Annotated in this window: 43 protein-coding genes, 3 tRNA genes and 3 rRNA genes; 15 read left to right on the plus strand and 34 right to left on the minus strand. The window is 68.2% G+C overall.

Annotated features, from left to right (window positions below; all coding sequences use genetic code 11):
* The 8 genes from VE326_00640 to VE326_00675 all read left to right on the plus strand — a co-directional run.
* A partial coding sequence (locus VE326_00640) for a hypothetical protein (GenBank protein HYJ31707.1) occupies window positions 1-1,455 on the plus strand: 1,455 nt, incomplete at its 5' end.
* Window positions 1,434-2,216, plus strand: coding sequence for a hypothetical protein (locus VE326_00645; protein ID HYJ31708.1), 783 nt, complete (start codon window positions 1,434-1,436; stop codon window positions 2,214-2,216). The genes VE326_00640 and VE326_00645, both read left to right, overlap by 22 nt.
* Window positions 2,217-2,238: 22 nt before the next feature.
* Window positions 2,239-2,928 carry a CDP-alcohol phosphatidyltransferase family protein gene (locus VE326_00650; GenBank protein HYJ31709.1) on the plus strand — a complete coding sequence of 230 codons (690 nt, stop codon included), beginning with the start codon at window positions 2,239-2,241 and terminating at the stop codon, window positions 2,926-2,928.
* A 160-nt stretch (window positions 2,929-3,088) separates the two neighbouring features.
* Window positions 3,089-4,681 (plus strand): trehalose-6-phosphate synthase, encoded by a 1,593-nt coding sequence (locus VE326_00655; protein HYJ31710.1) that lies wholly within the window; start codon window positions 3,089-3,091, stop codon window positions 4,679-4,681.
* Complete coding sequence (otsB, locus tag VE326_00660; GenBank protein ID HYJ31711.1) at window positions 4,678-5,481, plus strand: trehalose-phosphatase; 804 nt, start codon at window positions 4,678-4,680, stop codon at window positions 5,479-5,481. Before VE326_00655 ends, otsB begins: the two co-directional genes overlap by 4 nt.
* A 4-nt stretch (window positions 5,482-5,485) precedes the next feature.
* Window positions 5,486-6,181 (plus strand): hypothetical protein, encoded by a 696-nt coding sequence (locus tag VE326_00665; GenBank protein HYJ31712.1) that lies wholly within the window; start codon window positions 5,486-5,488, stop codon window positions 6,179-6,181.
* 46 nt (window positions 6,182-6,227) lie between these two features.
* Window positions 6,228-7,007 (plus strand): DUF5752 family protein, encoded by a 780-nt coding sequence (locus VE326_00670; protein HYJ31713.1) that lies wholly within the window; start codon window positions 6,228-6,230, stop codon window positions 7,005-7,007.
* On the plus strand, window positions 7,004-8,278 hold the full coding sequence (locus VE326_00675; GenBank protein HYJ31714.1) for a glycosyltransferase: 1,275 nt from the start codon (window positions 7,004-7,006) through the stop codon (window positions 8,276-8,278). Before VE326_00670 ends, VE326_00675 begins: the two co-directional genes overlap by 4 nt.
* 34 nt (window positions 8,279-8,312) lie before the next feature.
* On the opposite strand, the gene VE326_00680 is transcribed toward VE326_00675, so the two are convergent.
* The 11 genes from VE326_00680 to tyrS form a co-directional block, all read right to left on the minus strand.
* Window positions 8,313-8,999 (minus strand): hypothetical protein, encoded by a 687-nt coding sequence (locus VE326_00680; protein ID HYJ31715.1) that lies wholly within the window; start codon window positions 8,997-8,999, stop codon window positions 8,313-8,315.
* A 60-nt stretch (window positions 9,000-9,059) separates the two neighbouring features.
* Window positions 9,060-10,079, minus strand: a complete 1,020-nt coding sequence (locus VE326_00685; GenBank protein HYJ31716.1) for a radical SAM protein — start codon at window positions 10,077-10,079, stop codon at window positions 9,060-9,062.
* Window positions 10,055-10,483 carry a hypothetical protein gene (locus VE326_00690; GenBank protein ID HYJ31717.1) on the minus strand — a complete coding sequence of 143 codons (429 nt, stop codon included), beginning with the start codon at window positions 10,481-10,483 and terminating at the stop codon, window positions 10,055-10,057. Before VE326_00690 ends, VE326_00685 begins: the two co-directional genes overlap by 25 nt.
* Window positions 10,484-10,489: 6 nt before the next feature.
* Entirely contained in the window at window positions 10,490-13,378 is a 2,889-nt protein-coding gene (locus tag VE326_00695) for a CHAT domain-containing tetratricopeptide repeat protein (GenBank protein ID HYJ31718.1), read from the minus strand.
* Window positions 13,379-14,241: 863 nt separating this feature from the next.
* Window positions 14,242-14,673: a DUF1810 domain-containing protein gene (locus tag VE326_00700; GenBank protein ID HYJ31719.1), complete on the minus strand. Its 432-nt coding sequence runs from the start codon at window positions 14,671-14,673 to the stop codon at window positions 14,242-14,244.
* A 54-nt stretch (window positions 14,674-14,727) separates the two neighbouring features.
* Window positions 14,728-14,844: ribosomal RNA gene (gene rrf / locus VE326_00705) — 5S ribosomal RNA — on the minus strand.
* Between the two features lie 93 nt (window positions 14,845-14,937).
* Window positions 14,938-17,969: ribosomal RNA gene (locus VE326_00710) — 23S ribosomal RNA — on the minus strand.
* Window positions 17,970-18,136: 167 nt separating this feature from the next.
* Window positions 18,137-18,212: transfer RNA gene (locus VE326_00715), tRNA-Ala, on the minus strand.
* 25 nt (window positions 18,213-18,237) lie between these two features.
* Window positions 18,238-18,314 (minus strand) — tRNA-Ile (locus VE326_00720).
* 155 nt (window positions 18,315-18,469) lie between these two features.
* Window positions 18,470-20,027, minus strand: a 16S ribosomal RNA gene (locus tag VE326_00725).
* Together the 16S, 23S and 5S rRNA genes with 2 tRNA genes alongside form the textbook arrangement of a ribosomal RNA operon.
* A 492-nt stretch (window positions 20,028-20,519) precedes the next feature.
* Window positions 20,520-21,764, minus strand: coding sequence for a tyrosine--tRNA ligase (tyrS, locus tag VE326_00730; protein ID HYJ31720.1), 1,245 nt, complete (start codon window positions 21,762-21,764; stop codon window positions 20,520-20,522).
* A gap of 116 nt (window positions 21,765-21,880) precedes the next feature.
* Here tyrS and VE326_00735 point away from each other — a divergent pair, with 116 nt between their 5' ends.
* Window positions 21,881-23,998, plus strand: coding sequence for a PBP1A family penicillin-binding protein (locus tag VE326_00735; GenBank protein HYJ31721.1), 2,118 nt, complete (start codon window positions 21,881-21,883; stop codon window positions 23,996-23,998).
* 8 nt (window positions 23,999-24,006) lie between these two features.
* On the opposite strand, the gene VE326_00740 is transcribed toward VE326_00735, so the two are convergent.
* Genes VE326_00740 through alr form a run of 4 tightly spaced genes read right to left on the minus strand, consistent with a single transcriptional unit; the run spans window position 24,007 to window position 27,530 of the window.
* Window positions 24,007-24,570, minus strand: coding sequence for a GNAT family N-acetyltransferase (locus tag VE326_00740; GenBank protein HYJ31722.1), 564 nt, complete (start codon window positions 24,568-24,570; stop codon window positions 24,007-24,009).
* Entirely contained in the window at window positions 24,567-25,862 is a 1,296-nt protein-coding gene (locus tag VE326_00745; GenBank protein ID HYJ31723.1) for a thymidine phosphorylase, read from the minus strand. The genes VE326_00740 and VE326_00745 overlap by 4 nt, the downstream gene beginning before the upstream one ends.
* The gene (cdd, locus tag VE326_00750) at window positions 25,862-26,248 is read right to left on the minus strand and encodes a cytidine deaminase (GenBank protein HYJ31724.1); all 387 of its coding nucleotides are present in this window, start codon (window positions 26,246-26,248) and stop codon (window positions 25,862-25,864) included. Before cdd ends, VE326_00745 begins: the two co-directional genes overlap by 1 nt.
* Window positions 26,249-26,282: 34 nt before the next feature.
* On the minus strand, window positions 26,283-27,530 hold the full coding sequence (gene alr, locus VE326_00755) for an alanine racemase (GenBank protein HYJ31725.1): 1,248 nt from the start codon (window positions 27,528-27,530) through the stop codon (window positions 26,283-26,285).
* Window positions 27,531-27,636: 106 nt separating this feature from the next.
* Here alr and mazG point away from each other — a divergent pair, with 106 nt between their 5' ends.
* Complete coding sequence (mazG, locus tag VE326_00760) at window positions 27,637-28,503, plus strand: nucleoside triphosphate pyrophosphohydrolase (GenBank protein ID HYJ31726.1); 867 nt, start codon at window positions 27,637-27,639, stop codon at window positions 28,501-28,503.
* Between the two features lie 35 nt (window positions 28,504-28,538).
* On the opposite strand, the gene VE326_00765 is transcribed toward mazG, so the two are convergent.
* The 6 genes from VE326_00765 to VE326_00790 all read right to left on the minus strand — a co-directional run bounded on the left by VE326_00765 (window position 28,539) and on the right by VE326_00790 (window position 33,609).
* Window positions 28,539-28,889 (minus strand): DUF1844 domain-containing protein, encoded by a 351-nt coding sequence (locus VE326_00765; GenBank protein ID HYJ31727.1) that lies wholly within the window; start codon window positions 28,887-28,889, stop codon window positions 28,539-28,541.
* Window positions 28,890-28,896: 7 nt separating this feature from the next.
* On the minus strand, window positions 28,897-30,078 hold the full coding sequence (locus tag VE326_00770; protein ID HYJ31728.1) for a class I SAM-dependent rRNA methyltransferase: 1,182 nt from the start codon (window positions 30,076-30,078) through the stop codon (window positions 28,897-28,899).
* A gap of 5 nt (window positions 30,079-30,083) precedes the next feature.
* Entirely contained in the window at window positions 30,084-31,028 is a 945-nt protein-coding gene (speB, locus tag VE326_00775; GenBank protein HYJ31729.1) for an agmatinase, read from the minus strand.
* Window positions 31,029-31,108: 80 nt separating this feature from the next.
* Window positions 31,109-31,339, minus strand: coding sequence for a hypothetical protein (locus VE326_00780; protein ID HYJ31730.1), 231 nt, complete (start codon window positions 31,337-31,339; stop codon window positions 31,109-31,111).
* Between the two features lie 171 nt (window positions 31,340-31,510).
* The gene (locus VE326_00785) at window positions 31,511-32,515 is read right to left on the minus strand and encodes a GNAT family N-acetyltransferase (GenBank protein HYJ31731.1); all 1,005 of its coding nucleotides are present in this window, start codon (window positions 32,513-32,515) and stop codon (window positions 31,511-31,513) included.
* Window positions 32,512-33,609 (minus strand): putative sulfate exporter family transporter, encoded by a 1,098-nt coding sequence (locus VE326_00790; GenBank protein HYJ31732.1) that lies wholly within the window; start codon window positions 33,607-33,609, stop codon window positions 32,512-32,514. The genes VE326_00785 and VE326_00790 overlap by 4 nt, the downstream gene beginning before the upstream one ends.
* Before the next feature lie 90 nt (window positions 33,610-33,699).
* On the opposite strand from VE326_00790, the gene VE326_00795 reads away from it, so the two are divergent.
* On the plus strand, window positions 33,700-34,839 hold the full coding sequence (locus VE326_00795; GenBank protein HYJ31733.1) for an MBL fold metallo-hydrolase: 1,140 nt from the start codon (window positions 33,700-33,702) through the stop codon (window positions 34,837-34,839).
* A gap of 335 nt (window positions 34,840-35,174) precedes the next feature.
* Window positions 35,175-36,296: a ribosome small subunit-dependent GTPase A gene (gene rsgA / locus VE326_00800; protein HYJ31734.1), complete on the plus strand. Its 1,122-nt coding sequence runs from the start codon at window positions 35,175-35,177 to the stop codon at window positions 36,294-36,296.
* Here the strand turns inward: rsgA and VE326_00805 are convergent.
* The 4 genes from VE326_00805 to VE326_00820 form a co-directional block, all read right to left on the minus strand.
* Window positions 36,291-36,869: a GNAT family N-acetyltransferase gene (locus tag VE326_00805; GenBank protein ID HYJ31735.1), complete on the minus strand. Its 579-nt coding sequence runs from the start codon at window positions 36,867-36,869 to the stop codon at window positions 36,291-36,293. The genes rsgA and VE326_00805 overlap by 6 nt on opposite strands.
* Before the next feature lie 60 nt (window positions 36,870-36,929).
* Window positions 36,930-37,151 carry a hypothetical protein gene (locus VE326_00810; GenBank protein HYJ31736.1) on the minus strand — a complete coding sequence of 74 codons (222 nt, stop codon included), beginning with the start codon at window positions 37,149-37,151 and terminating at the stop codon, window positions 36,930-36,932.
* A 27-nt stretch (window positions 37,152-37,178) separates the two neighbouring features.
* Entirely contained in the window at window positions 37,179-37,391 is a 213-nt protein-coding gene (locus VE326_00815; GenBank protein ID HYJ31737.1) for a hypothetical protein, read from the minus strand.
* A 54-nt stretch (window positions 37,392-37,445) separates the two neighbouring features.
* Window positions 37,446-37,522: transfer RNA gene (locus VE326_00820), tRNA-Asp, on the minus strand.
* Window positions 37,523-37,614: 92 nt separating this feature from the next.
* Between VE326_00820 and VE326_00825 the strand changes: the two genes are divergently transcribed.
* A complete protein-coding gene (locus VE326_00825) occupies window positions 37,615-38,097 on the plus strand; it encodes a hypothetical protein (protein ID HYJ31738.1) in 483 nt (160 codons plus the stop codon).
* Window positions 38,098-38,225: 128 nt separating this feature from the next.
* Here VE326_00825 and VE326_00830 read toward each other — a convergent pair whose 3' ends face one another.
* The 9 genes from VE326_00830 to VE326_00870 are packed head-to-tail and all read right to left on the minus strand — an operon-like array spanning window position 38,226 to window position 47,603.
* Window positions 38,226-39,068: a thiamine pyrophosphate-dependent enzyme gene (locus VE326_00830; protein HYJ31739.1), complete on the minus strand. Its 843-nt coding sequence runs from the start codon at window positions 39,066-39,068 to the stop codon at window positions 38,226-38,228.
* Window positions 39,065-40,849: a 2-oxoacid:acceptor oxidoreductase family protein gene (locus VE326_00835; GenBank protein HYJ31740.1), complete on the minus strand. Its 1,785-nt coding sequence runs from the start codon at window positions 40,847-40,849 to the stop codon at window positions 39,065-39,067. The genes VE326_00830 and VE326_00835 overlap by 4 nt, the downstream gene beginning before the upstream one ends.
* On the minus strand, window positions 40,846-41,712 hold the full coding sequence (locus tag VE326_00840) for a Fe-S cluster domain-containing protein (GenBank protein ID HYJ31741.1): 867 nt from the start codon (window positions 41,710-41,712) through the stop codon (window positions 40,846-40,848). The genes VE326_00835 and VE326_00840 overlap by 4 nt, the downstream gene beginning before the upstream one ends.
* A 2-nt stretch (window positions 41,713-41,714) precedes the next feature.
* Window positions 41,715-42,674: an Rnf-Nqr domain containing protein gene (locus VE326_00845; protein HYJ31742.1), complete on the minus strand. Its 960-nt coding sequence runs from the start codon at window positions 42,672-42,674 to the stop codon at window positions 41,715-41,717.
* Complete coding sequence (rsxE, locus tag VE326_00850; GenBank protein ID HYJ31743.1) at window positions 42,658-43,332, minus strand: electron transport complex subunit RsxE; 675 nt, start codon at window positions 43,330-43,332, stop codon at window positions 42,658-42,660. Before rsxE ends, VE326_00845 begins: the two co-directional genes overlap by 17 nt.
* Window positions 43,329-44,219, minus strand: a complete 891-nt coding sequence (locus tag VE326_00855; GenBank protein HYJ31744.1) for an FMN-binding protein — start codon at window positions 44,217-44,219, stop codon at window positions 43,329-43,331. Before VE326_00855 ends, rsxE begins: the two co-directional genes overlap by 4 nt.
* Window positions 44,216-45,211, minus strand: coding sequence for an RnfABCDGE type electron transport complex subunit D (locus VE326_00860; protein HYJ31745.1), 996 nt, complete (start codon window positions 45,209-45,211; stop codon window positions 44,216-44,218). The genes VE326_00855 and VE326_00860 overlap by 4 nt, the downstream gene beginning before the upstream one ends.
* Window positions 45,208-46,551 carry an electron transport complex subunit RsxC gene (gene rsxC, locus VE326_00865; protein ID HYJ31746.1) on the minus strand — a complete coding sequence of 448 codons (1,344 nt, stop codon included), beginning with the start codon at window positions 46,549-46,551 and terminating at the stop codon, window positions 45,208-45,210. The genes VE326_00860 and rsxC overlap by 4 nt, the downstream gene beginning before the upstream one ends.
* A 5-nt stretch (window positions 46,552-46,556) precedes the next feature.
* Complete coding sequence (locus VE326_00870) at window positions 46,557-47,603, minus strand: FAD:protein FMN transferase (GenBank protein HYJ31747.1); 1,047 nt, start codon at window positions 47,601-47,603, stop codon at window positions 46,557-46,559.
* A 216-nt stretch (window positions 47,604-47,819) separates the two neighbouring features.
* Between VE326_00870 and VE326_00875 the strand changes: the two genes are divergently transcribed.
* Together VE326_00875 and VE326_00880 are read left to right on the plus strand one after the other, a co-directional pair.
* Window positions 47,820-48,029, plus strand: coding sequence for a ferredoxin (locus tag VE326_00875; protein HYJ31748.1), 210 nt, complete (start codon window positions 47,820-47,822; stop codon window positions 48,027-48,029).
* Between the two features lie 8 nt (window positions 48,030-48,037).
* Window positions 48,038-48,615: 2-oxoacid:acceptor oxidoreductase family protein (locus VE326_00880; protein ID HYJ31749.1), on the plus strand; the 578-nt coding region annotated here is incomplete at its 3' end.

Genomic DNA, 48,615 nt, shown 5'->3' on the forward strand with positions numbered 1-48,615 from the left:
GAGGTCGACGCGCGGCGTGCTTATGCGGGGGCGGGATATCCCTCCCTCTTTGCCTACTGTGTGGAGGAGCTGCGCTTTTCCGAAGATGCCTCCTACAAGCGGATCCAGGCAGCTCGCGCGGCGCGCCTGTTTCCGGTCCTGTTCGAGGCTGTCGCCGACGGCCGGCTTCATCTGACGGCCGTCTGCATGCTCGCGCCTCACCTGAATCCGCAGAACTTGGATGAGCTCATCCGGGCCGCCACGCACCGGAAGAAGATCGACCTCGAAGCTTGGCTTACGGTGCGTTTCCCTGAGTTCAGTTCGGCAAAAGGCTCGGCATTGGTTTCATCGATCACTCCGGTAGCCGCTCGGTCAAGCGTCGCTGACGGAGGTCTCGAACTTGCGCTGGAGCAAGTTGCTTCACACCCTCGGGAGGGGCTCGATTCGCCGCGGGAAGAGGATGCCCCCGAGCAAGTCCGAGTCAGCTCGAAAAAGCTGCCGGTTGGGGATTGCGAACTTGCGCTGGAGCAAGTTGCAGACGTTCGAATCAGGCCAGAGTATTACCTTGTCCGGGTCACGATCGGACGGGCAACCCATGACAAGCTGCGCTATGCCCAGGCTTTGCTCAGCCATGCTGTTCCCTCCGGAGACGTGGCCCAGGTCCTCGACCGCGCCCTGGATGTTCTCATTGCGCGCCTGGAGAGGAAGAAGCTCGGCGCCGCTCGCCTGCCCAAGAGCTCCATTCAGGACACGGAGGTCCCCACCGATCCCGTCCGAGCCGGCACCGATACCCGCTACATCCCGACTCAGGTCCGGCGAGCTGCGTGGGAGCGCGACGCGGGGCGGTGCTCGTTCGTGGGCCTCGGAGGGCATCGCTGCGAGAGCCGTCGTTTTCTCGAGTTCGACCACGCGGAGCCGTTCGCGCGAGGCGGTGCGGCCACGGTGGAGGGCTTGCGGCTTCGTTGCCGCGCGCACAATCAATTCGCGGCCGAGCGGGACTTCGGTGCGGAGTTCATGCGCATAAAGCGAAATGAGGCTCGGGCCTCGCGCCGAAACGCCCCGGCCCAGCGCTTCGCAGCGGCTGAGAGAGAAGCGGATCAGCGGGAGGCGGCGCACAGAGAACAGGCAAAGGATCTTATGGCCGGACTGCGCGGGTTGGGGTGCCGGGCTGACGAGGCGCGCCGCGCGACGGAGTATGCCATGACGATCGAGGGAGCCACCTTCGAGGATCGTCTTCGTGCCGCACTGTCTTTTCGATCCCATCGGACTGCAACTCGATCGAAGTTCACAGAGGCCTGCCAGGTCCGCGAGCGTCGCGCGCGCTACGGCCCGCTCGCATGGGAGCGGCGAGGCTCCGATACACGCCCGTTCGAGCGGCCCGGCAGGCGGGGGTCATCGAACGTAACAGGATGGGCCTTGTGCCGCGAGCGTGCGCTCCGGTCTACAATGCCCGCATGCGAGCCACGAGCATCCTGAGCGCCATGCTTGGTGCCCTTCTCGCGGTCCAGGCGTACGCCATGCCCGAGCGGGCGGACCCAGCGGGGGTGTCGAAGCCCAAAGTGACGGTTCACCGTGGCGTCACCTGGTTCTATGGGCATCGATTCGAGGCGCCATTTACTCTCGAATATGTCGACGACGGTCTGGCGATCAACGGGTACTACCTCCCCCGGAAGGTCCGCCCACTCCCGCAACATCGGCCGACGCACGGCGACACGCTCCGGTCGCGGTTGCGCGCACGAACCCTCGAGATCCTGCGTGACGCCAAGAGGAACCACGTGTCTCCCGATCAGGCGTTCGCCCAAGTCGAGCAGGCGTATCGGTCCAGTCCACTCGTAAGGAGCGTCGAGCTTCGGGGGCACTCTTTGTTGCTCACGTACCAAGACACGCCGGGGCCCTATGAAGTCCTATTGGTCGACCCTGAGAAGATCGCTCTTCGCGACATGACTCCGGAAGAGCTGGCCGAAGGGCAGCGCGAATTCCAGTCCAAGACGTTGCATCGGCTCATGGATCACCTCGAATCGGGCTGCCTCATCGTATGGGCCGAGTTTCCGGCAAGCACTTGGCTTCCAAACGATCCTTCGCCCCGCGTCGACCTTCTGCTTCGACGCCTGCAGCACACGGACAAGCTCACCAAGGAAGAGAAGGGCTTCCTTCAGTCGTGGATCGCCGTGAAATTCGAAGATCTGAACCGCATGGTGAAACGGCCCCTGCGACTCATGGCCGTCTCCCTCCCATGACCGCCCCGCACCCGGAGGACTGATGGCCGACGCTCCCGGCGCTCCCAAGGATCCCGAACGTCGAGCCACGTTCATCCTGGCTCGCGGCGAGAAGTGGCTTCTGCCGCGTCTGGCCGCTTCGCTGCCGCGCTGGATGGTGCCCGACCATCTCACCGCGATCGGCATCTTCGGCTCCTCGCTGATCGCGCTGGGCTACATCCTCTCCACGCGGGACCGGCACTGGCTCTGGCTCTCCAACGCGGGGCTGATCGTGAACTGGTTCGGCGACAGCCTCGACGGGACGCTGGCTCGCGTTCGGAAGCACGAGCGCCCGCGGTACGGCTTCTACCTGGACCACCTCACCGACGCCTATTCCACGACGGCCGTCGGCTTGGGCCTCGGCTTTTCTCCCTACATGCTCCTCTCCGTCGGGCTCGCCATCGTGATCGCGTACCTCATCCTCTCGATCAACGTCTACCTGGAGACGCACGTCTTCGGCGTGTTCCGCTACGGCTATGGGGTCCTGGGACCCACGGAGGCTCGCGGGGTGCTGTTCCTGCTCAACGTGGTGGCCCTGGTCACGGGGCCGATCCCCTTCACCATCCATGGCATCCGGTTCACCGCCTTCGACGTGGCCGGAGCCGCCGCAGCGCTTTCGATGGGCGGTCTTCTGCTCCGCCGGGTCGTCCGGAACCTCGGTGAGCTCTCCCGTATGGAGCCGCCGCGGTCGTAGCTGCCCGCACGCCCCATGGCGCCACGGGTTCGCAGCCACCCGACGCAAGGGACCCTTGCGATCGTAAGCCACCTGTTTCTAGAGCCTTCCCGGGCTGGGGCATTTACCGCTCCGCCCGAATCCGGTTCCTGAATCCGGCGCCCTGCCATAGACTTATCGGATGGCCAAAACGGGTGAACCGACCGGTACGCGGGTCCTGCGAGCCCTTCAGAGGGCGGCCACGCGGCAGACGGTGCGGCGCGAGTTCGAGCGCCAGACCGGCCCCGCCGACCTGGAGCGGAGCGTCCGCGAGTACTGCGGCGACACGCGCATCGTCATCGCCTCGAACCGGGAGCCCTACCAGCACGTCCACGGGGCGAACGGGATCGAGGTGATCCGGAGCCCGGGCGGGCTGGCCTCGGCGCTCGATTCGGTGGCCCGGGCCACGAACGCGACCTGGGTGGCGCAGGCCACCGGCGATGCCGACCGGGAGACGGCCGACGACCAGGGCCGCGTGGCGATGCCCCCCGGCTCGAACCGCTACACGCTGCAGCGCGTCTGGATCGAGCCCGAGGCGCACGCCGACGGGTACAACCGCTTCGCGAACGGCTGCCTCTGGCCCCTCTGCCATGTCGTCTACGTGCGCCCGCATTTTCTATGGGACGAGTGGCGCGACTACCGCGAGGTGAACGAGCAGTTCGCCGACGCGATCGCGGCCAGCCTGGGGCCCGAGCCGGCGCTCGTGCTGTTGCAGGACTATCACCTGGCGCTCTGCGCCTCGCGGCTGCGCCAGAAGCGGCCCGACCTCTCGATCGTCCTCTTCTGGCACATCCCCTGGCCCAATCCCGAGGTGTTCCGCATCCTTCCCTGGAAGCTCGAGGTCCTGGAGGGGCTGCTCGCCTGCGACCTCCTCGGGTTCCACATTCCGCATCACGCGATGAACTTCGTGGACACCGTCGCCACCGAGATGGAGGCCCACATCGACCGGGAGCGCTCGGCGGTGCGGCGGCGCGGCCACCGCACGTTCGTGCGGTCGTACGCGATCGGTCCCGACGTGGCGGAGATCTCGATGGCGGCCGCCGACACGAACACCCGGCGCGAGGCCGAGCGGATCCGCGAGACCCTGGGGCTGGGCCGCGCCCGGGTGATCCTGGGCGTGGACCGGCTGGACTACACGAAAGGCGTCCCGGAGCGGCTGGACGCCTTCGGCCGCTTCCTCGAGCTCTATCCCGACCGGCGCGAGGACGTCGTCATGGTCCAGATCGGCGTGCCGACGCGCGTCAATCTGCCGGAGTACCAGGCGCTGATGGCGGACGTGGAGCAGCGCGTGGAGCGGCTCAACGCCACCTACGGGAGGGACGGACGAAACGTGGTGCACCTGATCACCCGGAACCTCGACTTCCGGGAGCTGATTCCCTATTACGTCCTGGCCGACGTGATGGCCGTGACCTCGCTGCACGACGGGATGAACCTGGTGGCGAAGGAATACGTCGCGGCCCGCCCCGGCGGCGACGGCGTGCTCATCCTGAGCCCCTTCACCGGCGCCTCGCGCGAGTTGGAGCACGCGATCCAGGTATCGCCCTATGACCGCGAGGGGCTGGCCATGGCCTTCCACCGCGCGCTCACGCTGAGTCCCACCGAGCGCGCCGACCGCATGCGCTCGCTGCGCGAGGTCGTGGCCGCGCAGAACGTCTACGACTGGGCGCGCAAGCTGATTCGCGACGTCCGCCGGCTCCATCTGCTCCCCGGGATGCGGCCGGCGGGGAGGCGATGACGACGACGCGGCGCCGCGCGGCGCGGCGCCTCCTGGCGGACGGAGCGTGGGAGGATGTGGAAGGTTCCTTCGCGCGCGCGGCGCGCGCCGGACGCCCGGTGCTCGTCGCGCTCGATTTCGACGGCACGCTCGCGCCCATCGTGAGCCGTCCCGATCGGGTGCGGGTGCCCGCAGCGACGCTGCGATCGCTCCGCAGCGCCTCGAAGCTCAAGTGGCTTCGGGTCGCGGCGCTCAGCGCGCGCCCCATGCGCGATCTGGCCCGCTACTTGCCGGTAACCGGAATTCTGCGCGTCGCGCAGTATGGCCTGGAAGGCGGTGACGCGCCGGATCCGAAGCGGCTCCGCGCGATCCGCGCCGGGGTCGATGCGCTGCGCGGGTGGATCGAGCCGTTCGCGGAGGCCGCGCCCGGAGTGTGGATCGAGGACAAGCGGCTGACGATCGCGGTCCACTATCGCGATGTCGCTCCCCGCCGCCGCGGCGCTCTGGTGCGCGCGCTTCGGGGCCTGGCCGCGCGAGCGCAACGGCTCGGGTTCCACGTGGAGCGCGGTCGGCGCGTGCTGGATTTCGTGCCGGCAGGGTACGATAAGGGACGGGCGCTCCGCATGCTGCGCCGCCGGGTGCGCCCGGCGGTCACGTTCTACTTCGGCGACACGGCCGGCGACGAGCCGGCGTTCGCCGCGCTCGGCCGGCGCGACTTTCCCGTTCGCGTCGGCACGGGGCCCACCGCGGCTCCGTATCGCGTTCGCGGACCCGAGGAGGTCGCGCGCTTCCTGCGCGCGCTCGTCTCGAAACGGAGGTGACACGATGAGCTGGGATTCGGTCATACCCCCCGATCTCGCCCTGCAGCTCCACGACACCGTCGTGTCGGTCGTCGGCGGCATCATCCTCGTGCTCGTCGCGGGCGCGATCGCGTTCCTCGGCTGGCTCGTCGCCACGCTCGTCGGCCGTGCGGCGCAGTGGATCCTCTCCCACACCGGGGTGGACGCCTCGACGCAGAGGCTCGCGCCCGGCGAGGGGCGGCGCGTCGAGCTCTACCCCAGCCGGCTCGTGGGGTACGCCCTCTTCTGGACCATCTTCCTGAGCGCTTGCATCGTCGCCCTTCGTGTCGTCGGGCTGGATCTCGCCCCGTCGATCGCGGCGCGGCTCCAGGACGTCGTGCCGCGCGTGCTGACGTCGGCCGTCGTGCTGATCCTGGGCATTCCGCTCGCGCTGGCGGGAAGCCGCATCCTGAACGCGCTGCTCGCGCCCTCCGGGTTGAAGCCGAACCGGATCCGCTCCCAGGCGGTGTCCGCGCTCCTCATCGGATTCGTGGTGCTCGTCGCGCTGGAGCAGCTGGGGCTGGCGGCTCAACTCGTGATCGCCATCGGGATCACCGTCGTCGCGGCCGCGGGACTAGCGCTCGCGCTGGCGTTCGGCCTCGGATGCCGCGACCTCGCGCGCGATCTCATCATCGAGTACCTGCGCGCCTCCGAGGAAGGACCGCACCCGGGCCGGCCATGACGCGGGAGGGGCAAGGACAGAGGACGGCCGCAACCGGAGGCCGCCCATGAGCGAGGACCGCTTCAGCTTCTGCTCGGTCGCCCATCTCGAGGCTCCCTCGGGCATCGTCGCGCTCAGCATGGAGGCGCTTCGAACCGGCATCGAGAGAGCGCCCGACGATTCCCTCTTTCAGCACGTCACCTGCGTCGCGATGCGCTATCCCCACGCGCGCGATCTGCCGAGCAACGACTTCGCGCGCTGGGTGGGCACGTCGCTGCAGGCCCCCGACGTCGCCGAGCGCCTGGCCTTCGCCGGGGCGGCCACGGCGCAGCCGATCGCGGAGCTTCGGGCCGCGCTCCTGTCGGTGCTCGACTCCGTGCCGCAGCCGGAGCGGCGCCGCGAGGCTCCTCCGGAGGCGGCCTTCCACTTCGTCGGCGTGCGATCGGTTCCCGTCCCGCTCGGCATCGAGGCCGCCGATCCGGTGCAGGCGATCGACCTCTGGCACCGCCTCGATTCGGCCGCGATCTTCTTCCACGTGATCGAAGCGACGGTGTTCGGCGACACGGCGAACTCCTTTCCCCACTGGCTGCGCCTGCACGACGCCGACGGGCTCGCCCTCCAGACCGAGCAGGCGGTCGCCGCGGGCCGGCCGATCGCCCGGCTCCGGAAGGACATGGGCGCGCGCTGGCGGCGGTCCCAGATCGGCCGCCGTCTCGCCGAGCGCGCGGGGGCGCCGGAGGAGGAGCGCCTGCGCGAGGCGCGCGCCGCCATGGCGCGGCTCGCCGGCCGTCTCCGTGGAAACGCCGGCAAGCGCCGGAACGAGCGCGGTCCCGAGGAGCGGCCATGAGCGCCATCCGCGATACCACCCACGACACCGCCCGCGATACCGCCCGGGTCCCCTACGAACACCCGCCCGCCGAGCACTGGCTCGCGCGCTACGAGCCGGTCGTGGGTGCGGGCACGCTGCGCGCGCTGGAGGCGCTGGCGCGAAAGCTCCGCGGCCATCGCATCGTGATGGTGAACACGACCAAGACCGGCGGCGGGGTCGCCGAGATCCTGCATCGCGTGGTCGTGATCCTGAACGAGCTGGGGGTGCCCACCTCCTGGGAGGTGATGGAGGGGGACGAGCGCTTCTTCGGCGTGACCAAGCGGATGCACAACGCGCTCCACGGGCACGTGGAGCCGCTCACCGAGCAGGACCGGGAGATCTACCACGAGCGGACGAAGCTCGAGGCCGACCGGCTCGCCCTGGACGGCGATCTCATCTTCATCCACGACCCGCAGCCGGCCGCGCTGATCGAGCACCGCCGCCAGCCCGGCCAGAAGTGGGTCTGGCGGTGCCATATCGACCTTTCCCGGCGCGATCCGGCGTACTGGGATTTCCTGCAGCCGTACGTCTCGCGCTACGACGCGTCGATCTTCTCGCACATCGCGTTCGTTCCGCCGATCACGATCCCGGCCTACCTCGTGCCGCCCTCGATCGATCCCTTCGCGACGAAGAACCGCGACCTGAGCGAGCACGAGATCGAGGGGGTGCTCGAGCGGCTCGACCTCTCCCCCGGCCCGGGCTGGATCACGCAGGTCTCGCGGTTCGACCGGATCAAGGACCCGGTCGGCGTCATCGACGCCTATCGCTTGGTGCGGGCGCGGCGGCCGAACGCGCGGCTCCTGCTGGCCGGAGGCGGCGCGAGCGACGACCCCGAGGGGGCGGAGGTCCTGGCCGAGGTGCGCACGCGCGCGTCGGCTGCCCCAGGCGTGACCGTGCTCGAGCTGCCTCCGGGGTCCGACCTGGAGATCAACGCCATTCAGCGGGCGTCGACCGTGGTGCTGCAGAAGTCGCTTCGCGAAGGATTCGCCCTGACCGTGAGCGAGGCCCTCTGGAAGCGGCGCGCGGTCGTGGCCAGCGCGGTCGGCGGGATCCCCCTGCAAGTGCTGCACGAGCAGACGGGGCTGCTGGTCCACTCCATCGAAGGGACCGCGTTCCAGTCGATTCGCCTGCTCGACAACCCCGAGCTCCGGCGCTCGCTCGGAGACGAGGGCCGCCAGCACGTGCGCGACAATTTCCTGCACACCCGCGAAGTCCGGGACTACCTGGCGGTGTTCGCGAGCTTGGTGTAGGTCGTTGAGGGGCTGCGGACGCCCGCTCCGGCGTTCAGGGGACGCGGGTCGCCTGCGCCCGGAGCCATTCCAGGCGCTCCTTCAGAATGGGCGCCCAGGGAGAATCGGGGGCGCGCCGCAGAAACGCGTCCCAGGCCCGGATCTCGTCGTCACGCGAACGCAGAAATCGCGCGCGGTACTGGTTCGCGTCCAGTTCGATTCGGGCGGCATCGTCCAGCACGTTCGTGTCGTAGAACACGCTCAGCTCCAGGGTGCCGATGAAGACCGGCTGCCCCGCACGCACCTCGAACGTGATCGCGCCGTCTTTGCCGTCGAGCCGGTACTCCTTTGAATTGCTGATCACCTGCCAGTCGCGAAAGTGCTCGATGACTTCGCGCGGCTGTTCCAGGGACCGGAGTACGTACGTCCCGGGTTCCAGATTGGGAAAGGTGATGACCCCCTCGAAGGGGGTTCCCCCCCGCGCCCTCGTTTCGCCCAGGCGATAGACGTCCGCCGACAGCGAGGCGCTCTGGGGCAGCTTCAATTCCCCAAGGGTCATCTTCCGGATCAGATCGTCGAACATGGGGCTGGCCTTGTAGTCGGCATTGAGAACGGTCCGGAGGACGGCAAGCCCACCGGATTCCGGCGTGCCCAGAGCGTGCCGTGTGAGGGCCTTGTTCGATGCGCAACCACAGGCAAGCGACAGCACGAGCGCGAAAACGGAGAGCCTGGTTGATCGCATCCCGCCTCCTGGACGGATGGGGGCCATTACCCCTGAGCGCGAAGGGGAACGCGGCCGATCTTACACCAATACGGTCTGACGAGAAGCCGAGCCGATCCCTTGCAGCGGGCAGGCAAGCTCCTTCGCATCGCCTGAATCGAGTCCGCGCGACCACGCCAGCGTGCGACTTCGATCCAGCTCGAGCGTGCCGTCCTCACGGATCCGCCCCACCTGATTGGCAGGAAGCTCCAGAGCGACCGTGCACTTGTTCAGCCGTCCATCCGCCCGAACCAGGAACGAGTTGGCGTGCGCCGCGTAGCAGACCGGATCGCCCGCGTTGGCCTGAGCCAGCCGAAGTCCCAGGCGCGCCGCCTCGTCCCTGAGGCGGGCCAGGATGGCGGCGGAGTCCGCTTCGGCCAGGACCGGCAGGGCGGCATCGCGGGGCCCGCCCAGGCGGGCGATGGCGCGGATGAAGACGTCGAACCGGTCGTCGCCCGAGAACTCCGGAGCCAGGATCCGGAGAAGCTCGGGGATGGAGTCGAGGTTGTCCCGGTCCACGTGCAGCCGGAGCGTGGCGCGAAAACGCTCCGGCCGCGCCTTGAGCGCGAGAAGGTTCTCCCAGATGCGATCGAACGTCGGAAGCCCGCCCGGGCGGACCCGCGTCCGGTCATGCCGCTCCCGGGGGCCGTCGAGCGAGATCTGGTAGACGCTCACGCCGAGCGCGAGCAGCCGGTCCGCCATGGACCGGGAGAGGAGATACCCGTTCGTCGTGATGTCGGAGTTCACGGCGAGACCGGGGTGCCCGCCCTCGAGCGAGCGGGCGTGCGCCAGGATCTCCTCGATGACCGACGGCGCGAGCAGCGGCTCCCCCCCGAACCAGGAGAGGGCCAGCGAGCTCAATCCCGGAGCCCGCCGCGTGAGGAGCCGTTTCACGCCGGTCACCACCTCCGGCTTCATCTGCTTCAGCGCGAACGATTCGTAGCAGTACACGCAGCGGAAGTTGCACGCTTCCGTCGGCATCAAGATGAGATGGAGCCGCCGCGAGGTCAGGCAGGCGACGGCGACCGGCGTCGCGATCACGGTTCGGGCGAGCAGGGGCACATCATGTTGGCCGGGGTTCCGGCGTCGGCATTCCCGCCGCCGGGCGGGACCGGTGCGTCCAACTTGGTGGCGACCATGCTCGCCTCCGCCGCTCCACCGGAGCCGCCCGGGATCGGGGGTTCAGGAGCGGCCTTCGGCCCCGCCGATTTCGGGTCGAGCACCGTCTTCGGCCACTCTCGCTCTCCTCCCGCCTCGCGAGCCGCCACCATCTGAGGCTGAGGATCGCGGTACATCTTGAGGCGGTTCTTCCAGGCCGCCATCGAGCTCTGAATCGCGTCGGCGAGCGCCTTGTTCGCCACGTAGAGGCATCCCTCCTCGTCGAAGTACAGGTCGTCCGTGCACCAGCCGCCGTCCGCCTTGGACTTGTTCTTGAAATTGTTCTTGGGATCCTTCTTGGGGGCCATACCCGCTCACCTCCAGTCGCCCGCGGCGACGAACCCGGCCCAGTAGAACGGGTGCGTGCCGAGACCCTGGGCCCTGCGGTCCCGGAGCACCGCGAGGTCCGCGTCGCGGATGGCCTCGGGAGTCGGCCGTCCGAGACGGAACCTCGATTCGTACAGATGGCGCATCCACTCGCGGGAGGAGCGATCCTCCACCTCCCAGAGACTCATGATGACGGCGCCCGCGCCCGCGGCTTCGAACGCGCGCCGCAGGCCGAGCACCCCTTCCCCCGCCTGCAGCTTTCCGAGACCGGTGTCGCAGGCGGAGAGGACGACCCACTCCGTGCTGGACAGATCCAGCGACACCACCTCCTGGGCCATGAGAATCCCGTCTTCCTGATCCGGCTTCGCCCTCAGGCGCAGGTTCGCTCCGGCCAGCGCGAGACCGGAAAGCAGAAGAGGACTTCCCACCCGCGCCTTCGCGGCCGCGGTCCGGGATGGAAGTCCCATCGCCACGCCCCCGATGCCGCGGACGCCCGTCCGGCCGGCGGCGCATCGCGAGGCGTCGAGGAAGAAGCCGTGCGTCGCCAGGTGGATCACGCGGCGACCGGGGGCAAGCGCCTTCAAGGCGGCTTCGCCGGCGCGGTCTCCCGTGAGCAGGGCCACGCGGGACGAATCTCCCCAGGCGGCCGCGATCTCACGAACTTCGCGCGCCGTCTCGGGCAGGGCGCGGAAGCGGGTGGTTCGGAACTCTTCGCACTCGGGCTTGGGACCGAGGGAGCGGGGCCCTCCACGCGGAACCGAATGGCGAGGCTGCTCCGAAGAGTCACGCTCCAGGGAGTCGCGAGGCGAGGCGACGCTTTCGGAGCCGTCGTCCTCGGGCGCGTTGAACGAGACCCCGCCGAGAGCGAGAAGTCCCGTCCCCTCGTCGCGCCGCGACCGACGGACCAGGTCGCGTTCGGCCGACACGTAATGGACCAGGGGGCCGGTCTCGACCCAGTAGGCAGCCCCCTCGGGCATGGCGGCGAAGTTGACGAGATGGATCGAGCCGTCCGGCACGACGAAGAGCCGCCTGGCGTCCCCGAGACGATCCTGGATCGGATCCCAGATCCGGCGCTTCAGGGCGAGCCCCGCGGCGCGGCACGCGGGTTCCAAGCGGCGGTCGATCGTCCCATCGGGGCCTCGATCGGAGCGTCCACAAGCCTGCACGAAGCGCAGAATGAGGCGGTCGATCTCGGTTGCGGCGCCCAAGGAAACGGCGGCCGGGGGCCGGCCTCGCCGCCCGACGAACGCGACGTAGGAACGATCGGGGCCTCTCCCATGGAGGGCGTAGGCCACGAGGTCCCAGCCTTCGGGAATGGCGTCGGCGACCTCTTTCCAGCCGACCTCCTCGCGCCGCATCGCCGCCCGAAATCCGGCGCTCCGCGCGGCGAGCACCCGCTCCGCGCGGTCCACGTCGTCCCGAGCCCGGTCGATGGCGGCGCGGTAGGGACCCGGATCCCGCTCACCGATCCCCCGGACGAGCAGATTCGCGTAGCGTCCTCGGGCGCCGTCCAACTCGCGCAGGGGCGCCGCGATGGAGCTGTCCCGGAGCCCCGCGATCACGGCGCCGTGGCGCGCGGCGATCTCATCGAGTACGACCGTGCGGGACCGTATCAGCGCGTCCCACGTCGCGCCGACCTGCTCCGGAGAACCCGCGGGAGCCATCGCGAGAAGGACGTCGAGCGGCAGCGAGCCGAGGCCGGCATAGGCGAGCGCTTGACGCTCCGACAGCCCGGCAGCCGTCGACCGCAGATGATCGGCCCGGGCGCGAGCGGCGGTGAGCGCGAGCGGGGCGGCGCGAGCACTGTCCCGTCCGGCGAGCAAGCATCGCGCGAGCTGTCCCTCCGTCTCCACCACGTCGGGGGAAGTCTCCCCGTAGAGGACCTGCTTGATCTTGAGGGAGCGCTCGTACAAGGCCTCGGCCTCGGCGCGATTTCCGTCGTGCTCGGCGATCCGGGCCAGGGAGTTCAGCGTCCAGGCGAGATCGAGGTGGCCGCCCTCTCCCCCGCGTTCCTGGATCCGTCGCGCCCGCGTGAGCAAGGCACGGGCTCGCGTGTACTGCTTGAGCTCGATCGAGAGGTCCCCCAGGTTCCGGAGCGCCCAGGCGAGGTCGGCCTGGTTCTTGTTCTCGGGGCGCTCCTGGATCCGGAGCGCCTCCTGGAAGCGTGCGCGCGCGCCGGGGAGGTCGCCGGAAGCCACCAGTACCTGGCCCAGATCGCCGAGGGTGGCAGCCACGTACGGATTGGAGGGACCCAGGCGGTCGCGCCGGATTCGAAGCGCCTCTTCCAGATAGGTAACCGCCAGATCGAGATCGCCGGTCTCGGATGCCAGCGCCCCCAGATTGTGCAGCGCCTCCGCGACGAGCGGGTGATCGGCGCCCAGCGTCTTCCGCCGCGACGAGAGCACTTGCTCCCACATGGAGGCCGGCGTGACGTAGTCGCCGAGCTCGTACTTGAGCGTGGCGAGCATGTTCAGCGCGCGCATCCGCTCCGGATCGCCCGCGGACAGGACCCTCTGCTGGATCGCGATGGCGCCCTCGACCAGAGTCTCGGCATCCCCAAGGCGGGCCTGATCCGCGTCGAGCTTCGCGAGGAACATCATGCTGCGGGCGACGTCGGGGTGGATCTCGCCCAGGACCTTTCGGCGGATCTCGAGCGCCTTCTCGAGCGGAGGGCGCGCCCGGGGGAGGTCCCCGTTCGTCAGGTGGAGCGCTCCGAGGTTGTGCAGGCTCGCGGCGTAGGGCGCGCTGTTCTTCCCGGCCAGCTTCTCCTTCAGGCGCACCGCTCGCTCGCAGATCCCCAGCGCGTCGGGCGCGCCGGAATGTCCCGCATTGCGCATGGCCTCCGCCAGCTGGTCCAGGACGTCCGCCACCGGCATCGATTCTCCTCCGTGGGCTCGCTCCGCGTCCGCGAGGAGCGCGCGCGCCCGGCGCTCCGCCTCTTCGTACCGCCCTTCTCGGATCAACCCGCGGACGTCGTCCAGCGTGACGGCGGCGCGGCAAAACGCGGCGTTCGAGAGAGAGAACGCGAGAAAGGCCCCAAAGAGCACACGCGTGAGGAGGGAACGGCGAGGATGAATGGCGGGCTCGGGACGACTTGGACCAAGGGCGCGCGGCACCAGGCCGCTCGGCACGGTTCGATTCACGGCTCCCCCTGCCTGGAATCGGTGGGCTGGCAGCGGCCGGAGGGCCGGGCGGGGCCAGCCAGATTGCGCCCCAGGGCATGAGGGAACTACGAGGGAGAGGAGAGTGTCAATGAAAGGCGCACGGGGGCTTGCGAACGCGTATGGAGGCTGGGGCGTGGCGGCGCCGCGCGCAGGGCCCCGCCGGAATGCGCACGGCGGCGCCGCGGCGAACGCCGGGCCCACGTCTCCCGGCGCACGGGAGCCCGCGGCGCCATCCATGCGCCGGCGACGTTGTCCCGGGCTCGGCTCTCGCCGCCCCGCGACAGCCTAACTCCCCAGTCGGCCCGCCGCCGGCAACCCCCCACGACGTGAGCCCGACCCGCGGGCGAACGGGCGCGCACCGGCCCGCGCCTTGCCCTGCCCCGGTCAGGCTCGCTTCTCAGCATGAAACGTCGGTTGCGGGTTCTTTCGCACAGAGAAACGCGTGATTCGCGAGATTTTCGTATCAGCTGCGTAGGTCTACGTGGCGGGAAGGCGCACGCGGGGATCGAGCTTACCCTGACCCGCTAGCTCCCAAAGAGGCGCGCGCTATGGTCGATCGAGTTGTACGCCCCGAGTCACCGTGCCTCGAGGCGCTCGAGCGTTCGTGGGTCGGGCGCGCCGCCGAAGAACTTGTCGAGGGCTTCCGTGAACACGGACGGCCTCTCCGCGACGCGCGCGAAGAGGGTAAGCGACGAGCGGAGCTTCATCGCGTCGACGCTTCCCAGGATTTCCTCCGCGGAGCTCGAGGCGAGCCCGTTCAGCGCGACGACGCATTCGCGCAGGCGCGTGCCGAGGATCGGATGTTCGAGATACGCGGCGGCCTCGGCCGGGGATCGAATCGCATAGCGCCGCGAGACCGGGCTCGTCCCCAGGCCGGCAAGCTGCGGGAAGACGAACCACATCCAGTGCGTCTCCTTCCGGCCGCGACGGAGCTCGGCCAGGGCGCTTTCATAGACGCTCTGCTGCGCCTCGACAAATCGGCGGAGGTCGAAGGGGTCCAGGGCCACGAGCAGGAGAATAAAAAACGGCCCCTCGAATGACGAGGGGCCGTTTCAAGCTACTCCCGGCGGCGACCTACTCTCCCACACAGTCTCCCGTGCAGTACCATCGGCGCTGGAGGGCTTAACTGCTCTGTTCGGAATGGGAAGAGGTGTTTCCCCTCCGCCATTGCCACCGGAATGTCCTTCGCGGCGTCACCGGGCGCCGCGCTACAACTCCGACAACTGAAACGGACGACGGGAAAAAGCTGAGGCCACCGGGCAACTTGAAGTCCGATCAAGCCTCACGGACGATTAGTACCGGTCGGCTGAACGCGTCGCCGCGCTTACACCTCCGGCCTATCAACCTCGTCATCTCCGAGGGTCCTTTAGCCAGCTTATGCTGGGGGATATCTAATCTTGGGGCGAGTTTCGCGCTTAGATGCTTTCAGCGCTTATCTCATCCGGACATAGCTACTCGGCCATACCGTTGGCACGATAACCGATACACTAGAGGTCCGTCCGACCCGGTCCTCTCGTACTAGGGCCAGCTCCCCTCAAATATCCTGCGCCCGCGATGGATAGGGACCGAACTGTCTCACGACGTTCTGAACCCAGCTCACGTACCGCTTTAATCGGCGAACAGCCGAACCCTTGGGACCTTCTCCAGCCCCAGGATGCGATGAGCCGACATCGAGGTGCCAAACCCCGCCGTCGATGTGAACTCTCGGGCGGGATCAGCCTGTTATCCCCGGCGTACCTTTTATCCGTTAAGCGATGGCCCTTCCACACAGAACCACCGGATCACTTTGGCCTGCTTTCGCACCTGCTCGACTTGTAGGTCTCGCAGTCAAGCTCCCTTATGCCAATGCACTCCACGCGCGATTACCAACCGCACTGAGGGAACCTTTGCACGCCTCCGTTACTCTTTGGGAGGCGACCGCCCCAGTCAAACTGCCCACCTGGCAATGTCCCTCGGCCGGATTCACGGCACGAGGTTAGAATCCCAATATCTCAAGGGTGGTATTTCAAGGTTGGCTCCACGGGAGCTAGCGCCCCCGCTTCAAAGCCTCCCACCTATCCTACACATGACATATCAAGACCCAATACCAGGCTACAGTAAAGGTGCACGGGGTCTTTCTGTCCAGTCGCGGGTAAGCGGCATCTTCACCGCTGCTACAGTTTCGCCGAGCTCTTGCAGGAGACAGCGGTCAAGTCGTTACACCATTCGTGCAGGTCGGAACTTACCCGACAAGGAATTTCGCTACCTTAGGACCGTTATAGTTACGGCCGCCGTTTACCGGGGCTTCAGTTTGCGGCTTCGCCTTGCGGCTGACCACGCCCTTTAACCTTCCGGCACCGGGCAGGTGTCAGTCCCTATACGTCGCCTCTTCGGCTTAGCAGAGACATGTGTTTTTGGTAAACAGTCGCTTGACCCCATTCACTGCGGCTCCGTTCGGCTCCAGGCGCGAGGCCCTTCACGTACTAGGAGTACCCCTTCTTCCGAAGTTACGGGGCTATTTTGCCGAGTTCCTTCTGCAAGACTCACTCGAGCACCTTAGGATCTTCACCCCACCTACCTGTGTCGGTTTGCGGTACGGACAGCCCGAAGACTCACGTAGAGGTGTTTCTCGGCAGCATGCTTAGGACCAGTTTATGTGCTTACGCACTCCCCATCACCTCTCGGAGTAATGACCCCGCGGATTTGCCTACGGGATCCTCCTACTGGCTTAGACCCACACTTCCGATCGTGGGCTGGTCTTTCACTCCTGCGTAACCCCTTGGTGTCTTGGTCGCCTACGGACTGGTACAGGAATGTTCGCCTGTTTTCCATCGCCTACGCCTTTCGGCCTCGGCTAAGGGTCCGACTAACCCTGAGCGGATTAACCTTCCTCAGGAAACCTTAGGTTTTCGGTGACCAGGTTTCTCGCCTGGTTTCTCGCTACTCGTTCCGGCATAATCACTTCTGGTTCGTCCAGTGTTCCTTACGGACCACCTTCATCCTACAACAGAACGCTCCCCTACCGCGTACGACGTCGAAACGCCGCACACCCGCAGCTTCGGTGGTGGACTTGAGTCCCGGACATTATCGGCGCAGGATTACTTGACCAGTGAGCAATTACGCACTCTTTAAATGATGGCTGCTTCTAAGCCAACATCCTGGTTGTCTCTGAGATCCCACATCCTTATACACTTAGCCCACACTTTGGGACCTTAGCTGGCGATCTGGGTTGTTCCCCTCTCGGTCGCGAAGCTTATCCCTCGCGCCCTTACTCCCGAGAAACATGTGAACGGTATTCAGAGTTTGAAAGGGTTTGGTAACCTGGTAGGGTCCCTAGCCCAATCAGTGCTTTACCCCCGCCACACTCTTACTCGAGGCTAGACCTAAATCCATTTCGGGGAGAACCAGCTATCACGGGGTTTGATTGGCCTTTCACCCCTAGCCACAGCTCATCCGATACCTTTTCAACGGTAACCGGTTCGGACCTCCACGAACTGTTAAACTCGCTTCATCCTGGCCATGGCTAGATCACTCCCGCTTCGGGTCTACCGCACGCGACTAGTCGCCCATTTCGGACTCGCTTTCGCTTCGGCTCCGCGTCTGAGACGCTTAACCTTGCCACGTACGAGTAACTCGCCGGATCATTATGCAAAAGGCACGCCGTCAGCCTAACCGGGAACCGAAGTCCCCGGGTCAGCCTCCGACCGCTTGTAAGCATATGGTTTCAGGTTCTATTTCACTCTCCGCCAGGAGTCCTTTTCACCTTTCCCTCACGGTACTGGTTCACTATCGGTCGTCAGAGAGTATTTAGCCTTGGAGGGTGGTCCCTCCGGATTCCCGCAGGATTTCACGTGTCCCGCGGTACTTGGGTGCGCGCTCGAGAGAGCCAGGAGATTTTCACCTACAGGACTTTCACCCTCTGTGGTCGTCCTTCCCAGAACGTTCGGTTAATCACCTGGTTTTTGACTCTCCGACCCAGCTGCCCTGGATCCGAGCACGTCCCGCGACACCGGCGGCGCAACGCTGGCAGGCTTTAACGCGCCGCTCGGTTTAGGCTGTTCCCCGTTCGCTCGCCGCTACTGAGGGAATCGCGGTTGCTTTCTCTTCCTGGGGGTACTGAGATGTTTCACTTCCCCCCGTTGGCTGCCCGAAACCTATGGATTCAGTCTCGGGCGGACAGGGTATGAACCCTGCCGGGTTTCCCCATTCGGGAATCTGCGGGTCTCTGGCTATTTGCGCCTCTCCGCAGCTTATCGCAGCTTATCACGCCCTTCATCGCCTTCTGACGCCAAGGCATCCACCATATGCTCTTAGTAGCTTGACCGAACATCAAGATGCTCGATGGTTGCTCAGCTTTATTACCCGTCGTCCATATTCAGTTGTCAAAGATCGCGTCTTCACGCGGCGAAACGTGCCGCCGCTAAAATTCACGTTCTTGTTATTCGATTCGAGGCGTGGCCGCCGGATTTGGCGGTGCAATCAAGATCCGCATGGTGGAGATAGCCGGGATCGAACCGGCAACCTCCGGCTTGCAAAGCCGGCGCTCTCCCAATTGAGCTATATCCCCAAGATCTGAACGAGATCTTCAGCCTTGGTGGGCCTAAGTGGACTTGAACCACTGACCTCGCGCTTATCAGGCGCGCGCTCTAACCACCTGAGCTATAGGCCCCCGGTCGGCGTATCGCCTGAAAGCGACATAGTGCACGCAGTGCGTGGAGACACCTGAAGACGACCTGGAGACCTGGACGGATCGATGCTCGTCGCGAACTCGGAGAGCTCGCGGCGTCGATGGCTCGATTCGCATCGCCGCCATGTGTCACCTAGAAAGGAGGTGATCCAGCCGCACCTTCCGGTACGGCTACCTTGTTACGACTTAGCCCCAATCACCGACCTTACCTTAGGCGGCTGCCCCCCTTGCGGGTTAGCACACCGACTTCGGGTACTGCCGACTTTCGTGGCTTGACGGGCGGTGTGTACAAGGCCCGGGAACGTATTCACCGCTGCCTGCTGATCAGCGATTACTAGCGATTCCGACTTCACGGAGTCGAGTTGCAGACTCCGATCCGAACTGAGGCCGGCTTTTTGGGATTGGCTCCACCTCGCGGTATTGCGACCCTTTGTACCGGCCATTGTAGCACGTGTGTAGCCCCAGACGTAAGAGCCATGAGGACTTGACGTCATCCCCACCTTCCTCCGGTTCACCACCGGCAGTCTCGCTAGAGTGCCCAACTGAATGATGGCAACTAACGACAAGGGTTGCGCTCGTTGCGGGACTTAACCCAACATCTCACGACACGAGCTGACGACAGCCATGCAGCATCTGTGCACAGGCCCCGAAGGGAAGGCGTCTTTCAACGCCGGTCCTGTGCATGTCAAGTCTGGGTAAGGTTCTTCGCGTTGCGTCGAATTAAACCACATGCTCCACCGCTTGTGCGGGCCCCCGTCAATTCCTTTGAGTTTCAACCTTGCGGCCGTACTCCCCAGGCGGGGCACTTAATGCGTTAGCTGCGGCACTGGAGGGGTCGATGCCTCCAACACCTAGTGCCCACCGTTTACGGCTAGGACTACCGGGGTATCTAATCCCGTTTGCTCCCCTAGCTTTCGCGCATCAGCGTCAGATACAGCCCAGAGACTCGCCTTCGCCACTGGTGTTCCTCCCGATATCTACGCATTTCACCGCTACACCGGGAATTCCAGTCTCCTCTGCTGTACTCAAGCCAGGCAGTATGAGGTGCAGGTTCCCGGTTGAGCCGGGAGATTTAACACCCCACTTATCTGGCCGCCTACGCGCCCTTTACGCCCAGTGATTCCGAACAACGTTTGCTCCCCCCGTATTACCGCGGCTGCTGGCACGGAGTTAGCCGGAGCTTCCTCTTGAGGTACCGTCAAGTCACCGCCCTATTCGAACGGTGACGTTTCTTCCCTCATGACAGGAGTTTACAACCCAAAGGCCTTCATCCTCCACGCGGCGTCGCTCGGTCAGGGTTTCCCCCATTGCCGAAGCCTCTCGACTGCTGCCTCCCGTAGGAGTCTGGGCCGTATCTCAGTCCCAGTGTGGCCGGTCATCCTCTCAGATCGGCTACCCATCGTCGCCTTGGTAGGCCGTTACCCCACCAACTAGCTAATGGGACGCAGGACCATCTTTGAGCGGTAGCTTGTAAACAGAGGCCACCTTTCACTACAGAGCCATGCGACCCCGTAGTCACATGCGGTATTAGCATCCCGTTAGGAATGTTATCCCCCACTCGAAGGCAGGTTTCCTACGCGTTACTCACCCGTTCGCCACTTTACTCGGGGTATTGCTACCCCTTTCGCGTTCGACTTGCATGCCTAATCCACGCCGCCAACGTTCGTTCTGAGCCAGGATCAAACTCTCCGCTGTGTTTTTCTTTCACACCATGCACGGTGTTCGCGAGCATCCGCGGCACCGTGGAATTAACAAGAGATCTCTCGGCGTTATTCGCCCGAGAAGGATCCTTCAGGGCTCCACGACACATGCGTGCACTATTCGTTTGTCAAAGAGCAGGCGCGCGACTTGCGCGAGTTTGGCTGTTTTAGGGCCGAACCGTGAAACTATCCATTCGAGTGCGGCCTGTCAATGCAAAAGTTTGCGATTCTCAAAGGTCCGGACCAGTCGGCCTTTCGCCTGCTGGAACCCATTGTTTTCAAGGGTTTGGACCGTGCAGTCGTCCGGCAGGACTGAAGTTAGAACCCTACCGGCCGCAAGAAGAGACGATAGCTGCACTATCTCTTCCTGTCAACCCCACTTGGACGCAAATCCGAGGAGCTCGATTCGAGCGCCGGAAGCGTGTGGACAAACTCCCAAACCACTCCGAAACAATGACTTAGAGCAGGGGGGCCCAAGAGGGCCGGATCAGGCCGCGACGACCTTGGCGAACTTCCGCCCCACCTTGATGACCAACTCTCCTGTTTCCGAGCCCTTACGAAGCTCGAACTCCCTGGCGATGTCGGTCACCCGCTCCCCACCAATATGGACTGCGCCCTGCCGAAAGAGATTCCCGGCAGCGCTGCCGGTGTACTGATTGGGGAAGGCCCGCATGACCAGGTCGCGGGCGCGAAAACGGCCCGATTCGACCGTAACGACGGGCATTTCCGAAGGTATCTCGCGGCGCGAAAACTGCTTCTCGAAATCCTCCCGGGCCCGGTCGGCCTCGTCCTGGCCGTGGTACTGGCGCACGAGCCCGTGAGCGAGAGCCTTTTTCCACACCATCGGATTGACCGACGGATCTTGAAGCGATTTCGCGACTTCGGCGCACTCCTCGGGGGAGGCGTCGGTGACCAGACGGAAATAACGCTCGATCATGGAGTCGGGGAGGCTCATCGCCTTGCCGAAAATCTCCTTCGGCGACTCGGAAACGCCGATGTAGTTACCGAGGCTCTTGCTCATGCGCCGGACGCCGTCCAGGCCCTCGAGCACGGGCAGCGTGAGGATCACCTGGGGCTCGACGCCGTAGGCCATCTGGATGTCGCGGCCGGTCAGAAGATTGAACTTCTGTTCGGTCGCTCCGATCTCCACATCGGCCCGTATCACCACCGAATCGTAGGCCTGCATCAGGGGGTAGAAGAGCTCGTGCACCCCGATCGGCTCGCCGGCCTTGAAGCGCTGGTCGAAATCGTCGCGCTCGAGAAGGCGGGCCACCGTGAACTGTGAGGTGAGATGAAGCACGTCGGTGAAGCGCATCGCGGAGAACCATTCCCCATTCCAGCGCACCTCGGTCTTCGATTTGTCGACGACCTTGAAGAACTGGTCCAGGTAGGTCTGCGCGTTCGCTTCGACCTCGGCCTCGGTGAGGCGCGGACGCGTCTTGTTGCGGCCGCTGGGATCGCCGACGAGCGCGGTGTAGGAGCCGACGATGAGGACCACCTGGTGGCCCAGCTCCTGGAACTGCCGGAGCTTTCGAAGCCCGATGGTGTGCCCCAGGTGGATGTCGGGCGCGGTGGGGTCGAACCCCTGCTTCACGCGGAGCGGCGTCTTCGTCGCGAGCGAGCGCTCGAGCTTCTTCACCAGCTCGGCCTCGGGAATCAGCTCCTCGACGCCCGAGCGGATGACCGCGAGCTGTCGCGCCGCCTCGGCGCTCAGAATCGGCTTGTCGTTCATGGACGGCGAACTCTAGCAACTTTGCACCGGGCGCGAAAGTCGCGCTTGACCCCCCGGCGCACGGAACCTAGCGTACGTTTCGTGCCCGCCACCGCACCAAGAGCCAAGGACCTTCCGTGAGCCATCGCTGGAAGTGGATCGCCCAGTTCACCGCGGCACTCCTCATCGTCGTCCTGTGCGCCACGGTCGGCGTGGGAATCGGCGTGGCCAACTGGGCGCGCCAGGATCTCCCCTCGCCCTCCAGCCTGCAGACCATCGCGCCTCCCGTGAAGACCCTCGTCTACGACGTGAACGGGAAGCTGGTGCACGAGTTCTACAAGGAGAACCGGAGCGTCGTCCCCCTCCGGCAGATCCCGCAGGCGATGAAGGACGCGATCCTCTCCATCGAGGACCGCCGCTTCTACACGCACTGGGGCATCGATCCCATCCGGCTGTTCGGCGCCCTGGTGCAGGACGTGATCTCGCGGCGTCCCGAGCAGGGCGCCAGCACGATCACGCAGCAGCTCGCGCGGAACCTCTTCCTGACCCACGAGAAGACGGTCTCGCGGAAGATCAAGGAAGCGATCCTCGCCGTCCGCATCGAGCAGACGTACACCAAGGACGAGATCCTTCAGATGTACCTGAACCAGATCTACTTCGGCGAGGGCGCCTACGGCGTGGACGCGGCCGCGCGCATCTACTTCGGAAAGAACGTGCAGGAGCTGACGCTGCCCGAATGCGCGCTCCTCGCCGGACTGCCGCGCAACCCGCGCGACTACTCGCCGCGCCGGGATCCCGACCGCGCGCTCAAGCGGCGCAATCTCGTCCTCGCGGCGATGGTCCAGAACCGGAAGCTGAGCCAGAAACAGTACGAGGCCGCCTCCGAGACGCCGCTCGGCGTGAGCAAGACCCGCATCGACACGAAGTCGGCCCCCTACTTCATGGAGATGGTGCGGCTCTACCTGGAAGAGCGCTACGGCTCGAACCAGCTCTTCGAGGGCGGCCTCCGCGTCTACACAACGCTCGACGCCGATCTCCAGCACGCCGCGGAGGAATCGCTGGAGCGGCGCCTGACCGAGCTGGAGCAGCGGATCGGCGGGAAGCGGAGCCGCGCGGCCATCCTCGCCAAGGTGAAGACGGCCCAGCCGAACGAGCGGACCCAGACCGACTACCTGCAGGGCGCGGTCGTGGCGATCGATCCCACGAACGGACAGATCCGCGCGCTGATCGGCGGCCGCGACTTCAACGAGTCGAATTTCAACCGCGCCACCCAGGCCGCGCGCCAGCCGGGCTCGGCGTTCAAGCCGTTCATCTACACCGCCGCCATCGACAACGGCTACACGCCCAACGAGATGATCCTGGACACCCCGGTCTCCTTCAAGGCGGGCAACGGTGAGGACTGGTCGCCCCAGAACTACGATCACAAGTTCCGCGGGCCGGTGACCCTGCGCACGGCGCTCGCCAAGTCGCTGAACGTCCCGGCGGCCAAGCTGCTCCAGAAGATCGGGACGCCGCAGGTGATCTCGTACGCGCGGCGGCTCGGGATCCGGAGCCGCCTGGGCAGCGATCTCTCGCTGGCGCTCGGCACGTCGGAAGTGAACCTGCTCGAGCTGACGTCGTCCTACGGCGTGTTCGCGAATCAGGGCGTGCGCACCACCCCGGTTTTCGTGCTCCGCGTCGAGGACAAGAACGGGAAGGTCTTGGAGCAGACGCGCACCACGGCTGAGGAGGTGCTGAGCCCCGAGACCGCGCTCACGATGACGAACATGATGGAGACGGTGCTGCAGTCGGGAACGGCGGCCATGGCCCACGCGATCGGCCTGAATGTCCCCGCGGCGGGGAAGACCGGCACGACCGACGACTACACCGACGCCTGGTTCGTCGGGTACACGCCCTCGCTGGTCACGGGAGTCTGGGTGGGCTTCGACCGGAAGCAGAAGATCGGGCCGAACATGACGGGTGCCGCCGCGGCGCTCCCGATCTGGGTCGACGTGGTCTCGGCGGGCACGAAGAACAAGCCCGCGCAGGATTTCCCCGTCCCCAACGGGGTGGTGTCGCGCCTGATCTGCAGCCAGACGGGCCTTCTCGCGAATCCCTCCTGCCCCGAGACCGAGATGGAGCTCTTCAAGGAGGGGACGGAGCCGACCGGCTACTGCGACGTCCACACCGGGGCCACCCCGCCGCCGGAATCGGAGCCGCGCGACCTGGAGCAGCACGACAGCGAGGCGCAGCCCGAGGAGCATCTCCGGCTGTAGCCGGATTCCTACTTCTTCAGCGCCTTCCTCATGATCCGCCGCGACGCCGACGGACGCGCGACCTCGCGGAATCCCGCGCGCTCGAAGGCCGCGGGCAGTCCCGTCCACGCAAAGGCATCCGGCATCGATCCCGCTCGACTCACCACCGGATAGCCCTCGATCATTCTCGCCCCGCGCTTCCTCGCATGATCGGCGGCCGCGAGCAGAAGCTTCGCGCTGACACCGCGACGGCGATGATCCTTCGCCACGAAGAAGCAGGTGACCGACCAGACCGGCGTGTCGTCGATCGGCTTCAACGAGCGCGCCGTGGCGAGGCGCGGATACTCCTCGCGCGGAGCCAGCGCGATCCAACCGATCGGCGTCTCCCCGTCGTACGCGATCAACCCGGGCGGCTCGCCGGAATCCACAAGACGCCGGAGCGCGCGACGATTTCCCTCTCCCTTGCCGCGCTTCCACTCGGCCGCGGAACGCCGCCACCACATGCACCAGCAGCCGGCGCACGCGCCGCGCGGGCCGAACAGCGCCGCAAGATCGTCCCAGCGATCCGCCGTTGCCGGGAGAACCCGGATCACGGCGCGACCTCCTCCAGCACGAGCGGCGACACGCTCGGGGGCTCGTCGGCGATCACGTAGGCGCGCGCCGCGGCCTCCGTCCACTCGAGCGCCTCGCGACGCGACTGGACCAGCGCCAGCGCCTCGCCGGCATCCACGCGGTCGCCGCGCTTCTTCAGCAGGCGCACCCCGACCGCCGGATCCACCGCATCCTCCTTGCGCCGCCGGCCACCCCCCATGGCGATCACGAGCTCGCCGACCCGCCGCGCGTCCACCGCGGCGACGTAGCCGGAACGCGGCGCGGGCACCGCCGTCTCGGCCTCGGCGCGGGGCAACCGGCCGGGGTCGCCCACCACGCGCGGATCGCCCCCCTGCGCCTGCACCATGCGCTCGGCGCGGCGGAGCGCCTCTCCCGTCTCCAGCGCCCGGTCCAGGCGCGCCTCGGCCTCGTGACGCTCGCGCGCGACCCCGCCGAGGACGAGCATCCGCACAGCGAGCGCGCGCGTCACTTCCATGAGATCCGAGGGCGCGGCCCGGTGCAGCACCGCGAACGCCTCGGCCGTCTCGTTGGCGTTTCCGACCGCCGCACCCAGCGGCTCGTCCATCGCCGTGACCAGCGCGTGGGCTTTCCGCCCCATGCCGGAGAGCACCGAGACCAGCTCGCGCGCGAGCCCCGAAGCCTCCTCGCGGCCCGGCATGAAGGCCCCGGCGCCGCACTTCACGTCGAACACGACGCCGGCAGCGCCCGAGGCGGCCTTCTTGCTCAGGATGCTCGCCACGATGAGCGGCACCGATTCCACGGTCCCCGTCACGTCGCGCAGCGCGTAGAGCGCGCCGTCGGCGGGCGCGAGGTCCTCCCCCTGCCCCGCGATCGCGAGTCCGATTTTCCGCACCTGGCCTTCGAACTCGGCGGCGGAAAGGCGGGTGCGAAAGCCGGGAATCGCCTCGAGCTTGTCGAGAGTGCCGCCGGTATGGCCCAGGCCGCGCCCCGCGATCATCGGCACGACCGCGCCGCACGCGGCCACCCAGGGAGCGAGCGCGATCGAAACCTTGTCCCCCACGCCGCCGGTCGAGTGCTTGTCCACGGTGGGTCGCCCCAGCCCGCTCCAGTCAAGCACGCGCCCCGAGCGCATCAGCGCGTCGGTGAGCGCGACCGTCTCCTCGCGGCTCATGCCCCGCCAGACGATCGCCATGAGCAGCGCGGCGCTCTGGTAATCGGGAATGGAGCCGTCCGCCACGCCGCGGATCCAGGCGCGGATCTGGGCCTCCGACAGCGGGCGGCCGTCGCGCTTGGCGGCGATGACGTCGCGCATCAGAACGAGAGGAAGGGGCGCGGCAGGAGATCGCGAAGCGGGATCATCTCGGGCGCGCCCTCCGGCGAGGCGACGATCACCTCGAGATCGGGTGCGTGCTCGACCAGGACCTGGCGGCAGGCGCCGCAGGGCATGCAGGGGCCCGGCGGGTCGGTCGCGATCGCGATGCGGCGGAACCGCCGCGCGCCGCGCGCCAAGGCGCCGAAGAGGGCGTTCCGCTCGGCGCAGATCGTGAGCCCGAGCGACGCGCTCTCCACGTTGACGCCGGGGTGCACGACGCCGTTGTCGTCCTCGAGCGCGGCCGCGACGCGGTAGTGCGAGTAGGGCGCGTGCGCTTTCGAGAGAAGGACCCGCGCGGCTTCGAGCAGCTTCACGCCGTCGCTCATGCAGCGCTCCGGCCGGCGGTGATCCTGCCGGCGCTCAGGACCCGCTCCTCGTGCTGCGGTAGCGCACCCGCCGGCGGCGGCGGCGCGGCCCCGCGGCGCCGCCCCCCTCGATCACCTCGGTCTCCTCGCGCACGCCGATCAGGGTCAGCGCCTTCATCGGCTCGCCGTCGTTGTGATAGAGGCGCACGACGCGTTTTCCCATGCTGCAGAGAAGGTCGTAGGGGATGGTCTGGGCCCGCTCGGCCACCTCGCCCAGGTCGAGCCGCGCGCCCCCCTGCTCGCCCCAGAGCACCACCTCGTCCTCCGGCATCGCCTCGGGGATGGCGGAAACGTCCACCATCGTGAGGTCCATCGTGACGCGCCCGACGACCGGGGCGCGCCGTCCGCGAATCAGCACCTCGCCGCGGTTGGAGAGCGCCCACGGATAGCCGTGGCCGTAGCCCACCGCGAGCACCGCGATCCGCATCCACCCCGGCGCCTGGAACGTGCGGCCGTAGGAGACGAAGCGCCCGGGCGGAAGGTCGCGGAGCTGGACGATGCGCGTCTTGAACGCCATCACCCCCTCCACGTCGACGCTATGCGGCACGGCGCGGCTGGGATAGAAGCCGTAGGCCAGGATGCCGGGGCGAACCATGTCGAGATAGGAGTCGTGCACGCTCAGAATTCCCGCGCTGTTCGCGGCGTGGCGCACCGGCACCTCGATCTTCCGGAGCTCCAGCGCGTGCAGCACGGCGCCGAACCGGCGAAGCTGCTCCTCGCTCACCTCCGTGCGGCCGGAGTCGGCGTCGGGAAAATGGGTGAAGACCCCTTCGAGGAGGAGGTTCGGAAGCCCTGTCAGCCGCTCGACGAAGTCCACCGCTTCCGACTCGGCGACCCCGGCGCGCCCCATCCCGGTGTCCACCTCGACGTGGACGCGGCAGAGGACCTGGTGCGCGGCGCATCGCTCGGAGAGCCGCTGCGCGAAGCCGAGCGTGGCCACGCAGGGGGTCAGCCGGTGCTCGATGATCTCCTCCACCTCGCAGAGGAGGCCGGGGCTCAGGATGACGATCGGAAGGTCGATCCCGGCCGAGCGCAGCTCGATCCCCTCGTGCAGCGTGGCCACGCCCAGCATCGAGACGCCGTTCTGGACCGCGCAGCGCGCGATCTCGATGGCGCCGTGGCCGTAGGCGTCGGCTTTGACGACGAGGAGGATCCGCCGCCGGGGGCCGATGGCCGTGGCGATGGCCGCGAGATTCCGGCGGAAGCGGTTGAGGTCGACTTCGACCCAGGTCGGAAATTCCATAGGCGCGCCGGTTTCCCGGCTAGCCACGAGTATCACACGTCCGGGGTCCGCGCAAGAACGGCGGCTTTCCCTGGGGCCGCGGCGGCGGCTCGGCTAGACTGGCGCGATGGAATCGCCGCGCCCGCAGCTCTCGCCCCCCGCCCGGGATCGCACGGACTTCGCCGCCGCGGCCGCCGAGCTGCTCGACCTGGTGCGCCATCTCGCGTCGGACGAGGGCTGCCCCTGGGACCGCGAGCAGACGCCGCGCACCCTCACGCCCTACGTCGTCGAAGAGGCGCACGAGATCGGCGAGGCGGTGGCCGAGGGGAATGCCGACGGCGCGTCCGAGGAGCTGGGCGACCTCTTCTACCTGGCCTGCTTCCTCGCGGTGGCGCTCGAGCGCGAGAAGGGCGCGGCGCCGGCCGCGGTCCTCCGCCGGAACATCGCCAAGATGGTCGCGCGCCACCCCCACGTGTTCGGCGCCGAGGCCGCGGGCCCGGAGCTGGACGCCCAGGGAGTGCTGCGGCGGTGGGAGGAGCGGAAGCGGAAGGAGTCGGCGGACACCTCGATCCTGGGCAAGCGACCCGACGCGCTCCCGGCCCTGCTCCAGGCCTACCGCATCCAGGAGAAGGCGGCGTCCGTCGGCTTCGACTGGGAGCACGCGCAGGGCGTGGTGGAGAAGATCCGCGAAGAGCTGGCGGAGGTGGAGCGGGAGATGGACCTGGCCGCACCCGAGCGGATCGCCGAGGAGATGGGCGATCTCCTCTTCGCGGTGGTCAACCTGTCGCGCTTCCTTCGCATCGACCCCGAGGCGCGCCTGCGCCTGGCGACCGAGAAATTCCGGGGACGGTTCGACCGCGTGGCCGCGATGCTCCGCGAGCGGGGCCGCTCGGTGGAAGAGGCGGGGCTGCCGGAGCTGGACCGGCTGTGGGAGGCGGCGAAGCGCGAAGAGCGCGGGGGCGAGCGCGAAGAGCGCGGGGGCGAGCGGGACTAGACGGTCGCGTCCTCGGAGGCGATCCCCGGCCGGGACTAGGCGCCGGGCTCGGTGGGTCCGGAGGTCCCCGGGGCGGGCTCGTTCGAGGGCGGGGCCGCGGGCTGCTTCTTGTCCTCGTCCAGCTCCGCGACGTAGTTCAACCGAAGCTCCGTCAGCACATGCGTCAAGAAGCGCGCTTCCTCGCCGGTGAGGTTTCCGCTGGTGCGCTCCTGCAGCATCTCGAGCATGTCGATGGAGAGGCGCGCCTGGCGCAGATCCCGCTCCATCTTGTCGGTGAAGGGGTTCATGATCTTCCCCATCTGCTGCATGGCGGCGGCCTGGAAAGAGTGGACCAGTCCGAGGAAGAGGTCCTTCCGGGTCGGCGTGGCTTCGGCGTTGTCGTTCATGGCTCCCTCAGTGAATCCGCTCGGCGATCACCATCGTGAGGTAGGAGGTCTCGCGCGCCGCGAGCAGCACCGGATGGTCGCGGCTCTGTCCGAGGACCTCGACCACCCGAAGCGGCTGTCCGGAATCCTTCGCCGCAGCGCGCAGCACGTCCAGGAAGAGCGGCGCGTCGACGTGATGCGAGCAGGTCGCGGTCGCGAGGACCCCGCCCGGCTCGAGCAGCCGGAGCGCCGCCGCGTTGAGCTGCGCGTACTTGCGCAGCCCCTCCTGGAGCGCCTTCCGGCTCTTCACCAGGGCCGGCGGGTCGAGGATGATCATACCAAAGCGCTCCTCCGCGGCGACCGCGTCGCGGAGGTAGCGCTCCACCTCCTCGGCCCGGAACTCGATGTCGCGCGAGGGGGTGTTGCGCCGCGCGTTCTCCCGGGCGCGCTCCACCGCGGGAGCGGAGCGGTCCACGCCGAGGACTCGCGCCGCGCCGGCGGCCGCGCAGTGGAGCGAGAAGAGCCCCGTGTAGCAATAGAGGTCGAGCACCCTGCGCCCCACCGCCTCGCGAGCCACGCGCAGGCGATTCTCCCGCTGGTCCAGGAACTCTCCCGTCTTCTGCCCGGTCCGGAGATCCACCGTCAGGACGAACCCCTGGAAGGGCGCGTCCACGCGCTCGGGCACGACGCCCCGCTCGACCGGCTCCATCAGTGGCAGATCCTCGTAGGAGCGCGCCGGCGCGTCGCGCCGGCAGACGATCCCCGCGGGCTGCATCAATTCTTGAAGCGCGTCCAGCACCTCGTCCAACCGCCGCTCCATCCCCGCCGTCAGGCTCTGCACGCCCAGATAGTCGCCGTAGCGGTCCACGATCAGCCCGGGCAGGAAATCCCCTTCGCTGTAGATCAGCCGGTACGTCGTCTCGACGGGGTAGATGCGGTCGCGGAGCGCGCGCGCGGTGCGGATCCGCTCGCGGAAGAGGTCGGCGTCGATGGGGCGCTCGCGCCGCGCGAAGAGCCGCACGGCGATCAGCGAGCGCGGATTGTAGAGGCCGACGCCGACGACGCCGCCGCGGTGGTCCTGCACGAGGACCTCGCCCCCCGACTCGGGGGAGCCCTCGACCGACTCGATCTCGTTGCTGAAGACCCAGGGATGGCCGGCCCGGATGCGCCGCTCCTGGTTCTTGGCCAGGCGGAGCACGGCGGCGGGCATGGCGGTCAGCCGCGCGGCGACTTGGGACGGCGGCGGCGCGCCGAGACGGCGTTCGGGGCGAGCCCGAGATAGCCGATCAGCTTGTTCACCAGCTTCGCCGCGAAGAAATCGGAGACGATCTGCCCGGGGATGGGGCAGAGCTCGACCACGTCGATGCCGACCACCTGCCGCCGCTCGAAAACGGCGCGCAGGAGGCGAAGCCCCTCGTCCCACGTGAGCCCCCCCGGCTCCGGCGTGCCGACGCCCGGAACGGAGGAGGGATCGAAGGCGTCGAGGTCCACGGTGACGTACACGGGGTTGCCCAGCTCGCCCAGGACGGCCTCCACGTCGAGCCCCCCGGCGCGGATCTCGCGCGCCAGAAAGACCGGAGCCTTCTCGGCGTGCACGTAGTCGGCCTCCTCGCGCGAGACGCTCCGGATCCCGACCGGGACCGTGGGGACGCCCAGCTCCCGGATCCGGCGCATCACGCTCGCATGGCTCAGCTTCGTTCCCTGGTAGGCGTCGCGCAGGTCGAGGTGGGCGTCCAGCTGGATCACCGAGAGCTCGGGATAGCGGCGGCGAAGCGCGGCCACGGGCGCGAGGGTGAGGGAGTGCTCGCCTCCCAGCGTGAGCGGGACGATTCCCCGCTCGTCCAGCGATTCCACGACCTGCTCAAGACGCCGGAGCCCCGACTCGATGTCGGCGGGCTCGACCTCGATCTCCTCGAGCGTGGCGATGCCGATGTCGCAGGGCTCGCGATCCAGCTCTTCGTCGTAGAACTCCACCTGGCGCGAGGCGTTCAGGATGGCCGCCGGGCCGAACCGGGTGCCGGGCAGGTAGCTCGTGGTCTGGTCGAAGGGCGCGGGGATCACGGCCACCCGGGCGCGCTCGATGCGGCAGGATTCCGGAGGGAGGCCCAGGAACAGCGCGGGCGCGGGCGAGGCCAGCTTCATGCGGCTTGGGCGCGGCACGGAGTCCCCCCGGAATGGAAATCCGCGCGGCAAGCCGCCGCGCGGATCAAGGCGTCCTGACCTGGAAGGGCGAAACCGACCTAGAGATCGTCCTCCTCCTCCTCGTCCTCCTCGAGATCGTCGTCGTCGTCGTAATCGTCGTCTTCGAATTCGTCCTCGTCTTCTTCCTCGTCCTCGTCGAGCTCATCCTCGTCATCGAATTCGCCGTTCTCGAGATTCTCTTCCTCGTCGTCGTCGAACGGGTCCCGATCGAAAATGTCCGGGCGGCCCCGGGCGTTCAGCTCGAACCGCTCGTTTCCGGATGCAGCCATTGACCACGTCATCGCGCAATCCCTCAATCCCGGTCCATTCCATGAGCGGCGGGCGCCATCGAAAAAAACCGCGTCGGGAAATTAAGTACCCCCACGGGGGCCGTCAACGGAAAACGACGCGGCAGGGTGAGCCATTTTTGTCTCCCGCGCTACCCCCGGACGCGCAACGGGTTACGAAGCGAGTCCGGGGCCGATCCGCTTCTCGTAGAGATCGTGACGGAATGCGACCCGCATTCCAACCGATTCGTACAGTTGCGTCGCTCCCGTCTCGTTCGCCATGTCTACACCAAGACCGACTCGTTTGATCCCGCGGCGCGCAAAAAGGGTGAACGTATGCAGGAGGAGCGCGCGCCCCAGTCCCCGCCCTCTCCAGGCGGGCCGGACACCCAGCTCCCGCACCCACCCTTCGCCCTCCGGCGCGTACGCAAGGATCGCTCCGGCAGGCTCCTTTCCGTCCAGCGCCAGCGTCCAGAGGGCGGCGTCGAAGCCCGACTGGTCGACGCGGCGCGCGATCCACTCCTCGTGCGGCTCGTGCACGAAGCCGAAGTGGTCGGCGAACGACTCCTGGATGGCCCGGTCGAACGCGCGCTCGTCCCGGCCCCGGACATAGGCGCGCGCCTCGATGCCGGCGGGCCAATGGGGCTCGGGAGTGGTGTCGGGAGCGCCCAGGTCGATCGTCATCCGGCAGAAGGTGCGGACATGCGCATAGCCGCGCGAGAGGAACGCCGCGATCCGCTCCTTCCCGTTCGGGGAGGTGAAGCCGCGGATCAGGACCTCTTCGGACTTGGGGGCGGCCGCGCGGTGCTCCCGGGCGCGCTCTTCGATGCGGTCGAGGAGCGCCTCTTCCAGCCCGCTCGCCGCGAGCGCCGGAGCGACGTAGGAATCCGCCTGGATCTCGGTGTGCGGCTTCCGGTCCCAGGCAAAGGCGTAGCCGACGACCTTCCCGGTCCCCTCCAGCACGATCCACGCGTCCCGCTCCTTCTGAAAGCGCGGGAGCGCCCACGTCTCGTACACCTCCTCGACGGTGTTCTCGGCCACGCCGATATCCGCCAGGTCGACCGCGTTCATGAGGGCTGCGATCTCGGGGCCGTCCTCCTGCCTCGGGCGACGGACGTAGATGCCCTTCGGCAGCTCGGGAAGCCGCGGGCTTCCGCCCTTGTTCGTGCGCCGGGTCACGATCCTCCCGCCGGGCCGACGGTGTGGATCCAGAGGAGGCTCACGGCCGAGACGGCGGTCGCCACGACCAGGCCCACGTAGAAGGGGCGCAGCCCCGCGCGGCGCATCGACGCGATCCGGGTCGAGAGTCCCACGCCGGCCAGGGCGATCAGGATCAGGACGCGGGCCACGTTCTGGGCGTCCGCGGCCAGATCCCGCCCGGCGCGGACGGAGAGCCAGCGCAGCATGCCGGCCGACTGCAGGGCCGCCATCGCGAGGAAGCCGAGGACGAAGAGCGGAATCGATTGCTTCACCCGGAGCCAGAACCCTCCGCGCGCCGGCGCAGGGGCCGAGCCGGCGTCGCTTCCCTCGTGTCGCGCGCCGCCGTGCAGCACCCCCATCAGCACGATCACCGCGCCCATGAGGGCGTTCCGCGTGAGCTTGACCGCGGTGGCGATCCTTCCCGCTCCGTCGCTGTAGGCGAAGCCGGTCGCGACCACCTGCGAGGTGTCGTTCACGGCGGAGCCCGCCCAGGTCCCGAAGGCGGGATCGCGCAGGTGCAGCGCGTGGCCGATCAGCGGATAGAGGAACACGGCCAGCGTCCCGAACAGGGTATTCGTCGCGATCGCGAAGGAGACCTCGTCGTCGTGGGCTCCGATCACCGGCGCCGTCGCGACGATCGCCGAGTTGCCGCAGACCGCGGTCCCGACCCCGATCAGGGTGGCGAGCCGGGGCGGCACGCGCGCCGCCCGTCCCAGCGCGTGAGCCGCGATCAGGGCGATCGTCATGAGGACGACGACCATGATCACGGCCCGCCCTCCGATCGAGGCCACCTGCTGCACCGAAAAGGACGCCCCCAGGAGCACGATGGCGATCCGGAGCACCGTGTGGAAGGAGCAGCGGACCCCGGGCGCAAAGAGCGGCGGGAGTCCGACGGTGTTGCCGATCAGGAGTCCGAGGAGCACGGCGAGGACCACCTCGCCGACGGCCGCGGCCAGGCCGTGCGGGAGCGCCTGGTGGAGCAGGCGCGCGAGGAGCGCGACGAGGAGACTGAGCGCGAGCCCCGGCAGGATGTCCGTCCAGGTCGCGCGATGGGGTCCGGCGTGCTTCGGCATGGGGCGCATCTTGACCGGTCCCGACCGGCGCGACAAGCGTTCTGGCCAGGAGCCTTGACGCGGCCCACGCCCGTTCGCCACACTGGGCCCATGACCATCCCCGAGATCACCCCCGAAGAGCTGGTGCAGCGGCTGGAGTCGGGAGCCGCGCTGCGCGTCCTGGACGTCCGCACGCCCGAAGCGGTCGCGGCGGGACGGATCGACATGCTCCCTTCCGAGCGGTTCGTGAACGTCCGCGGCTCCGAGCTGCTCGCCCTGCGCGATCGCGTGAAGGAGAAGCTTCCGCCCGACGGTCCGATCGCGGTGGTCTGCGGACACGGCAACAGCAGCAAGCAGGTCGCCCTGTTCCTGAACCACCTGGGCTACGACGCGATGTCGATGCGCGGCGGCATGGCCGCGTGGGACCTCGCGGTCATGCCGCGGAAGCTGGCGCCGCCCGCCGGGTTCGATCACTTCGTGCAGTTCGACCGGGTGGCCAAGGGAGCGACCGGCTACATGCTCGCTTCCAAGGGTGAAGCGCTCCTGGTGGATCCGTCGCGCAAAACGCAGCCCTATCTCGATTACGCGCGCCAGGCGGGATGCCGCGTGGTGGCCGTGGCCGACACGCACGTGCACGCCGACTACATCAGCGGCGGCCCCGCGCTCGCGCGGTCCTTGCAGATCCCCTACTACCTGCACCCGCGCGACGCCGTGTCGCCGTTCGACGGCACACCGGCCGCGTATCCGTTCACGCCGATCGACGAGGGATCGGTTCTCCGCGTGGGCGCGGGCGAGACGCGCGTGCAGCACACGCCTGGGCACACCGAGGGAAGCGTCACCTTCCGCGCCGGGGACGCCGCGCTCACGGGAGACTTCATCTTCGTGCAGTCGGTGGGGCGGCCCGACCTGGGCGGGAAGTCGAACGAATGGACGCCGGTGCTGTGGGACAGCCTGGAGCGCGCGCGACGCGAGTGGGATCCGGCCACGCGCATCTACCCCGCCCACTACTCCTCGGCCTCCGAGCGCGAGCCGGACCAGAGCGTGGGCCGGCCCTTCGCGCGAATCCTCCAGGACAACGCCCCGCTCGCGATCCGCGATCGCGACGCGTTTCTCTCCTGGGTGGGCTCCAAGCTGGGGCAGGCGCCTGACGCCTACCGCAAGATCAAGGCGGTGAACCTGGGGCTGCTCGAGGTGTGGGACATGGAAGCCGAGCAGCTCGAGGGCGGCCGGAACGAGTGCGCCCTCGGGTAGTTTTCGTGCTGATCGTTTCGTGGTATCGTTTCCGTAGTCGCAGCACCCCGCAGCGCCGTCTTCCCCGAACCATGGAGGGCACGACCATGACGAACCTGAACGCCATTGTGACCCTCGGAGCCGACTCCGGCCGCTAAGCCGTCCCTCAAGGGCCGCTTTCCGGCCTGACCGTTCCGCCGGCTTCCTTCACCCCATCGAGATCGCGGTCTTTTTGCGCCGTTCGGCGTCGCTTGCGCGAGCCGACCGGGTGCGCGCCTGCGCGCACGCGAGCACCGCGCTCCTTCGCGTGTGGAGGGCCGGACCTGGGCCTTTCATTCATCCGGAGGAAGACCGTCGTGAACCGACTGGAATCGCTGGGCTGGAATCCGTTCTTCGAGCAGCAGGTGCAATCCAATGTCGATCCCGAGTGGCGCCCCGCGCGCGTGTTCGAGGAGCAGCGCGGGAGCTGGAGCCTGTGGTGGGAGGGCGGCGCGTGCCGCGCGACCGTCGCGGGGCGGCTGCGTCACGAATCCGAGGGAGAGCCCGCCGCGCTCCCCTGCGTCGGCGACTGGGTGCTGGCGCGCTTCCCGGGCGATGCCTCAGGGAACAGCGGCGCCGAGGTTGGGAACGGCGGGGGCGCGGCCGACGGGGCCGTGATCCATCGCGTGCTCGCTCGGAAGACCCGCTTCTCCCGGCAGGATCCGGGCAAGGGCGCCGGCGAGCAGATCGTCGCGGCCAACGTGGACACGGTGTTCCTGGTGCAGTCCCTGAATCGCGATTTCAACGTGCGGAGGCTGGAGCGCTACCTCGCGCTCCTCTGGGAGAGCGGCGCCGAGCCGGTTGTCGTGCTGAGCAAGGCCGATCTCCGTCCCGACGCGGACGGCGAGCGGGCCGCGGTAGAGCGCGCCGCTTCGGGCGCGGCCGTCCACGCGGTGAGCGCCTTCACGCCGAACGGACTCGATCCGCTGCTTCCCTATCTGGCGCCGGGCCGGACGGCGGCCCTCGTCGGGTCCTCCGGCGTCGGAAAGTCCACGATCGTAAACGGACTGGCCGGCGAGGAGGTGATGCGCACCCAGGAGATCCGCGACGAGGACGATCGCGGCCGCCACACCACGACGTCGCGGCGGATCGTCGCGCTTCCGGGCGGAGGGCTGCTGCTCGACACGCCGGGGATGCGGACCGTGCTCCTGTGGGAAGGAGAGGAGGGGCTGTCGCAGACCTTCGAAGACGTGGAGTCGGTGGCGGCGGGCTGCCGGTTCCGCGACTGCACCCACCAGTCGGAGCCGGGATGCGCCGTGCGCGCGGCGCTCCAGGACGGCTCGCTCGATTCGGGGCGCTTCGCGAGCTACGGCAAGCTGCAGCGCGAGGTGCGCTACCAGGCGGGGAAGGTCGACAAGCGGGTCCGGCTGGCCGAGCAGCGGCGGTGGAAGAAGATCCACCTGGAAGCCCGGCAGCGTCCCGACAAGAGATCCCTATGAGCCGGGTCGATCGCCTTGCGCCGTCGCGATACGATGCGCGCCCTGACGGCCCGCGCCGGCCGGACGCTCGATGCCGTACTTCAGCGTGCGCCAGCCTCGGATCTCCACCTCACCCTCGAGGCGCTCCCCCAGCCGCTCGGCGAGGGCGATCGATCGGCGGTTTTCGGGAGCGATCAGGCTGATGATGCGCGGCCACTGGAGCGTCTCGAAGGCATAGGCGAACGCGGCGCGGGCGGCTTCGTAGGCGTAGCCCCTGCCCCAGAAGGGGCGCGCCAGCGTCCAGCCGACCTCCTGCCCCGGCCAGCCCTCTGGGTAGTAGAGGCCGACGCGCCCCACGAGGATGCCGCTGGCGCGCTCCTCGACCGCCCAGATGCCGTAGCCGCGCAGGATCCAGTGCCCCGCCATCATGGCCATGCTCCGCCACGCGTCCTCGCGCGAGAGCGGCTTCCCCTCGCCGATGTAGCGCATGACGTCCGGATCGGCGTGCATGGCCGCGTAGGCGTCGATGTCGTCCTGGCGGAATTGGCGGAGGGTTAGCCGGTCGGTGTGGAGCGTGACCTCGTGGGGGTTCATTAACATAAATGTTACCTGCGCCAGCGCAAGTGATTATGTCAACTTAGATCGCCGCTTGGATCAGGTCTTCGGAGCGAGGATCTGCCGGATGGCGCCCTCCACGGTCGAGATGTCCACCGTGTGGTCCGGCTGCTTGAAGAGAACGGCGCCGTCCTTGGAGCGGATCACCAGGCCGTGCGTCGCGAATCCCAGGCCGCGGATCTCGTCCGCGCGCTCCGGGTCGGTGGCTTCGACGGTGCGGGCGCTCACCTTCCCCGGGAACTCCTGCTCGAGCCCGCTCACGGCGGGTCTCAACCTCGCGCAGACCATTCAGCCGGGGAGGTAGTAATAGGTGACGTTGACCGCCTCGGCGTGCGGCAGGGGTGCGGCGGGCTGGCTCGAGCCTTTGCCGGTGTCGACCTTCGTCCAGCCGTCGTTGTCGGCGCGCCCCATGTTGCGCTCGGTGCACCCCGTGATCCCGCCCACCGCGAGGACTGCGGCGAGCGCGAGGGCCGTCGGAAACCAGGTCTTGGTCAGGCTCATGTCCCTTCCGTGGGTCTTGTCGAGTGCAGCGCTTGAAGTTACGTGTACATCAAATGGCGGGGTCGACGGGACTCGAACCCGCGACCTCCTGCGTGACAGGCAGGCGTTCTAACCAACTGAACTACGACCCCACCGATTCCAAGCGGAAGCAAGACGTGGGAGTATACGGTCTAACCGGGGTGGCGTCAAACGCGACCCCGGGCGCCCTGACCCAGGAGAGACCATGGCTTCCGACCGTGAATTCCTGCGCCACACCCTGGCCACGCTGGCGTATCGCGGCGCGAAAGCGACCCGAAACGCTCCGCCCGAGTTCGCCGCGTTCAAGGCTTCCCCCACGACCCGCACCCCGGTCGAGATCCTCGCTCACCTCGGGGACCTGATGGACTGGGGCCTTTCCATGGCGTGCGGCAAGCCGGCATGGAACAGCGCCACGCCGCAGCCGTGGCCGGAGGAGATCCGGCGCTTCCATGCGTCCATGGAGGCCTTCGACGCCTACCTGGCGTCCGACCAGCCGTTGAGCTATTCCGTGGAACGCCTCTTCCAGGGACCGATCGCCGACGCGCTCTCCCACGTGGGCCAGATCAATATGCTTCGACGGATTCACGGCGCGCCGGTCAAGGGTGAGAGCTACAACCGGGCGGACATCCAGGCGGGACGGGTCGGCGCCGATCAGACCGCGCCGGATCCCAAGTTCGAGTTCGATTGATGTAACTCGTCCCGGGGCGAGTTGACTCGTTCTGGGACGAGCTGGATCGAGACTCGTCCCGGGGCGAACTGCGAGCAACTTGCCCCGGCGCAAGTTTAGTTATATGTTAACGGTGCTTCCTCTGGCGCCTACTCTCCCGGACGCTCCCGCTTCGCATCCGCCACCGACGGCCAGATGGCCGCTTCGCCTTCCCAGGGCGACGTCGCCGCGGGCATCTCGGGCGGGCGCTGGTAGAGAATTCCCAGCGAGAAGCGCTCCGCACGCGCGACGTCCATCGCGCGCGAAAGATCGCCCGGATCGTAGCTCTCGGGGAGCAGATCGCACCGCTGATAGACCTCGTCGGCGTACCTGGGGGTCTGGTAGGTCACGCATCCCGCCAGCACGTGCACGAACGAAAACCCGGGATACTCCAGCGCCGCGCGGAACATCTGGCGCAGGTGCGGGAGGTTCCCCGCGTGCGTGCGGGCCACGAACCCGCAGCCGCTGCTCAGCACCAGGAGCACGGGGTTCAGGGGCCGCTCCTCCACGCCTGCCAGACCGCGGTCGCGCTTGAACTCCTGCGCCGTCGTGGGCGAGGCCTGCCCCTTGGTCAATCCGTAGATCCCGTTGTCGAGCACGGCGTAGGTCAGATTCACGTTGCGGCGGATCGCGTGGGGGATGTGGCCGAGCCCGATGGAGAACCCGTCGCCGTCCCCTCCGACCACCACGGTCGTGATCTCGGGGCGCGCCAGCTTCAGCCCGCTCGCGATGGGGAGCGCGCGCCCATGGATGGAATTGAAAGCGTAGCTCTTCGTGTAGCCGGGAAGGCGGCTCGAGCAGCCGATTCCCGAGATCACGGCAAGCCGCTCGGGCGGGATCTCGAGATCGGCCAGCGCCTGGGTCAGCCCCTTCAGCACGCCGTAGTCGCCGCACCCCGTGCACCACACCGGCTCCAGGCCGCTTCGATAGTCCTTCGCTTTCATCGTGCTCATGATCCCGCCTCCTCGAGGAGCCGATCCAGCTCCGCCGCCGTCATGGGCGTGCCGCCGCTCCGCGCCACCGACTTGGCGCCGCGCAGGTCGGTCAGCCCCGACAGGTAGCGGTGGAATTGCCCCTGGTAGTTCAGCTCCACGACGGCGAGGCTCGTCAGACCCCGGCGCCACGACTGGAACGCTTCCATCGGGAAGGGGTGGATGATCTCGGGCAGGAAGACGCGCCACTCGGGATGCGCGATCACCCACTCGCGCAGGAGGCCGTAGGTGCTTCCCCATGCCACGATCCCCTTGGGCGCCGCGCCGTCGCCGAGCGTGCGGTACCAGTCCCGCGTTTCGGCGGCGATCCCCGTCATCTTCCGGAAGCGCTTCTCGTTCATCCGCTGATGCATCGTCGTGTCCGCGGTCGGATAGCCCTCCTGGTTGTGCTCGATGCCGGCGGCGAGATAGCTGCCGCCCGGCGTTCCCGGCACGCGGAAGGGATTCACGCCATGTTCGCCGGTCACGTCGAAGCGCGCCGGCAGGCCGTTCTCCGGCGTCCAGCGCTCGCGCTCGGCGCGCTCCCGGCGCGCCACCGCCGGGTCGCGGATCTGGCGGCGCTGCGCGATATAGGCGTCGGAGAGCACGATCACCGGGAGCTGATACTTCTCGGCGATCTGAAACGCGTGCGGCATCACGTCCCGGCCGTGCACGACGTCGAACATGCCGAGCACCGCGCGCGGGAAGTCGCCGTGGCCGCCGTAGATCGCGTGGAAGAGGTCCGACTGCTCGGTGCGCGAGGGCATCCCGGTCGCGGGGCCGGCCCGCTGGCAGTCCACGATCACGGCGGGCAGCTCGGCCATGCTCGAGAGCCCGATCATCTCGGTCATCAGGGAGAGCCCGGGACCGCTGGTCGCCGTCATGGCGTGCACGCCGCCGAAGGAGGCGCCCAGCACCATCCCCATCGCCGCCATCTCGTCCTCCGCCTGCACCACGCGCCCGCCTGCGGCCGGCAGCTCGTCGATCAGGGTTTCCATCACCTCCGAGGACGGGGTGATCGGGTATCCCGCGAAGAAGCCGAGGCCTGCCGCGATCGATCCGCGCGCCACCGCCTCGTTTCCGGTCTCGGCGAACAGCCCGAGCCCCTTCCCTTCGGGGGCGGGACGCGACGGCGGGTCCAGCACCGCGAAGCCGGTCGCGAGGGACTCGAGGTTCGACTGCAGGCGCTCCCGGCGCGCGGTGAAGCGCTGCCGGAGGATGTCCTGCGCCAGGGTGTCGGGCCAGCCGAGCATGCGGCAGAGGAGTCCCAGCCCGAGCATGTTCTTGGGCGGGCCGTCGACCTCGAGGCCCTCTTCGTAGCGCGCGAACGGGAAGCGATAGGGTTTTTCGATCGTCGCGCCGAGCCAGGCCGGCACCTCCGCCGTCTCCCCCTGGTCGATCACCACGATGCTTCCCGGATGCACGCGGAGCGAGGTCTGGAAGCGGGCGAGGTCGCGCAGGCGGAAGCAGAGGAGGATGTCCACCTGATCCCCCTCGTACTGCACTTCGTGATCGGCGAGGCGCAGGATGGCGGCCGATTCGCCGCCCCGGATCTGTGGCCCGTACGACTGCACCATCATGCCGTAGAGCCCCTCGCGCGCCGCCATGCCCAGCAGGAGATCGCCCAGGAGCGCCACGCCGTCGCCGCCGCTCCCGACGAGGGCCAGGACGAGCGACCGCGGCCGTGGCGGCGCGCCGGGGCGGGCCTCCGGCAACGTGGAAGGGTGCGTGTCGGGGGTCGTCGGAGCGCGCATCTCGGTCATGCCTCCATCGCCGGCTCGGCCGGCTCGGGCTGCGCGAGCTGTCCCACGCGATGCAGGATCGTGCTCGGGCAGATGTCGACGCACGCCTCGCCGCAGGACGGTCCGTAGGCGAGGCAGGTTTCATGGTGAATGAGGATGGTTCGGCCATCCCACTCGATCGCCTGGGCGGGGCACTTGGCCACGCACTTGCGGCAGAGGGTGCAGCCCACCATGCAGGTGGCCCGGACGACCGACTGCTTCTCCTTCGCGACGCAGGAGAGCTCGATCCGCCGCGTCCGGGGGTAGAACTGGAAGAGCTCCTTCGGGCAGACCGGCACGCAGAGCCCGCAGCCCGTGCAGCGATCGGCGTTCACCACGGCGATCCCATCCCCGCCGATCGAGAGCGCGTCGAACGGACACGCCCGGACGCAGTCCCCCAGGCCGAGGCAGCCGTTCTTGCAGGCGCGCGGGCCGCCGAAGACGAGCGCGGCCGCGGCGCAGGTGTTGAGTCCGGCATACTCCGCTTCCTTCCGGGCGTAGGCGCTCGTTCCCTGGCACCGCATCACGACGATGCGATCCTCGACCGAGCCCAGCTCCTTCCCCGTGAGCCGGGCGAGCGCCGTGGCCACGGCGGCGCGGCCGGGGACGCACAGGTTCGGCGAGACCTCGTTCCGCAGCACGACCGCCTCGGCGTAGGCCTGGCAGCCGGCGAACCCGCACGCGCCGCAGTTGGCCGAAGGGAGGAACGCGCGCACCTTCTCCACCGTCGGGTTCACCGGGACCTGGAAGCGGAGCGCCACGCCGGCCAGCGTCAGGCCGAACACGACGCCGATCGCGGTGAAGACCGCGAAGCCCCAGAGCGCCGCGTGGAGGAGGTCGTTCATCGCTATCTCAGGAACGTGAGGCCCGAGAAGCCCATGAACGCGAGCGCGAAGAGACCCGCCAGCGCGAAGGCGATCGGGAGCCCCTGGAAAGCGGCCGGGACGCGCGCCAGCTCGAGCCGCTCGCGGGCGCAGGACATGAGGAAGAGGGCGAGCGCAAAGCCGGCGCCCGAGCCGAGGGCCAGGGCGAGCGACTCGCCGGCGCCCGATTCCGCCTGCGCGTTCAGGAGCGGCACCGCCAGGATGATGCAGTTGGTCGTGATCAGCACGAGGTAGACGCCGAACCGCTGGTGCAGGGATGCGTGCGTCTTGCGCAAGATCGTGTCGAGGGCCTGCACGATGAAGGCCACCACGCCGATGAACACGATCACCTGCAGGAACTTGAGCTCGAGGGGTCGCATGACGAAGGTGTAGAGGCCCCACGAGATCGCCGCCGAGAGGAGCATCACGGCCGCGAAGGTGAAGCCCATCCCCACCGACGTGTCGCGCTTCTTCGAGACGCCGAAGAAGATGCAGAGCCCGAGGTAGCGCGTGAAGACGAAGTTGTTGATGAGCGCCGAGGAGATGACCACCGTGAAGAGAAGCGCCCACGGCGCGGGCTTCGCCTCGCGGGTCCCGGCGGGACTCAGGATCGAGATCCGGTAGCCGGCCGCCGGGTCCAGCCGGTCCGCCACGGTGAGGAGGATGGCGCCGCCGGGTAGGGTCTCCACCGCGGCGATGTCCATCGGCACGTCGGGGGCGCGCTCGTCGGTGACGCGGAAGTTCGACGGCCGGAGGTCGGCGACCGGTGCCGCGACGGTGAGACGCACGTGGTCGGGCGCGAGGACGCGGGCGCGGGTGATGACGCTCGAGGGCGCGTGCGGTGCGGCCGGGCGTCCGGCGGCGGCGGCCAGGGCGAGCCCAATCGCGAAGCAGAGTGCCAGGGCGGCGGTCCCCGCAAGGACCAGGCTACGCGGCTTGGCCATGGCTCCCTCCCGTGGACGGCGCGACGTTCTTCCCGCCCGACATGCGGCGCTCGAGCACGTTGAAGAAGGCCATGAGGAGCGCGATCGAGAAGAATCCTCCCGCCGGCAGCGCGAAGAAGAGGAGCGGCTTCTCCGGCACAATGCGGAACCCGAGCAGCGTCCCGTTGCCGAGCACTTCCCGGAAGGTCCCGATCGCCATCAGCGCGAAGAGGAAGCCGAGCCCCATGCCGAGCCCGTCCCAGAAAGTCGGGATGAGCGGCATGCGCGAGGCGAACACCTCCAGCCGCGAGATGATGATCGCGAACGCGACGATCAGCTTCACGTAGAGGCCGACCTGCGCGTAGAGGAGCGGGAAGAAGCCGGCGAGCACCATGTCGATCGCGCTCACCCAGACCGCGATGATGATCGTGTAGACCGGGATCCGCACGCGGGGGTGGATCCACCGCCGCGTGAGCGCCACGGTCACGCTGGAGAGCACCTGCACGAGCAGCACCGCGACCCCGAGCATGATGCCGTTGGCGACGGTGGTCGTGACGGCCACGGCGGGACAGAGGGAGAGCGCCAGGCGGAATACCGGGTTCTCGCCGAAGATGCCGTTCTTCAACAGGGAGATCGCACCCGGAGGACGCTGCGTGAAGAGAAGGGGTTGTTCGCTCATCGCGAGGCCTCGCGGGCGTCGGGTTCGAGATAGGGGGCGATCCGCTCCCAGCGCTTCCGGAAGTGGAGGATGGTCGCGCGCACGCCCTGCGTGATCGCGCGGCTGGAGATGGTGGCGCCGGTCACGGCGTAGATCGGATGCTTCCGCTCGCGTTCGCGCTCGGCGCCGTGCGCCTCCTGCCAGGCGGTGGGCGACAGCCGGCCCAGGTCGCGGAGCGCGCCGCGCCAGTCCTCGGGTATCGGGTCCTTGGTCACGTCGAGCGCGCCCACGTCGGCGAACGTGCGCCCGGCGTACTGCCCCTGGAACCAGGGCGTGGCCACCTCGGCGCCCAGGCCGGGATCTTCCTCATGCTCCACCACGCGCACGCCCTGCACCGTCCAGGCGGTGTCGAGCGCCACGAAGAAGCGGATCCGGTTCTTGTACCCCCGGGCTTCCCCCTCGACGAGGAAGCCCGCGGGGACGCCGTCCCGCCGCGCGGCGAAGACGCGGCCGAGCGGGCGGAGCTCGCGCGGGGCGGGGGCGAGCGGCGCACTCCCCTTCTTGAGCAGGGCGCCGTCGAGCGAAAAGACCAGCTCGCGGCCGGGGAGGGCTCCCTCGGACGCGGTGCGGTAGACCACGCTCTCGCCATCCGGGCTCAGGTACTGGCTCACCTCGAGCACGGAGGCGTGCGCGTCCAGCCCCAGCATCTGCGTCACCGCCTCGCGCTCGCTCGACTTCCGCGCCGCCTCGGCGTAGCGTTCGGTCGCGAGATAGACGCCGCCCAGGATCAGCGCGCCCACCGCGCAGACCGCGGTCATCGAGGCGGCGATGCGCACGACCTCGCCGCCCGCGCTCGGGGCCTTGCCCGGAACCGCCGGGCCGCCGGTCTTCACGTCGGGGCCGGTCACGACGGCGCTCCCGCGAACACCGGCCGCGCCGGCTTGAACCAGAGGTTCAGGGCGGGCACGAGCGCGTTGGCGAGGAGGATCGCGTAGCAGATCCCCTCGGGATAGCCGCCGTAGATCCGGATCACGCCGGTCAGGGCGCCGATCACCAGGCCGAACACGATCTGGCCGTTCCGCGTCGTCGGCGACGTGACGTAGTCGGTCGCCATGAAGAGCGCGCCGAGCCAGAGCCCGCCCGAGAGAAGATGCAGGTCCACGTGCCCGGTCGGGGCGGTCACCAGCGCGACGCCGGCGACGACCGCGAGCGGGATGGTGAGCGAGATGATCCGGCGCAGGAGCAGCACCGCGCCTCCCGCCAACAGGAGGAGCACCGACGTCTCGCCGATCGACCCCGGGCGGATCCCCAGGAAGAGCCCGGCGAGGGGCGACTCGGGGCCGCCGGCCAGCTTGAGGGCGGCGTCGATGCCGCGCTCGCGCAGCGCGGCGAGCGGCGTCGCCGTCGTCACCGCGTCCACGTGGGAGATCCACTTCGCGGGGGGCGACCAGCCGGCCGTCATCGGAAGCGGGAACGTCGCCATGAGGAACGCGCGTCCGATGAGCGCCGGATTGAACAGGTTGTAGCCCAGCCCGCCGAAGATCATCTTCCCGAAAAGAATCGCGAACACCGCGCCGAGGAAGGCGGCCGGCGCGGGAAGCCGGGGCGGCAGCGTCATCGCGAGGAGAAGACCGGTGCAGACGGCACTCCCGTCCCGGACCGACGTGCGCGCGTGCATCATCCGCCCGGCACCCCACTCGGCGGCCACGGCGCCCAGGATCGAGGCCCCGATCACCGCAAGGGCCGGGAAGCCGAACATCAAGGCGCCCCACGCCGCCGCGGGAAGGAGTGCGGCGTTCACGGTCCACATGATGGTCGCCGTCGATTCCGACGTCCGGACATGCGGACCGGGGGCGAGGACGAACGTGCTCGGAGCGGGCACGGCCGCCGGTTCGCTCATGTCGTCACCCGCACGCTGGTCGCGCGCCGCAGGGACGACTTCGCGACCTGCATGAACTGGAGGAGCGGCCTGCCCGAGGGGCAGACGTAGGTGCAGCAGCCGCACTCGTAGCACTCCCGTGCGCCAAAGGGCTCGGTGTCGAGCACCTTCCCCGCCTCGACCCGCACCGACACCTGGTCCGGCTCGAGGCCGAGCGGGCAGGCGTCCACGCAGCGGCTGCACTGGATGCAGGGCCCGTAGCCCATCTCGAACGGCCCGCGCCCGGTCAGCGCCAGGAGCCCGTTCATCCCCTTCGTGATCGGAAGGTCGAGCCGCGGGAGCGCGCGTCCCATCATCGGCCCTCCCGCGATCAGGCGGGTCGTGTCCACGCGAAGCCCGCCGCAGAACTCGACCACCCGCTCGAGAAGGGTCCCCAGCGGCACGCGAACGTTCCGCGGGTAGACGATCCCCGGCCCCGTCACGGTGACGACGCGGTCGAGGAGCGGCTTCCGGTAGCGCAGCGCCTGGTAGACGGCGTGCGCCGTGGCGACGTTCTGGACGACGACGCCGACCGCGAGGGGGAGGGCGCGCGGCGGGATGGCGCGGCCGGTGAGCGCTGCCACCAGCTGGCGCTCCGCCCCCTGCGGATAACGGACTTCGCACGGCACCACGTCGAAGGAGTAGCCCTCGTGCGGGACGCGCTTGGCGGCCTCGCGCAGGGCGAGGACCGCGGGCATCTTGTCGGCCTCGATCCCGACGAGCACGCGGCGCACGCCGACGATGTGCGCCATCGCGAGCGCGCCCTCGACGATCGCCTCGGGCTCGGCCAGCATCAGGCGGTAGTCGGAGGTGAGGTAGGGCTCGCACTCCGCGCCGTTCAGCACGAACGTATCGACCCGCACGCCCTCGGGCAGCGTGAGCTTGCGATAGGTCGGAAACGCCGCGCCCCCCAGGCCCACGATTCCCGCCTCGCGGATGCGCTCGAGCGCCCCACCGGTGCCCAGCTCGCGCCAGCCCGGGTCCTCGGGGAACTCCAGCTCCTCGTCGCTCTCGCGCGCGATCACGATCGCCTCCGCGGAGACCAGGGTCGGGTGCGGCCGCTTGTCGATCGGCTTCACCTTCCCGGAGATCGTCGCGTGCAGGGGAACGCCGCTCGGCCCCGCCTCGGCGATCTTCTGTCCGCGAACGACGCGATCGTTCTTCTTCACGATCGGGACCGAGGGATCGCCCAGGTGCTGCAGCAGCGGGAGCCAGACTTCGGACGGCAGCGGATCGATCGGCTCGATCCCCCGCTCGGCGGTGTCCCGCTTGTGGGGATCGGGGTGGATGCCCCCGCGGCCGAAGGTCTTGAGCTCGGGCATGCGCGCTATCCCAGGAAGAAGCTCTCCTGGATCTCGGAGAATCCGTGGAATCCCGAGGGGCCCAGGAGGTAGGCGACGCTGGAGTGGACGTCCGACTCGAGACCGGTCTTCGCGACCACCGTCGCGCTCCTGTGGCCGCCCGAGGGGCGGCCGCGGCGCGCGTCCAGGTGATGGCCGATCTCGACGTTGCCAAGGCGATGATGCTGCTCCCGGTCGTTGCTCGTCGCGACGGCGCGGTCCCGCAGCGTGAGCACGCGCTCGATGCGGCCCGACTCCGGATGCGGGATCCCCACCGACCATCCCGCCGCATCGTCGTCGGGCGCGCCCAGCGCGTAGATGTTCCCGCCGAGGTCCACGAGCGCCGACGCGACCCCTTCGGCGCGGATGGCGTCCACCGCGCGGTCCAGCGCCCAGCCCTTGCCGATCGAGCCCAGGTCCAGGGCAACGCCCTCGCGCGCCAGTCCCAGCGTCCCCGCCGCGCGGTTCAGGCGCACGTGGCGCCATCCGGTGCGGTCCAGCGTGGCCGCGATCTCGCGATCGCTGGGCCAGGCGGTCCGCCCCGAGCGGTAGAAGCCGTAGAGCTTCATCAGGGGAAGCACGGTCGGGTCGTAGAGGCCGTTCGTGCGGCGCGCCATGGCGGTCGCGCGATCGACGACGTCGAGCAGGGCGGCATCCACGCGGACGCTGCCACGACCGGCGGCCGCGTTCACGCGGCTCACCTGACTCTCGGGGCGATGGATGCTCATCTGGGCGTCCACCAGGCGGACCGCGCGGAAGGCGCCCTCGATGGCGCGCTCGGCCCGCTTCGGATCGTGGTCGTTGACGACCACGCGCATCCAGGTCCCCAGCGCCGGACGCGAGGACTCGAGCCGCCGGACGCGAGCGGGGCTCCCCGACAGGCCGCCCAGCCCCGGGATCGAGCTCGGACGCACGACGGCCAGCGCCGCCCCGCCCGAGAGGAGCGCCGCCAGACCCAGAAAGCGCCGGCGGCCGGCCTGGAACTGGGGATCCTCGGTTCCCGAGCGCTTCGGGGGCTTCGTGGGGTCGGTCATGACTCGCTCCGGTTCGGTTGGAGAGCAACCTGACCTTTTGTCAGGAATACCTATCGACCGGAGTCTACGATTTTGCCCGCCTAAATCCCCTGCTACCAAAGTAGCGGGGCCCCGCTACCAAGGTAGCGGTGCCAAAGTACCAGGGAGAATCGGGAGGCGACGTGCGACATTTGGAACAGACGAAACGGCAGCCATCCCCGGAGGAGGGTGACCCCCATGGCGAACGTACCCGAGTTCTACATCGACGAGGACCTGTGCACCGAATGCGGGGACTGCATCAAGGCGATGCCCCTGGCATTCCGCAAGGTCGAGGACGAGGAAGTGGCCGAGGTCTACAACACGGCCGTGGATGAGTCCCAAAAGCCCAAGCTCGACAAGATCATCGCCGAGTGCCCCGGGCACGCCATTCTGTGGCGTAAAAAGTAGGTATACGCATGCCCGCGATCGATCTAAGGGAGCGAATCCGGACTTCGGTGCTGGACGTTCGGGGGGACGGCAAGGCCGGGGGCGGCCTCGTCCTCGCCTTCCAGAGCCTGGCCAACCTCATGCTCCGGGACTCCGGCCTGCACGTCCAGGAGTGGCCCTTCTTCAGCAGCGCCCGGCGCGGTGCGAACATCCGCTCCTTCCTCCGGGTCAGCGCCAAACCGATCCTCGCCGCCTGTGAGGTGACCCGACCGGCGCTCTCGGTCCTGATGGACGAGGGGGCGGCCCGGTCGGCCGACTTCACGCAGGGGGTGCCCCAGGGGGGGACGTTCGTCCTCAACACCCCGCACACCCCCGAAGAGTGCGCGCGGCATTATGGGCTGACCGGCCGCGTCGTGACGGTCGCCGGCGACGCGATCGGCTCCGAGCACCTGAAGCACGCGATCGGCAACGTCTCGATCTACGTCGCCGTCGCGCACGCGATCGGGGGCTTCGAGGAGGCGGCGATCGTCGAGTCCTTCCTCCAGACCCTGAAGAAGCGCCACGTGCCCGACTCGGTGGTGGAGCGGAACCGAGGCGCGCTCCGCGC

The sequence above is a fragment of the Candidatus Binatia bacterium genome (genome assembly GCA_035631035.1).
In the GTDB taxonomy this organism is placed as follows: domain Bacteria; phylum Eisenbacteria; class RBG-16-71-46; order SZUA-252; family SZUA-252; genus DASQJL01.

Bases quoted from the DNA above. Each gene is read 5' to 3' on its own strand.
- VE326_00670 (HYJ31713.1), top strand. From the start codon at position 6,228: ATGAGCGAGGACCGCTTCAGCTTCTGCTCGGTCGCCCATCTCGAGGCT.
- VE326_00765 (HYJ31727.1), bottom strand. From the start codon at position 28,889: ATGAACGACAACGCCGAAGCCACGCCGACCCGGAAGGACCTCTTCCTC.
- tyrS (HYJ31720.1), bottom strand. From the start codon at position 21,764: ATGAACGACAAGCCGATTCTGAGCGCCGAGGCGGCGCGACAGCTCGCG.
- VE326_00815 (HYJ31737.1), bottom strand. From the start codon at position 37,391: ATGAGCCTGACCAAGACCTGGTTTCCGACGGCCCTCGCGCTCGCCGCA.
- VE326_00860 (HYJ31745.1), bottom strand. From the start codon at position 45,211: ATGAGCGAACCGGCGGCCGTGCCCGCTCCGAGCACGTTCGTCCTCGCC.
- VE326_00780 (HYJ31730.1), bottom strand. From the start codon at position 31,339: ATGGCTGCATCCGGAAACGAGCGGTTCGAGCTGAACGCCCGGGGCCGC.
- cdd (HYJ31724.1), bottom strand. From the start codon at position 26,248: ATGAGCGACGGCGTGAAGCTGCTCGAAGCCGCGCGGGTCCTTCTCTCG.
- rsxC (HYJ31746.1), bottom strand. From the start codon at position 46,551: ATGCCCGAGCTCAAGACCTTCGGCCGCGGGGGCATCCACCCCGATCCC.
- otsB (HYJ31711.1), top strand. From the start codon at position 4,678: ATGACGACGACGCGGCGCCGCGCGGCGCGGCGCCTCCTGGCGGACGGA.
- rsxE (HYJ31743.1), bottom strand. From the start codon at position 43,332: ATGAGCGAACAACCCCTTCTCTTCACGCAGCGTCCTCCGGGTGCGATC.
- VE326_00690 (HYJ31717.1), bottom strand. From the start codon at position 10,483: ATGGCCCCCAAGAAGGATCCCAAGAACAATTTCAAGAACAAGTCCAAG.
- VE326_00665 (HYJ31712.1), top strand. From the start codon at position 5,486: ATGAGCTGGGATTCGGTCATACCCCCCGATCTCGCCCTGCAGCTCCAC.
- alr (HYJ31725.1), bottom strand. From the start codon at position 27,530: ATGGAATTTCCGACCTGGGTCGAAGTCGACCTCAACCGCTTCCGCCGG.
- VE326_00870 (HYJ31747.1), bottom strand. From the start codon at position 47,603: ATGACCGACCCCACGAAGCCCCCGAAGCGCTCGGGAACCGAGGATCCC.
- VE326_00645 (HYJ31708.1), top strand. From the start codon at position 1,434: ATGCGAGCCACGAGCATCCTGAGCGCCATGCTTGGTGCCCTTCTCGCG.
- VE326_00675 (HYJ31714.1), top strand. From the start codon at position 7,004: ATGAGCGCCATCCGCGATACCACCCACGACACCGCCCGCGATACCGCC.
- VE326_00840 (HYJ31741.1), bottom strand. From the start codon at position 41,712: ATGAACGACCTCCTCCACGCGGCGCTCTGGGGCTTCGCGGTCTTCACC.
- VE326_00825 (HYJ31738.1), top strand. From the start codon at position 37,615: ATGGCTTCCGACCGTGAATTCCTGCGCCACACCCTGGCCACGCTGGCG.
- VE326_00835 (HYJ31740.1), bottom strand. From the start codon at position 40,849: ATGACCGAGATGCGCGCTCCGACGACCCCCGACACGCACCCTTCCACG.
- mazG (HYJ31726.1), top strand. From the start codon at position 27,637: ATGGAATCGCCGCGCCCGCAGCTCTCGCCCCCCGCCCGGGATCGCACG.
- VE326_00680 (HYJ31715.1), bottom strand. From the start codon at position 8,999: ATGCGATCAACCAGGCTCTCCGTTTTCGCGCTCGTGCTGTCGCTTGCC.
- VE326_00845 (HYJ31742.1), bottom strand. From the start codon at position 42,674: ATGGCCAAGCCGCGTAGCCTGGTCCTTGCGGGGACCGCCGCCCTGGCA.
- VE326_00795 (HYJ31733.1), top strand. From the start codon at position 33,700: ATGACCATCCCCGAGATCACCCCCGAAGAGCTGGTGCAGCGGCTGGAG.
- VE326_00875 (HYJ31748.1), top strand. From the start codon at position 47,820: ATGGCGAACGTACCCGAGTTCTACATCGACGAGGACCTGTGCACCGAA.
- VE326_00790 (HYJ31732.1), bottom strand. From the start codon at position 33,609: ATGCCGAAGCACGCCGGACCCCATCGCGCGACCTGGACGGACATCCTG.
- VE326_00650 (HYJ31709.1), top strand. From the start codon at position 2,239: ATGGCCGACGCTCCCGGCGCTCCCAAGGATCCCGAACGTCGAGCCACG.
- VE326_00655 (HYJ31710.1), top strand. From the start codon at position 3,089: ATGGCCAAAACGGGTGAACCGACCGGTACGCGGGTCCTGCGAGCCCTT.
- VE326_00745 (HYJ31723.1), bottom strand. From the start codon at position 25,862: ATGCGCGACGTCATCGCCGCCAAGCGCGACGGCCGCCCGCTGTCGGAG.
- VE326_00805 (HYJ31735.1), bottom strand. From the start codon at position 36,869: ATGAACCCCCACGAGGTCACGCTCCACACCGACCGGCTAACCCTCCGC.
- VE326_00695 (HYJ31718.1), bottom strand. From the start codon at position 13,378: ATGCCGGTGGCGGACGTCCTGGACCAGCTGGCGGAGGCCATGCGCAAT.
- VE326_00770 (HYJ31728.1), bottom strand. From the start codon at position 30,078: ATGCCCGCCGCCGTGCTCCGCCTGGCCAAGAACCAGGAGCGGCGCATC.
- VE326_00830 (HYJ31739.1), bottom strand. From the start codon at position 39,068: ATGAGCACGATGAAAGCGAAGGACTATCGAAGCGGCCTGGAGCCGGTG.